The sequence below is a fragment of the Dielma fastidiosa genome, from assembly GCF_000313565.1.
In the GTDB taxonomy this organism is placed as follows: domain Bacteria; phylum Bacillota_I; class Bacilli_A; order Erysipelotrichales; family Erysipelotrichaceae; genus Dielma; species Dielma fastidiosa.
In genome coordinates, this window is sequence record NZ_HE578923.1 from 295,619 (window position 1) to 353,289 (window position 57,671).

52 protein-coding genes, 3 tRNA genes and 2 pseudogenes (1 of these 57 cut by a window edge) are annotated in these 57,671 nt (G+C 40.6%); 33 read left to right on the plus strand and 24 right to left on the minus strand.

Annotated features, from left to right (window positions below):
* Window positions 1-130: 130 nt before the first annotated feature.
* Window positions 131-784, minus strand: coding sequence for an HAD family hydrolase (locus DAHG_RS01760; RefSeq protein WP_022936599.1), 654 nt, complete (start codon window positions 782-784; stop codon window positions 131-133).
* Between the two features lie 290 nt (window positions 785-1,074).
* Between DAHG_RS01760 and DAHG_RS01765 the strand changes: the two genes are divergently transcribed.
* The 4 genes from DAHG_RS01765 to DAHG_RS01780 all read left to right on the plus strand — a co-directional run bounded on the left by DAHG_RS01765 (window position 1,075) and on the right by DAHG_RS01780 (window position 7,436).
* Window positions 1,075-2,238 carry a M20 metallopeptidase family protein gene (locus DAHG_RS01765; protein WP_022936600.1) on the plus strand — a complete coding sequence of 388 codons (1,164 nt, stop codon included), beginning with the start codon at window positions 1,075-1,077 and terminating at the stop codon, window positions 2,236-2,238.
* Entirely contained in the window at window positions 2,229-2,960 is a 732-nt protein-coding gene (locus DAHG_RS01770; protein ID WP_022936601.1) for a tyrosine-protein phosphatase, read from the plus strand. The genes DAHG_RS01765 and DAHG_RS01770 overlap by 10 nt, the downstream gene beginning before the upstream one ends.
* A 68-nt stretch (window positions 2,961-3,028) precedes the next feature.
* A complete protein-coding gene (locus DAHG_RS01775; RefSeq protein ID WP_022936602.1) occupies window positions 3,029-4,465 on the plus strand; it encodes an extracellular solute-binding protein in 1,437 nt (478 codons plus the stop codon).
* Window positions 4,466-4,478: 13 nt separating this feature from the next.
* The gene (locus DAHG_RS01780) at window positions 4,479-7,436 is read left to right on the plus strand and encodes an EAL domain-containing protein (protein WP_022936603.1); all 2,958 of its coding nucleotides are present in this window, start codon (window positions 4,479-4,481) and stop codon (window positions 7,434-7,436) included.
* A gap of 66 nt (window positions 7,437-7,502) precedes the next feature.
* Here DAHG_RS01780 and DAHG_RS01785 read toward each other — a convergent pair whose 3' ends face one another.
* Complete coding sequence (locus DAHG_RS01785) at window positions 7,503-8,207, minus strand: DUF554 domain-containing protein (protein ID WP_022936604.1); 705 nt, start codon at window positions 8,205-8,207, stop codon at window positions 7,503-7,505.
* Between the two features lie 178 nt (window positions 8,208-8,385).
* On the opposite strand from DAHG_RS01785, the gene DAHG_RS20355 reads away from it, so the two are divergent.
* The 3 genes from DAHG_RS20355 to DAHG_RS01800 are packed head-to-tail and all read left to right on the plus strand — an operon-like array spanning window position 8,386 to window position 12,978.
* Window positions 8,386-8,874, plus strand: a complete 489-nt coding sequence (locus tag DAHG_RS20355) for a MarR family winged helix-turn-helix transcriptional regulator (protein ID WP_022936605.1) — start codon at window positions 8,386-8,388, stop codon at window positions 8,872-8,874.
* A gap of 5 nt (window positions 8,875-8,879) precedes the next feature.
* Entirely contained in the window at window positions 8,880-11,108 is a 2,229-nt protein-coding gene (locus tag DAHG_RS01795) for an ABC transporter ATP-binding protein (RefSeq protein ID WP_026880759.1), read from the plus strand.
* Between the two features lies 1 nt (window position 11,109).
* Entirely contained in the window at window positions 11,110-12,978 is a 1,869-nt protein-coding gene (locus tag DAHG_RS01800; RefSeq protein ID WP_022936607.1) for an ABC transporter ATP-binding protein, read from the plus strand.
* Window positions 12,979-13,013: 35 nt separating this feature from the next.
* Here the strand turns inward: DAHG_RS01800 and DAHG_RS01805 are convergent, their stop codons facing one another.
* The gene (locus DAHG_RS01805) at window positions 13,014-13,220 is read right to left on the minus strand and encodes a hypothetical protein (RefSeq protein ID WP_022936608.1); all 207 of its coding nucleotides are present in this window, start codon (window positions 13,218-13,220) and stop codon (window positions 13,014-13,016) included.
* Window positions 13,221-13,322: 102 nt separating this feature from the next.
* On the opposite strand from DAHG_RS01805, the gene DAHG_RS01810 reads away from it, so the two are divergent.
* Window positions 13,323-13,559: a helix-turn-helix domain-containing protein gene (locus DAHG_RS01810; RefSeq protein WP_022936609.1), complete on the plus strand. Its 237-nt coding sequence runs from the start codon at window positions 13,323-13,325 to the stop codon at window positions 13,557-13,559.
* A gap of 41 nt (window positions 13,560-13,600) precedes the next feature.
* Here the strand turns inward: DAHG_RS01810 and DAHG_RS18450 are convergent.
* The 3 genes and pseudogenes from DAHG_RS18450 to DAHG_RS01825 form a co-directional block, all read right to left on the minus strand.
* Window positions 13,601-13,999: pseudogene (locus tag DAHG_RS18450) on the minus strand (manganese catalase family protein); the annotation flags it as partial.
* A 40-nt stretch (window positions 14,000-14,039) separates the two neighbouring features.
* The gene (locus DAHG_RS18455; RefSeq protein ID WP_161650493.1) at window positions 14,040-14,981 is read right to left on the minus strand and encodes a Fic family protein; all 942 of its coding nucleotides are present in this window, start codon (window positions 14,979-14,981) and stop codon (window positions 14,040-14,042) included.
* Window positions 14,982-15,374: 393 nt separating this feature from the next.
* Complete coding sequence (locus DAHG_RS01825) at window positions 15,375-16,928, minus strand: recombinase family protein (protein WP_022936612.1); 1,554 nt, start codon at window positions 16,926-16,928, stop codon at window positions 15,375-15,377.
* 119 nt (window positions 16,929-17,047) lie between these two features.
* Here DAHG_RS01825 and DAHG_RS21075 point away from each other — a divergent pair, with 119 nt between their 5' ends.
* The 3 genes and pseudogenes from DAHG_RS21075 to DAHG_RS01840 all read left to right on the plus strand — a co-directional run bounded on the left by DAHG_RS21075 (window position 17,048) and on the right by DAHG_RS01840 (window position 18,678).
* The gene (locus DAHG_RS21075) at window positions 17,048-17,221 is read left to right on the plus strand and encodes a hypothetical protein (protein WP_022936613.1); all 174 of its coding nucleotides are present in this window, start codon (window positions 17,048-17,050) and stop codon (window positions 17,219-17,221) included.
* A gap of 163 nt (window positions 17,222-17,384) precedes the next feature.
* Window positions 17,385-17,729, plus strand: a pseudogene (locus DAHG_RS18460) (phage holin family protein); the annotation flags it as partial.
* 115 nt (window positions 17,730-17,844) lie between these two features.
* Window positions 17,845-18,678 carry an LptM family lipoprotein gene (locus DAHG_RS01840; protein ID WP_022936615.1) on the plus strand — a complete coding sequence of 278 codons (834 nt, stop codon included), beginning with the start codon at window positions 17,845-17,847 and terminating at the stop codon, window positions 18,676-18,678.
* 100 nt (window positions 18,679-18,778) lie between these two features.
* Here DAHG_RS01840 and DAHG_RS01845 read toward each other — a convergent pair whose 3' ends face one another.
* Window positions 18,779-19,138 (minus strand): hypothetical protein, encoded by a 360-nt coding sequence (locus tag DAHG_RS01845; protein ID WP_022936616.1) that lies wholly within the window; start codon window positions 19,136-19,138, stop codon window positions 18,779-18,781.
* A gap of 270 nt (window positions 19,139-19,408) precedes the next feature.
* Between DAHG_RS01845 and DAHG_RS01850 the strand changes: the two genes are divergently transcribed.
* On the plus strand, window positions 19,409-20,464 hold the full coding sequence (locus DAHG_RS01850; protein ID WP_022936617.1) for an acyltransferase: 1,056 nt from the start codon (window positions 19,409-19,411) through the stop codon (window positions 20,462-20,464).
* Window positions 20,465-20,580: 116 nt separating this feature from the next.
* Here the strand turns inward: DAHG_RS01850 and DAHG_RS01855 are convergent, their stop codons facing one another.
* From DAHG_RS01855 to DAHG_RS18465, 3 genes are read right to left on the minus strand one after another with little or no spacing between them, the layout of a single operon-like run.
* Window positions 20,581-20,799 (minus strand): manganese catalase family protein, encoded by a 219-nt coding sequence (locus tag DAHG_RS01855; RefSeq protein WP_022936618.1) that lies wholly within the window; start codon window positions 20,797-20,799, stop codon window positions 20,581-20,583.
* 1 nt (window position 20,800) lies between these two features.
* Window positions 20,801-21,586 carry a spore coat protein CotJB gene (locus DAHG_RS21960; protein WP_022936619.1) on the minus strand — a complete coding sequence of 262 codons (786 nt, stop codon included), beginning with the start codon at window positions 21,584-21,586 and terminating at the stop codon, window positions 20,801-20,803.
* Entirely contained in the window at window positions 21,576-21,758 is a 183-nt protein-coding gene (locus tag DAHG_RS18465; RefSeq protein WP_022936620.1) for a spore coat associated protein CotJA, read from the minus strand. The genes DAHG_RS21960 and DAHG_RS18465 overlap by 11 nt, the downstream gene beginning before the upstream one ends.
* Window positions 21,759-21,910: 152 nt before the next feature.
* On the opposite strand from DAHG_RS18465, the gene DAHG_RS01870 reads away from it, so the two are divergent.
* The 6 genes from DAHG_RS01870 to DAHG_RS01895 all read left to right on the plus strand — a co-directional run bounded on the left by DAHG_RS01870 (window position 21,911) and on the right by DAHG_RS01895 (window position 28,422).
* A complete protein-coding gene (locus DAHG_RS01870; protein ID WP_022936621.1) occupies window positions 21,911-22,624 on the plus strand; it encodes an AzlC family ABC transporter permease in 714 nt (237 codons plus the stop codon).
* Window positions 22,617-22,925, plus strand: a complete 309-nt coding sequence (locus DAHG_RS01875; RefSeq protein ID WP_022936622.1) for an AzlD domain-containing protein — start codon at window positions 22,617-22,619, stop codon at window positions 22,923-22,925. The genes DAHG_RS01870 and DAHG_RS01875 overlap by 8 nt, the downstream gene beginning before the upstream one ends.
* Window positions 22,926-22,980: 55 nt before the next feature.
* Window positions 22,981-23,388 (plus strand): GNAT family N-acetyltransferase, encoded by a 408-nt coding sequence (locus DAHG_RS01880; RefSeq protein WP_022936623.1) that lies wholly within the window; start codon window positions 22,981-22,983, stop codon window positions 23,386-23,388.
* A gap of 39 nt (window positions 23,389-23,427) precedes the next feature.
* A complete protein-coding gene (locus DAHG_RS01885; RefSeq protein WP_022936624.1) occupies window positions 23,428-24,132 on the plus strand; it encodes an ABC transporter ATP-binding protein in 705 nt (234 codons plus the stop codon).
* Between the two features lie 3 nt (window positions 24,133-24,135).
* The gene (locus tag DAHG_RS01890) at window positions 24,136-27,378 is read left to right on the plus strand and encodes an ABC transporter permease (protein ID WP_022936625.1); all 3,243 of its coding nucleotides are present in this window, start codon (window positions 24,136-24,138) and stop codon (window positions 27,376-27,378) included.
* Window positions 27,379-27,474: 96 nt separating this feature from the next.
* Window positions 27,475-28,422 (plus strand): beta-propeller fold lactonase family protein, encoded by a 948-nt coding sequence (locus DAHG_RS01895; protein WP_022936626.1) that lies wholly within the window; start codon window positions 27,475-27,477, stop codon window positions 28,420-28,422.
* Between the two features lie 56 nt (window positions 28,423-28,478).
* On the opposite strand, the gene DAHG_RS01900 is transcribed toward DAHG_RS01895, so the two are convergent.
* Entirely contained in the window at window positions 28,479-29,480 is a 1,002-nt protein-coding gene (locus DAHG_RS01900) for a nucleoid-associated protein (protein ID WP_022936627.1), read from the minus strand.
* Window positions 29,481-29,658: 178 nt separating this feature from the next.
* Here DAHG_RS01900 and DAHG_RS01905 point away from each other — a divergent pair, with 178 nt between their 5' ends.
* On the plus strand, window positions 29,659-31,890 hold the full coding sequence (locus DAHG_RS01905) for an EAL domain-containing protein (protein ID WP_022936628.1): 2,232 nt from the start codon (window positions 29,659-29,661) through the stop codon (window positions 31,888-31,890).
* On the opposite strand, the gene DAHG_RS20365 is transcribed toward DAHG_RS01905, so the two are convergent.
* Entirely contained in the window at window positions 31,872-32,270 is a 399-nt protein-coding gene (locus tag DAHG_RS20365) for an MBL fold metallo-hydrolase (RefSeq protein WP_146211885.1), read from the minus strand. The genes DAHG_RS01905 and DAHG_RS20365 overlap by 19 nt on opposite strands.
* On the minus strand, window positions 32,224-32,583 hold the full coding sequence (locus DAHG_RS20370) for an MBL fold metallo-hydrolase (protein ID WP_022936630.1): 360 nt from the start codon (window positions 32,581-32,583) through the stop codon (window positions 32,224-32,226). Before DAHG_RS20370 ends, DAHG_RS20365 begins: the two co-directional genes overlap by 47 nt.
* 220 nt (window positions 32,584-32,803) lie before the next feature.
* Here DAHG_RS20370 and DAHG_RS18475 point away from each other — a divergent pair, with 220 nt between their 5' ends.
* From DAHG_RS18475 to DAHG_RS01940, 6 genes are all read left to right on the plus strand, one after another.
* The gene (locus DAHG_RS18475; RefSeq protein WP_022936631.1) at window positions 32,804-33,397 is read left to right on the plus strand and encodes a MarR family winged helix-turn-helix transcriptional regulator; all 594 of its coding nucleotides are present in this window, start codon (window positions 32,804-32,806) and stop codon (window positions 33,395-33,397) included.
* Window positions 33,381-35,132 (plus strand): ABC transporter ATP-binding protein, encoded by a 1,752-nt coding sequence (locus tag DAHG_RS01920; protein WP_022936632.1) that lies wholly within the window; start codon window positions 33,381-33,383, stop codon window positions 35,130-35,132. Before DAHG_RS18475 ends, DAHG_RS01920 begins: the two co-directional genes overlap by 17 nt.
* The gene (locus DAHG_RS01925; protein WP_022936633.1) at window positions 35,125-36,939 is read left to right on the plus strand and encodes an ABC transporter ATP-binding protein; all 1,815 of its coding nucleotides are present in this window, start codon (window positions 35,125-35,127) and stop codon (window positions 36,937-36,939) included. The genes DAHG_RS01920 and DAHG_RS01925 overlap by 8 nt, the downstream gene beginning before the upstream one ends.
* Before the next feature lie 112 nt (window positions 36,940-37,051).
* Window positions 37,052-38,137 (plus strand): C45 family autoproteolytic acyltransferase/hydolase, encoded by a 1,086-nt coding sequence (locus DAHG_RS01930; RefSeq protein WP_022936634.1) that lies wholly within the window; start codon window positions 37,052-37,054, stop codon window positions 38,135-38,137.
* A gap of 33 nt (window positions 38,138-38,170) precedes the next feature.
* Window positions 38,171-39,046 carry an AraC family transcriptional regulator gene (locus DAHG_RS01935; RefSeq protein WP_022936635.1) on the plus strand — a complete coding sequence of 292 codons (876 nt, stop codon included), beginning with the start codon at window positions 38,171-38,173 and terminating at the stop codon, window positions 39,044-39,046.
* 18 nt (window positions 39,047-39,064) lie between these two features.
* A complete protein-coding gene (locus DAHG_RS01940) occupies window positions 39,065-39,556 on the plus strand; it encodes a GyrI-like domain-containing protein (RefSeq protein ID WP_022936636.1) in 492 nt (163 codons plus the stop codon).
* A 42-nt stretch (window positions 39,557-39,598) separates the two neighbouring features.
* Here DAHG_RS01940 and DAHG_RS01945 read toward each other — a convergent pair.
* The 4 genes from DAHG_RS01945 to DAHG_RS01960 all read right to left on the minus strand — a co-directional run bounded on the left by DAHG_RS01945 (window position 39,599) and on the right by DAHG_RS01960 (window position 41,386).
* A tRNA-Arg gene (locus DAHG_RS01945) sits at window positions 39,599-39,673 on the minus strand.
* Between the two features lie 97 nt (window positions 39,674-39,770).
* Window positions 39,771-40,724, minus strand: coding sequence for a 2-hydroxyacid dehydrogenase (locus DAHG_RS01950; protein WP_022936637.1), 954 nt, complete (start codon window positions 40,722-40,724; stop codon window positions 39,771-39,773).
* On the minus strand, window positions 40,714-41,244 hold the full coding sequence (idi, locus tag DAHG_RS18480) for an isopentenyl-diphosphate Delta-isomerase (protein ID WP_022936638.1): 531 nt from the start codon (window positions 41,242-41,244) through the stop codon (window positions 40,714-40,716). Before idi ends, DAHG_RS01950 begins: the two co-directional genes overlap by 11 nt.
* Window positions 41,245-41,309: 65 nt before the next feature.
* Window positions 41,310-41,386: transfer RNA gene (locus tag DAHG_RS01960), tRNA-Arg, on the minus strand.
* A gap of 108 nt (window positions 41,387-41,494) precedes the next feature.
* On the opposite strand from DAHG_RS01960, the gene DAHG_RS01965 reads away from it, so the two are divergent.
* The 4 genes from DAHG_RS01965 to DAHG_RS18485 all read left to right on the plus strand — a co-directional run bounded on the left by DAHG_RS01965 (window position 41,495) and on the right by DAHG_RS18485 (window position 46,433).
* A complete protein-coding gene (locus tag DAHG_RS01965; RefSeq protein ID WP_022936639.1) occupies window positions 41,495-42,052 on the plus strand; it encodes a LemA family protein in 558 nt (185 codons plus the stop codon).
* Window positions 42,053-42,110: 58 nt separating this feature from the next.
* Window positions 42,111-44,012, plus strand: a complete 1,902-nt coding sequence (locus DAHG_RS01970; protein WP_022936640.1) for a DUF2207 domain-containing protein — start codon at window positions 42,111-42,113, stop codon at window positions 44,010-44,012.
* Between the two features lie 146 nt (window positions 44,013-44,158).
* On the plus strand, window positions 44,159-44,746 hold the full coding sequence (locus tag DAHG_RS01975; RefSeq protein ID WP_022936641.1) for an N-acetylmuramoyl-L-alanine amidase family protein: 588 nt from the start codon (window positions 44,159-44,161) through the stop codon (window positions 44,744-44,746).
* Between the two features lie 97 nt (window positions 44,747-44,843).
* The gene (locus DAHG_RS18485) at window positions 44,844-46,433 is read left to right on the plus strand and encodes a collagen-like domain-containing protein (RefSeq protein ID WP_022936642.1); all 1,590 of its coding nucleotides are present in this window, start codon (window positions 44,844-44,846) and stop codon (window positions 46,431-46,433) included.
* A 31-nt stretch (window positions 46,434-46,464) separates the two neighbouring features.
* On the opposite strand, the gene DAHG_RS20375 is transcribed toward DAHG_RS18485, so the two are convergent.
* Window positions 46,465-51,597: a diguanylate cyclase domain-containing protein gene (locus DAHG_RS20375; protein ID WP_022936643.1), complete on the minus strand. Its 5,133-nt coding sequence runs from the start codon at window positions 51,595-51,597 to the stop codon at window positions 46,465-46,467.
* Window positions 51,598-51,842: 245 nt separating this feature from the next.
* Window positions 51,843-52,061 carry a ribbon-helix-helix domain-containing protein gene (locus tag DAHG_RS01990; protein ID WP_022936644.1) on the minus strand — a complete coding sequence of 73 codons (219 nt, stop codon included), beginning with the start codon at window positions 52,059-52,061 and terminating at the stop codon, window positions 51,843-51,845.
* Window positions 52,062-52,270: 209 nt separating this feature from the next.
* On the opposite strand from DAHG_RS01990, the gene DAHG_RS01995 reads away from it, so the two are divergent.
* A complete protein-coding gene (locus tag DAHG_RS01995) occupies window positions 52,271-53,356 on the plus strand; it encodes a glycosyltransferase family 2 protein (RefSeq protein WP_022936645.1) in 1,086 nt (361 codons plus the stop codon).
* Between the two features lie 88 nt (window positions 53,357-53,444).
* Here the strand turns inward: DAHG_RS01995 and DAHG_RS20380 are convergent, their stop codons facing one another.
* The 5 genes from DAHG_RS20380 to DAHG_RS02020 form a co-directional block, all read right to left on the minus strand.
* Window positions 53,445-53,894, minus strand: a complete 450-nt coding sequence (locus tag DAHG_RS20380) for a NanQ anomerase/TabA/YiaL family protein (protein WP_022936646.1) — start codon at window positions 53,892-53,894, stop codon at window positions 53,445-53,447.
* 103 nt (window positions 53,895-53,997) lie between these two features.
* A complete protein-coding gene (thiE, locus tag DAHG_RS02005; RefSeq protein WP_022936647.1) occupies window positions 53,998-54,615 on the minus strand; it encodes a thiamine phosphate synthase in 618 nt (205 codons plus the stop codon).
* The gene (gene thiD, locus DAHG_RS02010) at window positions 54,602-55,411 is read right to left on the minus strand and encodes a bifunctional hydroxymethylpyrimidine kinase/phosphomethylpyrimidine kinase (protein ID WP_022936648.1); all 810 of its coding nucleotides are present in this window, start codon (window positions 55,409-55,411) and stop codon (window positions 54,602-54,604) included. The genes thiE and thiD overlap by 14 nt, the downstream gene beginning before the upstream one ends.
* Complete coding sequence (locus DAHG_RS02015; protein WP_022936649.1) at window positions 55,408-56,064, minus strand: thiaminase II/PqqC family protein; 657 nt, start codon at window positions 56,062-56,064, stop codon at window positions 55,408-55,410. The genes thiD and DAHG_RS02015 overlap by 4 nt, the downstream gene beginning before the upstream one ends.
* A 281-nt stretch (window positions 56,065-56,345) precedes the next feature.
* Window positions 56,346-56,431 (minus strand) — tRNA-Leu (locus DAHG_RS02020).
* A gap of 123 nt (window positions 56,432-56,554) precedes the next feature.
* On the opposite strand from DAHG_RS02020, the gene DAHG_RS02025 reads away from it, so the two are divergent.
* The 3 genes from DAHG_RS02025 to DAHG_RS02035 form a co-directional block, all read left to right on the plus strand.
* Window positions 56,555-57,277: an aspartate kinase gene (locus tag DAHG_RS02025; RefSeq protein WP_022936650.1), complete on the plus strand. Its 723-nt coding sequence runs from the start codon at window positions 56,555-56,557 to the stop codon at window positions 57,275-57,277.
* Window positions 57,278-57,327: 50 nt separating this feature from the next.
* A complete protein-coding gene (locus tag DAHG_RS02030; RefSeq protein ID WP_022936651.1) occupies window positions 57,328-57,522 on the plus strand; it encodes a hypothetical protein in 195 nt (64 codons plus the stop codon).
* A gap of 91 nt (window positions 57,523-57,613) precedes the next feature.
* Window positions 57,614-57,671, plus strand: partial view of a LolA family protein gene (locus DAHG_RS02035; RefSeq protein WP_022936652.1) — the beginning only. 935 nt of this gene lie beyond the right edge of the window; only the first 58 of its 993 coding nucleotides appear in the window; it begins with the start codon at window positions 57,614-57,616; the stop codon falls past the right edge of the window.

The window sequence follows — 57,671 nt, forward strand, 5'->3', positions numbered from 1 at the left end:
ACTTTATGTTAAGATGCAAATTTTTATGTTTTGATGATTTAAATCAAAGATTATCCTTCCTGCAAGCTTCCTTAATTCAATCGTTTAGTTACTCTGTAAATCATTGTCAGGCTTTTATATTGAATTTTAATTATTTTAAAAGGGCACAGATTTCATCCATTGCCAGATAATCCTCAATCGTTTTGATCACACCGGGAAAATCAGCGGTATTTGATTGAGTGATAACAATGATGCCTTTTGCTTTTGCTTCATGAGCGCAGCGGATGCCGGTAATAGAGTCTTCAAAAACATAGCAGTCCTGAATATCGCAGCGGATGTTCGCGGCTGCTTTTTTAAACATGGCAATTTTATTTTCATAAGTGTTATCATCATAAACGATTTTCTGCGGGTCAAACCAGCGATCTAATCTAAAAACATCAATAAAGAAATTGATATTGGCAAGTATTGACGCGCTGGCAATATTCATCGGGATATTTAAGTCATGCAGCTTGTTTAAAAAGTCCTCCAAACCATCTACTAGATGATATTGAGTACCGGCTTGCAGAGCAATCTCACGATAGAGGGCTTCCTTTGCTTCAGATAACTTATTTGCTTCTTCAAATGTGACATCTGGTTTGAGATATTCGATGATTTTAACATTAGGTTTACCATGCATCATCTGCATTTCTTCATCAGTAAATGGCTCTTTGCGCAATGCCTTAGAGAATTCTTTCCATGCCTGTTCATGATAAATGCCGTCAAAGACCATTGTTCCGTTAAAATCAAAAATTACTGCTGGTTTCATGACTGTCCCTCTTTTCAGATAAAGCATACCTTTTATTATTATCAATTGCAATCCTTTTTATGACATGTGTACCCCTGTTGATTCATTGTGGTATATAATAGTTACAATAAAATTCTTAAACCTTTATTTCTATTAAAACTTCATGTGATGGATCAAAGCGGCAAATGGATGATAAATGCATTTACTGGCTCTGAATAAATGTTTAAACTAAAGTATGGCGCACATTAACAATCTTTATGACTTGCAAATGCCAAAGTGTGTCATTATAATTTAGACATTGGAGGCGTACTATGAAAATACGTGAAACGATTGAAAAGCAATTAGAAGAAGTTAAAGCAAATCGCCGGTCTCTGCATAAGATTCCTGAAATTGGATTAAATACAGTGAAGACGGCTGCATATCTGCGGGCAAAGGGGATTGAATACGGGGTGGACAGCATTGATGACACATTGATTGAGAATGGTCTTGTGATGCAGATCAAAGCCGCTGTGCCAACTGATAAAGGTATTGGTCTGCGTTCGGATATTGATGCTTTGCCCATGGGGGAAAAGACGGGTGTTTCTTTTCAGAGTGAGCATGAGGGCTGTATGCATGCATGCGGTCATGACGGCCATATGGCGGCAATGCTGGGAACAGTTCAATATTTGTGTGAGCATCGTGATCAGCTGACTCAGAATGTAACGATTGTCTTTCAGCCAGGGGAAGAAAGTCCAGGCGGCGCTAAGCCGATGATCGAGCATGGTCTATTTGATAAATATAAGATTGATTGTATGATTGGCATGCATGTAGTCGGTGATCTTCCGGAAGGGAAAATCGGCTGCCGGCCGGGTCCGATGATGGCCCGCAATGGTGAATTCCAGTTTACCGTTAGAGGCTATACGGCCCATGGCGCAATGCCGCATGACGGCAAGGATGCAATCGTAGCTGCCTGTTCATTGGTTATGAATCTGCAGACGATTGTTTCAAGAAATGTAAATCCGTTAGACAGCGCCGTTATTACTGTCGGTAAGCTGAATGCTGGCGAGGTGCGTAATGTGATTGCCGATAAAGCTGAAATCATTGGTACGATGCGTTCTTTTTCTGATGCGAATTATGAAATGATGAAACAGCGGATGCATGCGGTTGCTGAGGCGATCGCGCAGATGTTTAATGTTGAGGTTGAGCTTGTGATTGATGATTTCTATGCGGTTGTTAATAATGATGAAAAGCTGACGGCGATGCTGGCGGAGGTTGTAGGCGAAGATTATGTAGAAATCGCACCGCGGATGATTGCCGAGGATTTCTCCTTCTATCAGCAGATCGTACCAGGTCTATTCTATTATACAAGTGTTGGTGATGCGGATCATCCTTACCAGATTCATGACAGCCGGTTTATGTATCGTGAGGAATATTTGCTGAACGCGATTGAAACGAATGTACGGCTGATGGAAAAGCTGGGTGTTTTATGCGGGTAGATTGTCATTGTCATATCCTTTATGGTGTGGATGATGCGTCGAAGCAGTGGCAGGACAGCTTGGCAATGCTTCAGATCGCGGTACAGGACGGCATCGATGTGATCCTTGCTACTTCCCATGTGCATCCTAAATTTCCTGAGAATAACAAACAGCGCTTTGATTGCGCGTTAGCTCAGGTACAGCAGCTGGTAAAAGAGTATCAGCTGCCGATTCGTATCGTAAAGGGTGGTGAAATCTTTTTTTCACATCAATGCCCAGATATGATGAATGAAAACCGTCTAATCACTATGGGCAGCAGCCGCTGTCTGTTAACTGAGCTGCCGTGGATTGAAGATGAACAGGATCAGGATGCTGATGTAATTCTTACCGAATTGCTGAACCGCGGCTATATCCCGGTGATCGCGCATCCGGAACGTTATGCTATCGTGCATGAAAATTATGATCGATTGCGGAAATGGAAAGCTATGGGCTGTTATCTGCAGACGAATCGAACGAGTCTATTAGGTTTGGATCGAATGGCAATGGCGAATCAAACCGCTGAAAAAATGCTTGACGACGGTTTAATTGATTTGATTGCCTCGGATGCCCACCGTTCTTTTCCGCCGCGTATCCCAGTTTTATCAGATGTTCATGCGCTGATTGAACAAAAACAAGGGAAAGCAGCAGCCGATCGATTATGCGGTGAGACCGCTTATCAATTATTTCAATTAGATCAAGAATAAGCTTTGTTTAAATGAATTGGAAATTAATGGTAAAACTGATATAATCAGTTTATATTCGGAGGTAGTTTATGAAAAAAATAGCTGCATTGCTTTGCGCCTGTCTGATCCTAGGCGGCTGTTCTTCGCAAAATCCATATGAGAAGGAACTGGACCCTAAAAATCCAATTACCTTAACCTTATGGCATTATTATAATGGTATCCAGAAAACAGCGCTTGATAATATGATTGAAGAGTTTAATAATACAGTTGGTTCAGAGAAGGGAATTGTTGTCGAGGCAAATAATGTAGGCAGTATCCTTGAATTAACCGATAAAGTGAAAGAAGCGGCAGCCGGTAAAGTCGGCGCCTCTGAAATGCCGGAAATATTTACCGCATATGCAGATACCGCTTATGAATTAAATGCGGATGGCTATGTTGCTGATTTAAGTCAGTATCTAAGCGCGGATGAAATCAGCGAGTATGTAGATGGCTATGTGCAGGAAGGCATGTTTGATAACGAATTAAAGATTTTCCCGGCCGCGAAGGCTACGGAATGTCTGCAAATCAATAAAACGGACTGGGATCGTTTCGCAGAGGCAGCTGATGTCAGCCTGGATGATTTAAAGACTGTTGAAGGATTAAATGAAGTAGCTGAAAAATATTATGCATATACTGACGCGCTTACGCCTGATATAAACAATGACGGAAAGCCTTTCTTTGGCCGTGATGCGGTAGCTAATTATTTTATTATCGGCTGCAAGCAATTAGGAATGGAAATCTTTGAGGTTAAAGACGGACAAGTTACACTGAATTTTGATAAGGATGTAATCAGAAAAATCTGGGATAATTATTATGTTCCTTATGTAAAGGGCTATTATCTGGATAAGGGCCGTTTCCGCAGTGATGATGTGAAAACGGGGGATATTATTTCTTTCGTTGGTTCTACAAGCGGCATTCCTTATTTTCCTACACAGGTAATCAAGGATGACAATACAAGTTATGATATCGATGTGATCTTCCAGCCGGTACCGGTATTTGAAGGCGGCAGTAAGGTTGCTGTTCAGCAGGGGGCTGGAATGGTTGTGTCAAAAACCAGTGAAGTCAAGGAGTATGCATCAGTTCTTTTCCTGAAATGGTTTACTGAAACTGAACGAAATATTGATTTTACGATTAATTCAGCTTATCTGCCAGTGAAAAAGGAAGCCAATGATCTTGAAGTAATCCATACATTGATCAAAGAGAATGATATTGATATGGATGATTCAATTTTAGCCGGTCTTGATGTAGCGATTAATACGGTTAATGATTATGAATTATTTACAAGTAAAGCCTTTGATCATGGCACTGAAGCCCGCTCGTTGCTGCAGGCCGCTTTGATTGATGATGCTAAAGCAGCCCGCCAGCAGGTGATTGAACTGATCAACTCAGGCTCATCCAGAGATGAAGCGCTAAATCAGCTGATTAATGACCAAATTTTTGATGAATGGTATAGCAGGCTTAAAACGGAGTTAGAAAAGCTGATATAGGAAGGGTGCAGATATGCGGTTGAGAAAGTCGTCAATTACTGACAGAACATTGTTGATGATGATAATAGTCGTACTGATTCAGTCAGTAATTTTTGCTGCGACCTTACTGAATGGTGATATTGTTGAGAAAACGAATCAGAATGCTTTTGATACAATGAATGAAAAGGTAACCAACCGCCGTACCTATTTAGAAAATGACATGATTCAGCGCTGGAGCAATCTTGAATCTAAGTCAGTAATGATGACTGATAAAATCATCGCTTATCTTGATGAGCAGCAGTTAACCATTGATGAATTAGCGAAAAATACTTCAGCCGCAGTGCCGCTGATTGATGCTGTGAGTGAGGATATTATCAGTATCCTGCGAACCAATCAAGTAACCGGCGCATTTTTAATATTGGGCAATGACAACAGTGACAATGTCCAGACAAATGGTATCTATCTGCGGGATATGGATCCTATCGCTAACCCGAATGATAATTCAGATCTGCTTTGTCTGAGGGCTCCGGCCAGTATCACTGAAGGGTTAAATATCCCTTTAGATATTTATTGGAATCCTCAGTTTCAGTTTAATGAGGAGAATAAGAGTGATATCTTTTATTATCGCGTTTTATCAGTAGCGGCTCAAAATCTGCAGGCAGCGCATAAAGATCTGGGGTATTGGAGTTCGAGCGCCACGGACAGCAATGGTGTTGATGTCATACTGTATACACTGCCGCTCTTGGATCATGATGGCAACGTGCTCGGTATTCTTGGTGTTGATGTATCGCTTGATTATTTAAAGAGTCTGATGCCGTCCAAGGAATTAAACAGCAATGCTTCTTATCTGTTAGCTAAAATTACGAATCAAACTGCTCAATTGGAATATATCGCCGCCAGCGGGCCGCTGTATACGAATATTTTTCATAGTGAACCTACTGTCTCAATTCTTGATAAAACAAATTATATCAACGCGTTTGAATTTGAAACTGAGGAGAATAATCAGGTTTACGGCAATGTGCAATTGCTATCCTTATATAACACAAATTCACCATATGCTGATGATTCATGGGTTTTAGTCGGCTTGATGCGCGGTCAGGATCTGAAATTTTTTACTAATGAATTATATAAATCGTGTCTGCTTGCCAGTCTGCTTTCATTTGCGGTATTATTTGGTGTTATCTTGGTATTAAGCCGTTCATTTACTCATCCGATTCGAAAATTGGCTAAAGAGGTTAAGAATTTTAATCCAAATGAACCAGTGAAACTAAATCCAACGAATATCCTCGAAATCGATAACCTAAGCAGTGCGATTGAAGAGCTGAGCCGTGATGTGGCAGAAACCGCCTCTTCCTTTGGCAGGATTATTTCGATGACCAGCTATCCATTCAGCGCTTTTGAATATTATACCGATCAGGAACGCTTCTTCTGTACTGATCAGCTATTGGCTACGATCGGCATTAGAGATGCCCAGCTGCAGATTAAGAATAAAGAAGATTTAATCTATCTGCTTGAGCTTTTGGATAAGCAATATCCGTCTACTCGTGTTGACAATCAGATTCGTATTTATCGAATTGCTGATGATATTGATCACAAACAGCGCTGGATACGCATGCATATCATGAAAGAAGCCAATCATATTTATGGTGTTGTAGAAAATGTAACCAGTGAAATGCTGGAGCTGCATAAGGCTGAATATGAGCGTGATCATGATGTGCTGACCAGCTTATTAAACCGCCGCGCATATACTGAAAAAATGAATAAGTTATTTAAACAGCATGATCAGCTGAAAGTAGCGGCATTAGTCATGTCTGATTTAGATAATCTGAAATATATTAATGATACATTTGGTCATGACTGCGGTGATGATTATATCCGCTTGATGGCTAATGTGCTGAAATCTTCTTATCCGCCTCAGCATTCTATTATCTCAAGAATTTCCGGTGATGAGTTCTTTGTATTCTTATATGGCTATGATTCAAAAGAAGAAATACAGAAAATACTCGGCGAGTTTGAGAAGAATATGAATGAATGTGTCTGGAAATTACCGGATGGCAGTTTTAGTAAGCTGCGGGCAACCACAGGTGTCGCGTGGTATCCGAATGATGCGATAGAGTTAACTTCATTGACGAAGTATGCGGATTTCGCAATGTATCGGATGAAGCATACTCAAAAGGGCAGTTTGTATTTCTTTGATCAGGAGGAATATGAAAATGACGCGTATCTGCTTCAGGCTAAGGAAGATTTGAATAAGCTGATTGATCAGGAAATGGTAGCTTATCAGTTCCAGCCAATCGTTGATGCTCATACAGGTGAGGTCTATGCGTATGAAGCGCTGATGCGTTCTAAATTAGCGGCCTTTATGAACCCTCTTGATATCTTGAGGATTGCCAGAGCGCAGTCGAAGCTTTATTTTATTGAACATCTGACTTTCTTTAAGGCGATGGAGGATTATGTAAAACAACCGGGTTATGAAAAGTATCGGCTGTTTATCAATACGATCGCAAATCAGGTTTTAACGGCAGAGGATATTGCGGAATTCAGCGCTAAATATTCAGATTATCTGCCTAATTTAGTGTTAGAAATTACAGAAGCGGAGAAGCTTGAGGATCGCCCGGCGAAAGAAAAGCGCCGTTTAGTCGATAAATGGCATGCGAAGATCGCGGTTGATGATTATGGAACCGGTTATAATGGTGAATCTGTCTTGCTGCAGGTTGAACCAGACTTTATTAAGATTGACCGTTCAATTGTGCATAATATCAGTTTTGATGAGAATCGGCAGATTCTGCTTCAGAATATTATTTCATACTGCAAAGAAAATCATATTCTGATTATCGCAGAAGGAATTGAGAATGAGTTGGAGATGAAGACGCTGATTAATGCTGGTGTTGATTATATGCAGGGCTTCTATCTGGCTCAGCCTGCTTATGAATTGCAGGATATCAGTGAACAGAAGAAGCAGTTGATTCGTGAATATTATGAAACAAAATAAACCTCTGACGAGGTTTGTTTTTGTATATGTACATTGTTTTGCTTATATGATTTATATTTTAAATGATTATTTAATGAATAAATGACAAATTAATGCATACATTATTGGGATGAACATGGCTGGTAAAAAGTTTGCGGCTTTTATTTTGGTAACTTTCAGCATATTTAAGCCAATCCCAATCAAAAAAAGGTTACCAACGGTTGATACGGCAGCGATGATGTCAGCGCTGAGCAGCGGCTGAAGCAGGGAGGCGCCAAGTGTGAGGGTTCCCTGATAAATGAAAACAAAGAGAGCGGAAAATCCAACGCCGATACCCAGCGTCATGCTCATCATGCAGGCACTGATGCCGTCAATGATGCCTTTAGTGATCAGAATTGTATGATTTTGATTGATGCCTGCTTCAAGAGAACCGATGATTGCCATTGAACCGATACAAAATAATAATGTAGCTTCAATCAAGCCCTGAGCGAATGGTTTATCTTTTGAATGAGTAAACAAGGTCTGCAGCTTTTCCGCAAGCCGTCTGAATTTACCGTCGAGGTCAAAGAATTCACCCAGCGCTACTCCGATGATGATGGAGGCGAGAATCAGATAGATGTGATCGAGCTGACTGCTGCCGGCAAAACCCATGGCACAGACTAATAGGCCAAAGGCTTCAAAGATACGCTCACCGATTTTCTGTAATGTTTTTCGATTTAATAAACAGCCAATTAAGGTTCCTGCGAGAATCAGCAGACAGTTGACTGCAGCACCGGTTAATAATGACAGCATGGCACACCCCCTAAACTTATATTTTAATATACGCTTGCCCTTATTAACTGTCAAGGAAACCTTTTTGTGAGGGAATTTTGAATTGTGTGTTTTTGTGGTAATCTCACAAGTCTATTGACTTTTTAAATTAGTTAACTATAATAATTGTTAACATAGTTAAATATGTTAGAGGTGGACAATGGAAGAGAATAAATTGCAGAAAGAATTATTTAAGTCAATCATGCGTGTGAATAAAGCGATGGGTAAACGCCATTCTGCTTTAGGTGATTTACCGCAGGGTACTTTTGTGCTGCTTCATACAATCCTTGAAAATGGCCATCAGCTGGAATTCATTACTGATGAAGAAATGATTGGAATGACAGTTTCTGATCTTAGTGAAATTTTGTTGGTTTCACGTCCAGCTATCAGCCGTATGATCAATGAGCTTGAAAGGAAGGGATTCATTCAGCGTGTCAGCACATGCAGCGACCGCCGTCTGGTTTATGTATGCATTGCGCCTTTAGGTAAGGAAGCATTGCAGGCGGCATGGCATCGAGCTTATGAAGGCTTAAATGCATTGATTGAAAAAATGGGAGAACAAGATATTAAAGAATTGATTCGCATTTTAAATAAACTGCATACCGTGGTTTATGAATTAGCGAATGATGAAAGATTAGAAAGGAATTGATGCTTATGATGAAACTAAAAAAGTTTTATAAGCCATTTTTAGTCAGTATGCTGGCAGCTGTTGTACTGCTGTTTGGTCAGGCAATGTGTGATTTAAAATTACCGGATACAATGTCTGATATTATCAATGTCGGTATTCAGCAGAATGGTATTGAACACGCGTCACCAGATGTAATCAGTGAACAGGGCATGACGCTAATGACATTGTTCATGAGTGAGGATGAAAAGACCTCAGTGCTGGCTGCTTATGATTTTATTGAAAAAGGCAGTGATGAGACGATTGCCAAGCATTATGCGAATGCTGCCGATATGAATGTATATCAAATTAATGAACAAGGAAAAGATGAGCGGAATGCGCTGGATGCAGTCTTTGGCAATAGCTCATGGACCTTTATTAATGTGATGAAGCAAGTATCGGCAGAGTCTGCCCAAAGTGGTGTGGCTAATGCTGGTACGGATTTCTCAGTTACGGATTTAGATTTTAATCAGGTTTATGCGATGCTGCCAATGCTTCAGGCATTGCCTCAGGAAATGATTGATGAACAGCATGCCGCGGCGATGGCATTGCCGGAGACGACGAAAACGCAGACAAGCGCGGTATTTGTGAAGCTGTTTTATGAAGAATTAGGGGCTGACGCTCAGCAGATTCAATTTATGTATATATTGAAAAAAGGCGGCTTGATGCTGTTGGTAACATTGCTTGGTGCGATGGCTACGATTGCTGTAGGCTTATTAGCCAGCCGGATTGCTGCCGGTCTTGGCCGTGATTTGCGTAAGGCCATCTTTGAAAAGGTTGAAAGCTTCTCAAATGCTGAATTTGATAAATATTCAACTTCTTCTTTGATTACTCGTACTACGAATGATATCACTCAGGTACAGACCTTGATTGTAATGGGCATCCGTATGATATTCTATGCCCCAATCATGGGTATCGGCGGTATTGTCATGATTTCTTCAAAGAATTTATCAATGGTATGGATTTTAGCATTATCAGTTGCGGCTTTGCTGTGTCTGATTGGCTTTATCTTTGTGGTAGCAATGCCTAAGTTCAATATCATGCAGAAGCTGCTGGATAAGCTGAATCTCGTTTCTCGTGAGAATCTGACCGGTCAGCTTGTTATTCGTGCTTTTGGTTCTCAAGAGTTTGAAAAAGAACGCTTTGATAAAGCAAATAAGGATTTAACCAAGAACAGCTTATTTGTTCAGCGGGTTATGGCGATGATGATGCCATGTATGAATATCATCATGAACTTTACAACATTGCTGATTGTTTGGGTCGGCGCGCATCAGATTGCTGCCAGTAATATGCAGGTTGGTGATATGATGGCGTTTATGCAATATGGTATCCAGATTATCATGTCATTCTTAATGATCAGTATGATTTTCATTCTGATTCCAAGAGCGACAGTATCAGCAAATCGTATTTATGAAGTATTATCAACCCAGCCTTCAATTGTTGATCCTGAAACAGAAGCAGAATTTAAGCAGGATCAAATGGGTGTTGTTGAGTTTGATAACGTCAGCTTCCACTATGCAGGGGCTGAAAAGGATGTATTGGAGAATGTATCCTTTGTCGCTAAACCGGGACAGACAACCGCATTTATCGGTTCGACAGGTTCAGGAAAATCAACATTAATTAATCTGATTCCGCGTTTCTATGATGTAACTGACGGCTGTATTAAGGTCAATGGTACGGATATCCGTAATATTTCTCAGCATCGTCTGCATGAACAGGTAGGCTATGTACCGCAAAAGGGTGTTCTGCTCTCAGGTACGATTGATTCCAATCTGCGTTACGGACGCCCTGATGCAAGTGATGAGGAAATCAGAGAAGCGGCGGCGGTGGCGCAAGCTACTGATTTTATTGAAAAGAAGGAAGACGGCTTTAATGCATTGATCGCCCAAGGCGGTACAAATGTATCAGGCGGTCAGAAACAGCGTTTATCAATTGCCCGCGCTTTAGCGACAAAGGCACCGATTTTAATCTTTGATGATTCTTTTTCAGCTCTTGATTTTAAAACGGATGCTACATTGCGGGCAGCTTTACACGAGCACACAAGTGACGCGACAGTATTGATTGTGGCTCAGCGTGTATCAACCATCATGCATGCAGATCAGATTTTAGTTCTGGATCATGGTAAGGTAGTCGGCAAAGGCACGCATGAAGAATTGTTGAAGAATTGCCCGACATATTATGAAATCGCGTCTTCACAATTGTCAAAGGAGGAATTGTAATATGGCAAACTCCAGACCTGCAGGTGCAATGGGCGGCAGAGGGCCAATGGGCGGCGGTCATGGTCCGATGCGCGGTACTGTTGTGAAAGCAAAGGATTTTAAAGGTTCAATTAAAAAGCTATTACGCTATTTGAAGCCATATGCGCTTCAGCTGATTGTAGTTGTTATTTTCGCGATTGCTTCTACGGTATTTATGATTTTAGGGCCTAGTATTTTAGGTAATATCACTACATTGATTTATGAAGGCTTAATGAATATTATCGGCGGCACCGGTATGGGCATTGATTTTGATGCGATTCTTAAAATTATTTGTCTGCTGATTGGCTTGTATTTAGCGAGTGCATTGTTTACATTTATTCAAAGCTGGATTATGAGCGGTGTAATCATGAAGCTTGGTTACAGCTTACGAAAAGATATTGAAGATAAGATGCATAAGCTGCCATTAAATTATTATGACACACGAAATTATGGTGAAATTTTAAGTCATATCACCAATGATGTAGATACGCTGGTAAACAGTCTGAATCAGAGTATTACCCAGGTAATCACATCTGTGACAAATGTTGTCGGTATGCTGATTATGATGCTTTTAATCAGCTGGAAGATGTCGGTAATTGCTATTTTGGTACTGCCGCTTTCATTAATCTTGGTATTGTTTGTGGTTAAGCATACACAGAAGTATTTCCGCAGACAGCAGGAATATTTAGGTCATGTGAATGGACATATAGAAGAAATGTATGGCAGTCATTTGATCGTAAAGGCATTTAATGGTGAAGCAGACAGTGTCGCACAGTTCAATGATTTAAATAATCAGCTGTATGATGCTGGCTGGAAAGCTCAGTTTTCAAGCTCACTGATGATGCCAATCATGAATTTTATCAATAATATCGCTTATGTTATCGTTTGTATCATGGGTGGTTATTATGCCTCCATCGGTGTGATTACGGTTGGTAATATTCAATCATTCATTCAGTATATGAAGCAGTCTACACAGCAGGTACAGCAGGTAGCTAATATCTCGAACGTACTCCAGCAGACAGCGGCGGCAGCTGAGCGTGTGTTTGAATATCTTGAAGAAGCGGAAGAAGAGCCAGATACTGAATATCCGGTACCGGTGGATGATATTAAGGGTGAGGTTATTTTTGCGCATGTGCATTTTGGCTATAACCCTGAACAGATTATTATTAATGATTTTACAGCGAAGGTTGAACCAGGGCAGAAAGTCGCGATCGTAGGGCCTACAGGTGCCGGCAAGACGACCATGATTAAATTGCTGATGCGTTTTTATGATGTCACACAGGGAGCCATCTGTATTGATGGCTTAGACTTGAAGCAATTCAGAAGAAATGATCTGCGTTCATTATTCGGCATGGTGCTGCAGGATACATGGCTGTATAATGCATCAATCAAGGATAATATCCGTTATGGTAAGCAGAATGCCAGTGATGAGGAAGTCATTGAGGCGGCAAAAGCGGCACAGGTCGATCACTTTGTTCGTACTTTACCTGATGGCTATGATATGGTTTTAAATGAAGAAGCCAGTAATATTTCACAGGGACAGAAGCAGCTGCTGACCATAGCGCGTGCGATTCTCTGTGATCCAAAGATTTTGATTTTGGATGAAGCTACATCATCAGTTGATACGCGTACTGAAATTTTGATTCAGAAAGCGATGGATAATCTGATGAGAGGCAGAACAAGCTTTATTATTGCTCACCGTCTGTCAACCATTAAGGATGCAGACATGATTCTGTGCATGGATCATGGTGATATTGTGGAGAAAGGAACTCATGAGGAGCTGCTTGCTAAGGGTGGTTTCTATGCGAATCTGTATAATTCACAATTCTCTGATGGTGAGGAAGAGGAATAGATAAGAAAAGCCGGACATGACTGTATGTTCGGCTTTTAATCAAGGTATGTATGAATTTCTTGTGAATCAGTTTCTTCAAGAATAAGCTGTCGCAGCTGATCAATCAAAGCTTCTGATTTATGAGCATGATATTGATCATAGAGCGCAAGTGCTTCTTGACTTGGGTTAAGATAATAGAAGCGGAATACTTTATGAATCCGCCGTGATTTCTCACTTTTTGATATAGTGTTGAATAAACGCATAATAACCTCCTATTGTATAACAAGTCTGACAAGATTAATTAGAACTTATAAATATATTCTAACATAGGTACACTATACTTGTAAATGAAATGAGGATGGCCTATGGAAGATCATGGAAAAATTATCATTAAATTAGATGCTTTATTAAAAGCTTCTGGTTTGAGTAAGAATAAGTTGAGTCATCGTGCTGAAATGCAGCGTTCTCAGATTAATAATTATTGTCAAAATAGGATTACGCGCCTTGATATAGATGTGTTAGCTAGAATATGTAATACGCTTGGCTGCACTTTGAATGATTTGTTGGAGTATATTCCGCCTGAGAATGAAGAAGATAAATAAAAGATACCCGCTGGCAGGCGGGTATTTGTGTTAAATAGAGGCTATTTATCAAATGCAGGGTTATAAGCGTAATAATTTGTGCAGTCGAGATCATTTCTGACAAATTCAAGAGCTTCACCAAAACGTTGATAGTGTACGATTTCACGCTGACGAAGGAATTCGATTGGTTTGCGTACATCTTCATCTTTAATTAAACGAAGCAGATTTTCATAAGTTGTACGTGCTTTTTGCTCGGCAGCCATGTCTTCATGCAAATCAGTGACAGGATCACCTTTGGATTGGAAATAATGACATACAAAGGCATCTCCAGCCGCAGAAACAGGGTAAACACCTGCTGTATGATCAACATAATAAGCTTCAAAGTCAGTGCCCTTAATGTCTTTCATTGATAAATTGCTGGTTAATTGTCTTACAATAGCGCTGATGATTTCCATGTGTGCTAGTTCGTACGCACATTGAGGGTAGACATATGCTTAAATTTTAAATGTTTTTAATGTATTCTTCCAAGCTGTTTAAATCAAGCTCATACACGTTGTGTTTACCTTCCTTTTTACAAGCAATAAATATGCTTTGCGATAGTTTTGCAATCAATGCATTCACCGTAGCAGTGCTGATCTCCATGGTTTCCGCAATGTCCCTGCGAGTGATGTGTCCTTCACCAAATAAAGCATCCTGTACTAAGATAAACAGCAGTGCTTGTTCTTTTTTGTTTAAACGTGAAGAATGCAGCAAATCATTATAGTATTTAAGTTTTATATTTAATGTATCCAACCGTTGGTAAATGTCTAAAGCCGCTTTATTAATTAGATTTAGAAACATAGCTACAAAAGGGGTAAGATCTCCTTTATCCTTTTGGTCATTGCATGTATCAAATGCATTGTAGTAATCATTTTTATTATCTTTAATAATATATGAAAGCCGTAAAGCTAATAAAATATTCAATTCTGATTTTAGGAAATAACTGCTTATAAAACGGCTTGTTCTGCCATTGCCGTCATAGAAGGGATGAACATAACCAAATAAATAATGAAAAATAGCTGTTGATATCAATGTGGGTATTTGATCATCATCGAATAATTCCAAACCTTTATTTAGCATTTCAATAATATTAGCTTCAGGAAGAATTCCTCTATGCTTTTCTTTTTGGGTGCTTGAATAAACGGATACAGCTTCTTTACGGAATATCTGTCCATCAGGTTTGTTTATGTGATCAATTTCTGCTAAGACGATGTCATCATAGAGGTTTCTGATTTCTTGACAATTTTTAATTGATAAATGTTCATCATTCATTAACTTTACATATTTTTTCGCTAATCCTTCAAATCGAATTGCTTTATTGTTTGTCGGATTATTAGCGATGCTGATTGCTGATTCAACTTCTTTTTTTGTGCTTCTAATACCTTCAATTTCATTAGTAATCATGATTTCCTCGACTAATGCTTTATTAATGAAGTTATTGATTGCGATAGAAGGTAAGGAAGCACATTGGTTATCAATGAGTGCTGAGTGTTTGTAAATGCTGATGAGAACTTTAGTAGTTTCAGGGATATTCACAAAAAAGGCGGGATTATTATGAATTGAAAAAGGCAGCAAGATGGTAGCAGCACTTGTCAGTCTATGCTGATAATAATCATTATATTTCTCGGGTTTTTTATAATAAATAGCTGATAGCAGTTCATATTCCATAAATAATCTCTCCTTTTTATAGGTAACTACCTATATTATATCCAATAACTATAAAAATAACTATAATTTTTATAGTTATTAAAGAAAAAAACTATTTATAAATAAAAATATTATGATTATTTGATTAGTTTAATCTTTGGGCAGTATGAGAGGATATATCTTAAGCGTGAAATTAGCTTCTGTCTGATTTTTTTTCATGCGTGTATCTTTACTATAAGATACGTGGTCAAGGATTTCTTTTAGCAGATTATTTCTGATAGCAGGATCATCAATAGCCCAGTAGATATCAATGAGTTTTTCTACTTTTGGTAAAGCAGCTGAGCGATGTTTAATCTCTTCCTTTTCTTTCTTTATTTCTGAAGCAAGTTGTTCCTGTTGGATTTGAAGTTGCTGTATCTTATCTGACAAGGTATTGAAACGCTCTGAAAATTTCTCAATCGAATAGATGCCTTGTTCAAGTAAATCGTAGGTTTTATCCATTTGGGTGCAGGCAATTTTCAAATCATTATCAATAGCTGTAAGTTGTTTAATCTTTAATGAAAGGGTATTTGTTGGTGATACAGTAAGATTATCAGAGGTAACTTTTACATCTTTCACCCATTCTTTTAAGGCAGCTATCAGTGTTTGTTCAACAAGCTCTAAGGAAGCACCAATATTATCGCAATCTTTCTGCCGACAGATAAGCATGCTTGGTTTATTCACATAAGGTCGGCGTACCATTTTATGTCCGCATTTGGCGCAAACAATAATTGAAGCGAGAGGATTCTGTATATTTTGTGAACGATTGACAGGCGTAGTGTAATCTGATTTTTTATTCACTTGATGAAAAAGCTGTTCATCAATAATAGCCGGATGCAGCCCTTTTACTAATAGTGGATGATGATTGCGCGGCCGTGTTTTTTTTACGGAACCATTAATTGATTTTTTTACTTGAGCGCGTGTCTGCCATTTAGTCATGCCAATGTAGACGGGATTGATTAGAATATTGCGTATCGATGATTCTGACCAATGATTGTTCTTTCTTGGCTTGATACCAAGCTGATCAAGCCGCTGAGCAATTAAGGCAGGTCCAAGCTGTTCACCATTTTTACCTGCATACCACTCAAAAATCAATTTGACCGCTTCAGCTTCCTGTAAATCAGGCTGCAGGGTGAAGCCTTTATCATTTTCAAGTTTGATGCGCTTGTAGCCAAAGGGCGGTATACTGCCGACATATTTACCTTCATTAATTGAGGCATTGCGGCCGCGCTGAAGCCGGCGGTTAATCGTTTTATATTCTCGGCGGCTCATGAATAGACCAAACTCAAAGTATTCTTCATCAAATTCATTATTTGGATCATAGGTTTTCATGGGTGTGATAATTTTGGTATCAGAAAATTTGAAAGCTTGTGCAACTATACCTTGATCAATTGTATCACCACGTGCTAAACGTTCGACTTCCATGACTAAGACGCCTGACCAGATACCTTGTTCCACTTCGTGAAGGAGCTGCTGCATCATCGGTCTGGCAGCAAGGGTCTCACCGGATACTACCTCGCGATAAATCGTTAAGACATTCAAATTATGCTGTTCAGCCAGTTTTAAGAGCGCTTGTTCATGTCTGGCTAGTGTTTCACCTTCGCCGCGTGCTTCAGCTTCTTGATCACTTCTTGATTTTCGAAGATATAGGCAATACTGTTCCACATCATCACTTCCTTATAGTATCTTATGAAATGTATTATCAGATGTTGATAATGCATTGAAGAGCTAATTGCTCCTGTCACAAGATGCAGCAAAGCCCATACAATAAAGCAGGTGATAAAATGAAAGTTAAAGAATTTGATTTAGGGTCGATACATGTTGAATTTTATGATGATAATTGTGTGGATCGCGATAAATCAGAGGCCATCTATAAAGGTTTTGCAAAATATTTATTTTATATAAATAAAGAGTGCCAGGCACTTAATACAAAAAAAGAGCAAGGTGATAATTATTAATGTTGATATTGTGAATTTGTAGAAATATTTTGTATATTGTAAGGAAATAGAGAATGAAAAATTTATTTGAAAAAGCAGACCCGGTCATTGTTAAGACTGGGTTTATTGGTTTTATGACGATTATAGCAGCGCAGCTAGGAATCCTGTTTCCTGTGCTTGTGCTGCTTTTATTATGCATTATATCACCGGTATCATATCAGTCGGCTATCACGGTAAAATCAAGTCCTCCGTGGGTTTGTGGGGGATCGTAAAGAAGCTGCTTTATGCCGTCATAGTTGCGGTAGCCATTGTCTGTGATTGGGTGATTATTAATGTAGCAGAACAAGTTGGAATCATCATACCAGCTGATACATTCTTCGGCTTGCTAGTGAGTCTTTGGCTGATCTTCAACGAACTGATCAGTATTCTGGAAAACCTGATCGAGATGGAAATGACACTGCCGGGCTTCCTGATCGCATTGGTCGATAAGTTTAAGCATCTCATTGAGATCAGGATCAGCAGCTGTTGACGCTGTAAACGTTAAGGATAAAGAAAATGAATAAATCAAAACCGTGGAGTCATCCGCCGTAACCTAGAAATATCCTGATAATTCTCGTATACTTATAGTAACGAGGTGGGATATTATGAAAAAAATACTAACAAGTTTCTTATTGATGGCAATGATAGCAGGATGTGTTCAGCAAGGCCCGACGGAGGCAGCGAAGCCAGAAGAACCGCCGGTTGTTGAACAGCCTGAAAAGCCTGTGGAACAGGAGAAGCCGGAAGAAATTAAGTATGTTAAAAAAATTGATGAAAATAAGGATTGGGTGTATTTTGATGAGCCGCTGGTTTATAACTATGAACTTTCAGATTATGAAGCAATGGCAGTTACTTACTACAATGAAAACAACATGTTAAATATAGAAATGCCAATTATTAATATTGACTTATCTAACATCAAAACGTTAAATCAATCAATTACAAACCAATTGTACAAAGCATATGAGACAGTATCATACTATGATAATAAAAAGACAGTTGCAACATATGCAATGTCACGCACCAGATACTATATTGCTGATGATATACTTTCAGTAGAAACTAGAACAGTGCTCATTTATGGTGAGGAGGAAGTTCAAATTAATGTTTATAATATTGATTTGACTACTGGAGAAATTCTTAGAAATGCCGATTTATTATCAAGATATGATTTAGATTTTGCAAAAGTTGAAAAACAGCTTGTTCAAGCATTAAGTGACCAAAACATCTCTATTTGTGAACTTCACGAAGGATACAGTCAGGTTATTGATCGCCCTTGTTATTTTGATGATGCAATCAAGATTGATGAGAAATCATTGTTGATGCTGAATAATCAAAATCAGTTAGTATGCATTATGAAAAATTATTATTGTGAAGATAACACACAAGGTTATCCTTATGCTAAAACAGAAACTGAACTAATAATCAAGTCTTTATAGACTTGCGGAGGAGTAATATGAAACATTATACAAAATTAAAAGATAGTCAAGGCAACGAAATTAGTTTGTTTCCATTAGAAGTTGCTAATATCAGTAGAGATCAGCATCCATCGCTAGTCTGTTTCCATCCAGATACTTTTACACCATTTTCGTAATAATACCATTCTGAACCGTCAGCAATCCACCCATTCCATCCACCTGCGTATTCTACATAACCATAATCAGGTGAGTTGCCTGATTCTGTATCATTTATGTAAAAAACATTATTCAATTTAATTGATCCAGTCATATAATAATAGTCATCATTATTATATTGAGAGGATTGACCTGAAGTATTCAAGCACTCGCCAGAATTATTGAACGCATAATATTTACCATTATACAAAATTTGACAGTTTTTGGCCATCTTACCATCCGAAAGTACATAATAAATATTTTCGATCCAAGTGCTCGTAGCCATTTGACCTGCGTTTGAACCAGAAGGTAATACAACTACATATCCAATTAAATCTTAATCTAAAAATTGGCTTACTCTCTTAATTGAGGGTAAGCCGTTTTTATTTTAAGTATGATCCTTATAAATTTTTGTATTAAAGGGAATATTCTGAATTGTTTGATTCTTTTGTCTCAGTCAGGTACAGAAAATCACATGTTTCAGATTTATAAACATACAAAACATTGATTAAAAAGTGTCAATATCTTATAATAAATTTAACAATCAGGGGGAAATATGAAGAAACATTGGCATTATATAGATTTTTTGCGAGTTTTAGCTTGCTTTTTAGTTATTGCTAATCATACGGTGAAGGATTCATTTATCGGGTATAATATGGATTTCTCCGCAACATTAGGAATGGCTTATCTTACCTTCAGTAAAATTGCCGTACCTATTTTTTTAATGATCAGCGGTGCTTTATTATTTGAGCGGGAAGAAGATTATCTCAGTGTATGGAAAAAAAGAATTCTGCCGTTGGCGGCTGTCATTATTTTATTTAGTCTATTTGTTTATATTTTTATTGAAAAAAGAGAATTTTCTTTAATTTCATGGGTTGCTTCAATGATTCATGAACCGGCCTTTGTGGCATATTGGTATCTGTATACCTTGATGGGGATTTATGTCATGCTTCCCATTCTTCAAAAATTAGTGCATGCATTAAAAGAGACTGATTTTAAATATCTTCTTACGATATGGTTTGTGATTATGGCATGTCTGCCGTTTTTAGGCGCATGGCATTTATTCCCCTTTGTCTCACCCTATTTTGTGCTGCCGGTTTTAACCCCTGAGATTGGCTTTTTATTTTTAGGCTACTATTTAACACATATCCAAGAAAATCGAAAATCAATTCGTTTCTATGCTATTGTATTATGCGTTACAATGATTCTTTGTTACTTCTACAATATATTTGAAACAAAACACTTTGGATCTTTTACTTTACTTCTCGACAGAGCGTGTGTTTGGTCCAGCGTTATACTTGCCATCTGTGTTTTTCAAATTGTCTATCAATTATACGAAACAAAAACGTTATCCATTAAATTTAATCAGATTATGTACTATATAGGTGAAACTACCTTTGGCATTTATTTAATTCATGGTATAACCTTATGGCTATGTATCCCCATTCAAACTTACTTATTAAACATCGGAAACCGTTTACTTGGGGTGGTGCTTTACAGCTTTGTAATTTTTGCTTTTAGTTACATCTTAGTTCGCTTATTAGCTATTATACCTTTATTTAAACGGCTTTTTCATGTTCGCGGTTCTCGAAGGTTACTTGAAAATGAGTAACTTTAAATGATTATATAGATTATCCTATTGATTAACACAGGCTCACTCCTTAACTAAGGGTGAGTCTTACTATTTTATAATGAACAATAATATACAGCCAGTGTATTAAGCTTATATTACTTCCACCATCCATGCGCGTATTCTTCAGTACCAATGTCAGTCAGCAACGCTGCTACATTAGGATACGGCATTGCATACCGCTGATTCAGATAACGCAAAGATGCACCTAATTCACCATCAGGTCCGCCAAGCTGCGAAATAATCATTTTTGCTAATTTAGGATCCGTATGCTTTATTTCGACCGGATACTGTAATCGTTTTTCATATCTCCACATATTACTCTTGTCCTTCCCATGGCCAAGGGCTCTGTGCCCATTCCCACTCATACTGATTTTCATTACCCTTATTGCTGATTGGTGCGCAATGTCTTTCATATAATGCCATACACTTATCTAATTCACATTTAATGCGATGATAATATCTCAGCGCACGGCAGTCACATGGATGCATATCCAGATACAGAGTTACTTCCTGTAAGGCAAAATCTAAATGCTGAATCCGCTTTTTCAATTCACGGCAGCGGCGGCATTGTTCTTCAGAAGGCTTGCATCCGCAATCAGGACGATGTGGTCTGCGTACTTCATCATACCATGTTGAGTCGCTGTCAGCAGCATCAACATCACAGTTATATTCGTTATCACAGCTAGTTTGGCAGCCATTATTGCATCCGCAATTATTGTTGCAGCCATTATTACAGCCACAGCTGCATCCGCAATTGTTATTGCACCCGCAGTCATTGCCGCAAGGATCACAGCAGTTGTCAGTGCATCCGCAGCCACAGTTTGAATCACAGCATTGGTTATTGCAAGGATCACAGTCGCAGCAAGGATCACAGCATTGATTATTGCAAGGATCACAATCACATCCGCAGTTTGTGTCACAGCAATTATTACAGCCATCATCACATCCGCAGCCATAATCATCATTATGATAATCGCTGCAGCCATTATTATAATCACAGCATCCGTTGTTATAGTCGCCGCCGTCACATCCGCAGCCCATCATACGATCATCCATTGTGAAATCAAACAAACGATCTTCTTTACAATTTCTATTTCCCATTGCAGCCGCAGCCTCCAATCTTATAACCTTTAAACGGTTTATCCAAATCATTGAATAAAGTACCTCTCTGTAAAGCTACTTCGGACTTATAAATACGGCGCCAAGGTTGTTTTCTGACATAAGCCATTGCCATCGGACGTCCATCGCATACTCTACCTCGATAATTGTTCATAGTATTCATCCTTTCTGAGTCTAACCTCACTCTAACATATGGAACTCTAAGTATTGCGAATGGGGAGATACCTATATTTATCAATTTTAAGTATTTTATTTAGATGAATTTTTGCTATAATTGTAACAAAAGTGAAGACTTGGAGTGAGTGCATGGAAAAGCGGAATGAATTTATATCAGGATTAAAAGATGGACTGCCTATCTGTCTGGGTTATATCTCAGTCTCCTTTGCCTTTGGGATGCTGGCGCGTCAGAGCGGGATGCCAATTTGGACAGCAGTGCTGATGTCGATGAGCAATGTTACAAGTGCCGGACAGTTTGCCGGATTAACCTTAATCTTAAATCAGGGAACCTACCTTGAATTAGCTATGACAACGCTGATCATTAATCTTCGTTATTCATTAATGTCCTTGTCACTTTCCCAAAAAATTGGTGAGCATATCACTACCGGGAAACGAGCTGCCATTTCCTTTGGCGTTACCGATGAAATATTTGCGGTCAGCATGCAGCGCCGTGAAAAGCTGACACCTGCTTATTTTGCCGGCGTTATTCTAATTCCTTATCTTGGCTGGGCGGCGGGAACCTTTCTGGGTGCCTATGCCAGCAACATGATGAGTCCCGCGTTATCCAGCGCCTTGGGCATTGCTATCTACGGCATGTTTTTAGCAATTATTATACCGCCCTGTGAAAGCATGAAATCAATTCGTTACGTCTTGATTATTGCTATTGCCTTAAGCTTAGCCTTCCGCTTCCTGCCTTTCTTGAATCAGATTACCAGCGGCTGGGTGATTATCATCGTAACCATAACCGCATCGGCATTGGCAGCACTTCGTTATCCAATCAGTCAGGAGGAAGCTCATGAATAGAATTTTGATCAGTATTGCCATCATGGCAGTTACAACTTATCTGATCCGCATGCTGCCGATGGTCTTATGCCGGAAAAAGATTGAAAATCAATTCATTCAATCCTTCTTGTATTATGTGCCCTATGCTGTTTTAGCGGCAATGACATTCCCGGATATTTTCACCTCTACCCGCTCCTTAGCATCGGCAAGTGCCGGCTGTCTGGCGGCATTGTGGCTTGCGTATAAAAAGCGCGGTCTGCTGATCGTTGCGATTGGGGCAGTCATTACGGTATATCTTGCTGAATGGCTGATAGGAATTTAAAGAAACAAGCGCATTTCTTTAAAATATTGTATAATACTATAAAGGGGAGATTTATATGCAGCGTTTCAAAATGAATGATGAAATTAATTTTGATGAAGTAGTTGATTTATATAAAATGGCAGGCTGGCAGGAATACTGCAAAAATCTTGAAAATCTGCGTTTTAGCTTTAATAATTCACAGGTCAAGCTGGCCGTTTATCAGGATCATCACTGTGTGGGCTTTCTGCGGGCGTTAACGGATTATACGTCGATCTTTTTGATTCAGGATCTCTTGGTTCATCCGCTGTATCAAAACCGCGGCATCGGTTCTCAGCTGTTAGCTAAGATCGATGAAATGTATCCGCGGATTCGTCAGAAACAGCTGCTTTGTGATGCGGTAATGGAACTGAAAAAATTCTATGAAAAGAATGGCTATGTGGAAGTGGGCAGTTATAATATGTGCAGTTACATAAAGCTTAAATAAATAAAGCTGAATGGAACCAATGATTGGAGGCAGATCATTATGGGGTCATTTATTGAATTTAAGGATGTAAAGAAAATTTATAAGATGGGTGAGGTTGAAATCCCTGCCCTTGCCGGTGTTGATTTTCAGATTGAAAAAGGTGAATTTGTCGTTATTGCCGGTGCCAGCGGGGCGGGTAAATCAACGATTTTGAATATTTTAGGCGGTATGGATTCACCTACAAGCGGTGAAATCATCGTTGATGGCGCGAAAATCAGTGATTTTAACGCGAAAAAATTAACAACCTATCGACGCTATGATATCGGTTTTGTATTCCAATTTTATAATTTGGTACAAAATCTGACGGTTGTTGAGAATGTGGAATTAGCTACAGAAATCTGCCATGATCCGCTGGATGTATTAGAAACGGTAACTAATGTTGGTTTGTATGACCGTCGTGACAATTTTCCGGCTCAGCTTTCCGGCGGTGAACAGCAGCGAGTTGCCATTGCCCGTGCTTTAGCGAAGAATCCAAAGCTTTTGCTTTGTGATGAGCCTACCGGCGCGCTTGATTATAATACCGGCAAAGCTATTTTAAAGCTGCTTCAGGATACGTGCAGGCAGCAGAATATGACCGTTATTGTTATTACTCATAACTTGGCTCTCGCGCCGATGGGAGATAAAGTAATACGAGTAAAGAGCGGCCGTATCGCATCCATTACGGAAAATGAAACGCCGACACCGGTAGAAAGCATAGAGTGGTAAACAATGAGAATGCTGATTAAGGATACGCTGAGGGAAATTCGCAAGAGCCTTGGCCGTTTCTTTTCAATCTTTGCCATAGTTGCCATCGGTGTTGCTTTTTTTGCTGGTGTAAAAGCCAGTGCGCCAATCATGAAGAGTACCGCCGACAGTTATTTTGATGACTATAATTTGATGGATATCCGTCTTTTGTCTACCTTGGGTTTTACTGAAGATGATGTCAAGGAAATACGCGCAATTCCCGGAGTAAAGGGACTTTTTGCCACGCATACATTAGATGTATTAGTTAAACAGAATACTCAGGAATATGTAATGAAGGTGTTGACGCTGCCGGATAATCTTGATCCCAATAATCCTGATTATATGAATCAGGCTGTATTGATTGAAGGCAGACTTCCTGAAAATGAAAATGAGTGTGTGATTGAGGCAGGCAAGATTTCGCATTTTGATGCGGATATCGGTACGGTGCTGACTTTAAACAGCGGTAATGATGATGAACTGTCAGATAGTTTGAAGACTACGGAATTTACGGTTGTAGGTAAAGTAAATAATCCTTATTATCTCTCTTATCAAAAAGGCAGCTCCAATATCGGCAGCGGTACGATTTCAGGTTATTTGATGATACCGGAAAGTGCTTTTGATCAGGATATTTATACGGATATTTACTTAACGATTGATAATGTTAAGGAATTGAATTCTTATGATGATGATTATTTTGATGTGATTGATCCTATTACTGATCAGTTGGAAGCATTAGGTAAAATTCGTTCTAAGATCCGCAGCGAGGATGTAAAAAACAGTGCTTATCATGCCTATGTGGATGGCTGGAATGCTTTTTATACTTCTAAGAATGAGGCGGATCAGCAGTTAGCTGAGGCACAGAAGACCTTAGACCGCAGCTTTGTGGATCTGATGCAGGGCGGGGCGGATCTTGATCAGCAGAAACGTGATTTTGATCTTCAGATTGCACAGGCAAAGCGGCAGCTTCGAGATGGCCGGATGCAGATTGCGAATGCCTGGAGCAGCTATGATCAGCAGGTGCTGGCTTTTGAAAAACAGAAAAGTGAGGCACTGGCTCAAATTCAGGACGCGCTGGATCAGGTTGATGAGGCCAAGGCTAAGCGTCAGGAATTAGTAGGAAATCAGGAACAGCTAAAACTCGCTTTAAGTAATCCAGCTATGTCAGAGGTTGAAAAACAGATGGCGATGGCACAGTTAGAACAGGTGGAAGCGGGAATCGCGAAAATCGATGAATCATTAGCTGATTTAGAAATTCCAGTTGATGAAGTAATGAGTCAGCTCAATGTTGGGGAGCAGCAGCTGATGGCCGGCAAGGCTGAGATTCAGCAGAATGAAGCGGCCTTGGATCAAACGGAAAAGGATTTGAATAAACAGATTGATGACGCGAATCAGCAGTTTAGGGATGCTCAGCAAACCCTTGATGATGGCTGGGCAGCTTATGATAAGGGTGTCGATGAGCTGGCGAAAAACCGCCGCATCACGGATGAACAGCTGTTGGATGCGATGGAAGAATTGGAAAATGCGGAAGCGGATATCCTTGAAATTGAAGACTGTGAGTGGTATGTATTGGATCGTGAATCGCATTATTCTTATATGGACTATGGCTCAGCAGCCGATCGCATGGGCGCGATTGCCGAGGTTTTCCCGTTATTCTTCTTCTTAGTCGCCGCGTTAATCTGTCTGACAACGATGACTCGTATGGTTGATGAGCAGCGGGGAACAATTGGTACGTTAAAGGCGCTTGGTTACAGCAAAGTGAAAATCGCGGTTAAATATCTCTGTTATGCTTTCTTATCCAGCTTTGGCGGCAGTGTTGTCGGTGTATTGATTGGTTTTGCGGTTTTCCCTACGGTTATTTATACAGCATGGAACATCATGTATGAATTGCCGCCGGTGCAGCTACAGTTTATCCCATCCTTTGCCTTGCAGGCATCTTTAGCGGCGATTTTAATCACCTTGGGAGCGACGATTGCGGCCGTGTATAAAGAATTAATGGAAACACCAGCTTTACTGATGCGGCCTAAAGCACCAAAAAACGGCAAGCGGGTTTTCCTTGAACGTATCCCTTTAATCTGGAAGCATCTTTCTTTCTCCAAGAAGGTTACAGTGCGTAATTTAATTCGGTATAAGAAGCGTTTCTTTATGACGGTGATTGGCATCTCAGGCTGTACCGCATTATTAGTGGCCGGCTTTGGTATTCAGGATTCAATCGGTGATATCGTTCCGAAACAGTTTGAAGAAATTCAGAATTATCAAGTTAATATTGAATTTGAAAAGAATTTAAATGTGGTTGAAAAGGAAGACATTATGAAAACCGTTGAACAATTCAGCCATGTGAGTGATACGATGGAAATCGCCCAATACAATGGTACTATAGATGTCAAAGGTAAGGAGCAAAGCGTTACGATCATTGTTCCTACCGATGTTGATAAGTTTAAGGAGTTTGTCAGCCTGCGTACAAGACGGAGCCATACCCCCGTTGAAATTACGGATGACGGAGCTGTTATCAGTGAAAAGCTGGCCAATGACTTAGGCGTAGGTATCGGCGATTTAATTGAATGCGAAAACAGTGATGATCTAGTCAAGAAAATTAAAGTTGTCGGCATTGTAGAGAATTATGTTGGTCATTATCTTTATATGTCTGAGGCAAGTTATAAAGCAACCTATGGCTTTACCAGCAAGGCTACGAATCTGTTTGTGAAAACGGACAGTACAGAAAGTCAGGTTGAAGAAAATCTCGGCAATCATATCACTAAAATAGATGGCGTATCGAGTGTTGTATTCTATTCCGGTACGGCTGATTCTTTTGCGGATACGATTAAGAGTCTTGGTTTTGTCGTTGTCGTGCTGGTCATTTCAGCGGCATTATTGGCCTTCGTTGTGCTTTACAATTTAACAAATGTAAATATCTCTGAGCGGATTCGCGAAATCGCGACGATTAAAGTTCTGGGCTTCTATGACAATGAAGTATCCTCTTATGTATTCCGTGAAAATCTGATTTTGAGTTTTATCGGCGCATTAGCCGGTTTAGCGCTGGGCACCTTGCTGCATCGCTTGATCATGAGTATTGCGGAACTGGATTCAGTCATGTTTGGCCGAACGATTCTGCTTCAGTCCTATGTCCTTTCAGTAATTATCACGATGTTCTTCTCATGGCTGGTAGCGAAAGTCATGCATCATAAACTGAAAACAATTCCGATGGTAGAATCATTAAAATCAGTTGAATAATTGAAAGACGGGCAGCCGTCTTTCAATTCTTTAGGCATCAAAATGTTAACTTCATGCTAACTATGATACACTTTGCTTAAACAAGGAGGAAAGGCAATGAATTATTTATTTGGCGGCTATCCAAGTGTTCCAACCACAGGTATTGTGGCAGCGGGTTTAGATCATGGCCGTTTCAGTAAGCCGCAGACGCTGATTAAGGCTGATTACACAACGTATTTTGATTCATATAATCATGTGCTGGCTACTATTCAAAAGACAGCGGGAAAGGGCGGCATAGGTCTTTATGATCATAATGGCAAGCTGCTCCAGGAAATTCAGGAGTCAGAAAAACCAGCATGTTATCTGTGTTTCTCACATGATGGCAGACATTTGGTAACTACCAATTATCATGAGGGAACAGCCCATATTTATGCGTATGACGGACAATTAACATTAGTAAAACGACTGGTATTTGGCGATGGGGCAAAGATGCACTGCGCTTGGTTTGATAAGGCTGATCAGCGCTTGATTTTATCGGCGCTTGGTTTGGATCAGCTGATTGTGCTGGATCATGAATTGAATGAGCTGAAACGAATTGATTTCCCTAAGGGCAGCGGTGTAAGACATCTTGTATCCGATGCACAGGATCATTATTTATACGCGGTTAGTGAATTAAGCAATGAAATCTTTGTGATTGATTTGAGTGATTTAAGTATTGTCCAGCAGCTTTCCATGCTGATGGATGAAACACAGTCATCAGCAGGTGCTGCCATCAGATTGTCAAAGGATGGCCGCCATCTCTATGCATCTACCCGCGGCCAGGATTTGATCGTACACTTTCATGTGATGAAAAATGGTCAGCTGGAGCTGAATGAAATCTATCACTGCAATCATCAAACACCGCGCGATTTTCTGCTGAGTGAGGATGAAAAATATATGCTGATCGCTTATCAGGACAGTGACTGCATCGACAGTGTAGCGCTGAATGCTGACATGGCCTTGCGGGAAACGGTGGATACGCTGAAGCTGCCTAAAATCGTATGTATTAAAGCGTTCCCTCAATAGGATGTAAATGGTATTAAAAAAGCTGAGCAATCAAGATAATTCTTGACGCTCAGTTTTTATTTGCTTTGAATCTTATTAATATTTTTTAATTCAATGGCAATAGTGCCGTCTGGGTTATTGATGATCTCTACTAAATCTTTTTGACTCAGACATTCAATGGGAATAATTACTTCAATGCCGCTGTCAGTTTTAAAACGCTGAACCTTCATCTGCTTGGTCTGTTTCACATTTTCAACCTGAATCTTTGGCTTGATGCCCTGTTCTAAGACTTCCTGTTTAAAATCATCCTGAATCATCCGCCGTTCAGGGAATAATTCAACAGCCATTTCCTGAATATCAATTTCTACATTGCTGTCCAGTGATTCCTTAATCAGCTGTTTCATTTTAGGCAGAATTGCCACCTCATCTAATTCATATTTATCAATCATTGTTTCACATTTCTTCTGCAGCACCTTGCTTGATTCCTGATAAGACGGCACTGCGTCACAATCCAATACTAAGCGGGTATAAAAATATACTTTTTCGGCATCTATTTCACTCTTGTTTTCAACGACTTGAATTGTCATATCCGAATATTCAATCAGCACCACCGCGTCTCTTTTCATGATATTAGTTGAAAATAATGTTTTATGACGAATGATTTCATTGACGATGCGATCCGCTTCCTGTCTGACATTATGGGTAATGCCTTCGTTATAGCTATTATCCAAAAGGGCTAAAAAACGCCGGCCATCGATTAATACATTGGCACAGATAAAGTCGCAGGGCTGAAACAATCCGTATTTCATTTTTTTCTCAAAGATAATTTCGCCAATCAGTCTGGACAATTCCACAAAGCTGCACTGTCCGCCCAGGTAATCATCAATTCCTTGTTTAATTGAACTGTTTGCCTTGAAATAACCATGCTGGATATTGTTGCTGGTAAAGGCCTTCTGAATTTTATTTTGCAGGAGCTTTTCAATCTCCGGTTCCATTTCCGGTATCGTTTCTTCCGCGAATACACAAAGATTCTTTTCTGTATCCAGTACATGCAGGATACATTCATTCATTTCAATCATTGGCTGTCCCTCTTTCATGCAAGTACGCATATTATATCATTTACATGCTGTCAATGTCAGTAAATAATCAAATTTGATGGCTGTTAATTATTTGACAAATCGTTAAATTGACTTCAAATATAGTGTATAATATGCGATAATCTATATAGTGAATGCAATCGTTCATCGGAGGCAGCTTATGCGGGAGAAGTCTTCTAAAATATATATTAATGTCATAGCAGCTTTGATTATCATCATTTTTTTTGCTGCTTTTTTTACTTATCAGCTGCATGAAAACGCTCAGGAAAGTATCTTCAATACAATGACGGAAATTTCCCATCAAAGTGTAAAAGTGGTTCAAAAAGAGGTTGAAAAGAATCAGCATGTCATGGCAAACATCGCGGCCTCTCTTTATGCGGATAATGAAAAAGATCCTATGCAAATAATAGCCCAATTAAGGGTGCTGGATGATCTTAATGGTTTTAAGCGTATGGGCGTCATATTAGATAATCATGAGGGTTATGCCAGTGATGACAGTCAATTTCTTTTAAATGATGAGCAGCTGCAGCGTTTTGAAAAGGCTCAGCACGGCATCATCTCTATTTCCGATAATCTGCTTGATTTGGTTGATCAGCAGCCGGTTACCCTGTATACCGCTCCGATAGAATATAAGGACGGAACGCAGTATGTATTGTTTGGCACCTATGCTGCCCAAACCTATCAGCCGCTGCTCTCAGTTACCACGTTTGACGGACAGGGCTTTAGTGTGATCATGAAGCAGGATGGCAGTCAAATTATTGGCTCGGCGAATCAAGAGGGAACTTGTGAGCAGAATTTTTATGATGAGATTTTATCCTTGTCTAAGGATAATCAGTCAACGGTGGATGAATTAAAGCAGGCAATCAGTGCTGGTCAGAGCGGCTTTACAAGCTATGCGTGTAAAAAGGATATCCGTTATATCTATTATGAACCTTTAGCGGTTAATGACTGGTATTTATTGAGTATTATACCTAACGTCGTGATTACGAAAAGTATTGGCAAGACTGTCACTTTAGCTTATTCTATGCTTGCCCTTTGTCTGATTGTATTAGCCTATTCATTGCTGAGGGTTATTTTTATTGACCGCCGGCACCGCCGGATGCTTGAGCGGATCGCATGGGTTGATACGGTGACTGATTTTGATTCCTTTGAGAAATTTAAAATGGATGCGTCTAAGAAGCTGGACAATGATCCTTCATTATACGCGATGATTGCGTTGAATATAAATAAATTTCAATATATTAATGATTTATTTGGTTATGAAGAGGGGAATCGGGTACTGAAGAAAGTAGCGCAATGTCTCGTTCAGCGCTTGGGCAGGAATGAATATTTTGCCCGTATTCAGGCTGATCATTTTATCGTTTTACTGACGTATTCGGATACTGCGCAGCTTTCATTGCGGATTCTTGATATCATGAACAGCATACAGGATGTTGTAAGCAGTACAGAAGGTGAGATGCAGTATCAGATTCAGATGAATGCCGGGGTTTATCTTATTACAGATCATCATGAACAGATCAATACAATGATTGACTGCGCGGCGCTGGCTTTGCGAAAAGATTTTCAGAAGAAATATGAAGCCTGTGCTTTTTATGATGACGCGCTGCGGGAGCAGATATTTAAAAATAAGGAAATTGAGGACATGTTTTTGCCGGCGTTAAAGAATCAGCAATTCAGTGTCGTTTATCAGCCGAAATATAATGTGCAGACACAGCGCTATGAGGGCAGTGAAGCGTTGGTACGCTGGTATTATAAGGAAGACTGTATGATTTCACCGGCATATTTTGTGCCTATTCTTGAGCGCAATGGTTCAATTATTGAGCTGGATGAATATGTTTTAACACAAGTATGCATTCAGTTAAGAAGCTGGCTGGATGCCGGCTATGAATTGACACCGGTATCAGTCAATGCTTCTCAGCTGCATCTTTATCGTGTGGATTTCTTTACGTCCTATATGGAAATCATTGACCGTTATCAAATTCCGCATGAATTAATTGAAATTGAAATGACGGAAACCGCGCTTTATGAAAATGAAGCAAAGGCTTCTGAAATTTTGAATCAATTCAGGCATGCGGGGATTAAAATCCTTTTGGATGATTTTGGTTCTGGTTATTCATCGATTACATTGCTTAGAAATATGCCGATCGATGAATTGAAAATTGATAAAAAGATGCTGAATGATTTGCTTGTCAGTGATAAGGCAAGACAGATTTTAGCGGGTGTTATAGTTTTAGCAAAGACCATTGAGCTGAAAGTAACGGTTGAAGGTGTCGAGGCATATGATGAATATGAAGCTGTCAGTTTAATGGGTATTGATAAGATTCAGGGTTTCTATTGTGCGCGGCCGATGAAGGCAGATGAATATGAAAAGCGCTATTTAATTAAAGCGTAAGCCTGATTAAGGATTGCTGTTTTATTCATGGCAGGCAGATGTCCCTGAATTCCAATTTCAAAATCTAAGGCTTGCAGAAATTTTATCATCGCTTGAAGCTTGCTTTGGTCGACATTCATCTGGTGATAGTAATCTTCGCAGATGGCGTCACCGATAAACAGCACCTTGGCTTGGGGCACATAAATAAATACACTGTCATCGCTGTGGGGTGAGGGAACGTGAAACAGCTGGACATGGCTATTGCCTTGGTCTAGCGTCATGCTGGATGAAAAGGATATATCAGCCATTTTTAGCTTTATCTCATTCAGGTCGTTATATTCAATCTTTAAATGATCATCGACAAAGGGGATTTCTTCTTGGGAAATCAGTCTTTCCTGCATCTTCAGGATTCCACTGCCATTTCATCATGCGTTCAAGTTCACGGTTAGTCAGCGTATGAGCAATCGTAAGACCTTGGACGGCATGCATACCAAAAGTATGATCCCAATGCCAATGGGTAAGAATCGTGAAGGTAGGGAGCGGCAGCTGACGTTCTTTTAAGAGGGCATAGGCTTCCTTTACATGTTGAGCGCTGGTTCCGGCGTCTACCATTACTGAAAAGTTTGAACCCTTAATATAACCTAATGATGGACGATCTCTTTTCGTCTCATAGGTTGTTGAATAAATGTACTCTGAATGTTGAATAAGTTCCATGGCAGACTCCTTAGTTTATGATTGGTACCATTCTATCATAGAATCAATGCTTTCGCTCAATCATTTAGTAATTAAAATAATCATATCTATTTAATGAGGCAGGTGACTGCCTTTTATGATGCAAATAGAAATTTAATTAGGTACCTTGACAATATTAAAGAATTGGTGTAATCTATATTCGTAAGGTACCTAATTATATAGGCGATGAAAGGAGATATGAATGAATAAAGAAAATTTAGAGAGATGTACACAATGTCCCAATGAGTGTTTAAGGGATGAATTAAAATGCGGACGAGGCAGAAAGTTTTTTAATGAGACAAGTCAGGATGAGGGTAAGAAACACCATGATCATCACGGCCAGAAAGATCTGACGCATTTATTAATGCGCTGCGGTTATATTCTAGAACGCAAAACCAATCGGCGCGGACAAAGCAGGATCTTAAAGCTGCTGGCAGAGAATGAACTGCTGAGCCAAAAGGAGCTGCAGCAGAAGCTTGAAATTGAAGCCGGATCATTAAGCGAAACGATTGCCAAGCTGGAAGCAAGGGGATTGATCCTTCGTGAAAAGGATGAACAGGATAAGCGGCGTATGCTGGTAAGGCTCAGTGAACAAGGTCAGCTTGCTGCCAGTCAGGAAACTATTGAAGATCCTGATGCCATCTATGATGTTTTAAGTGATGAGGAGAAAGCTGAGCTTCAGGCTATTTTAATCAAGCTGACAGATAAATGGAGTTTTGATTATCATGGAACTAAGGATCATCACCGGCATCATAAATCAAAAGAGAGAAGCGGTTTAAATGAAAGAAAAGAATAAGCTGTTTGCTTATTTTAAGCCTTATTGGGGGCTGGCATTGCTTGCCCCTTTGTTGATGATCGGCGAAGTGATTATGGACTTGATTCAGCCGCAGCTGATGAGTCAGATTATTGATCAGGGCGTTCTTGGTTTAGCTAATAACCATATTCCTGATTTCAATATTATTTTAAACACCGGCTTTAAAATGATTTTATATGTAATCATCGGCGGCTTTCTCGGTGTTATGTGCGCGGTAACAGCAAATCTATGCGCGCAGAATTTCTGTAATGATCTGCGTAAGGATGCTTTTAAAAGCATTATGTCATTATCCTTAGAACAAAGTGAACAATTTACCTGCGGTTCATTAATCACAAGAGTTACTAATGATATTACCCAGATTCAAAATCTAGCCAATACGTTGATGCGCGGTCTGAGCCGTACCTTAGTGATGTTTATCGGCGGTATTGTCTGTATGTTTTTATTGGATGTAAAGTTTGGTTTAGTGATTACAGCGGCGCTGCCCTTAGTATTTGTTATCGTAATCGTGGTAATCAAAAAGGTAGGTCCGCTGTTTTCAATCCTGCAGAAAAAGCTGGATCGGGTGAATAACATCATACAGGAAAGTATTGCTGGTCTGCGGGTAGTAAAGGCATATGTGCGTGAAGATTATGAAAAAGAGCGCTTCGCGGCTGCGAATAATGACATGGTTGACACACAATTAAACGTATTGTTGATTTTCTCGATTCTGAGCCCGCTGATGAATATTATTTTAAACTGTGTAGTTGTTGCGGTAATTAAGGTTGGCGGCCTGGAGGTACAGGCAGGACTTGCGTCACCCGGTAATATTGTGGCTGCGATTACCTATGTATCACAGATTTTAAATGGCATTCTGCGTTTAGTGATGATTTTTCAGACAATGACCAGAGGTGTGGCTTCAATTCATCGTGTGGAAGAAGTTTTGACATGCGAGCCAATCATCACGGACGGACAGGCACAATGCGATCTGAATGCAGGCGGCATAGAATTCAAGCATGTATCCTTCGCATATCCCAATAGCCGGGAAATGGTGCTTCATGATCTGAATCTATGTATCCAACCGGGAGAAACCTTGGGTATTCTGGGAGCTACCGGCAGCGGCAAATCCAGCTTAGTCAACCTAATACCGCGTTTTTATGATGTGAATGAGGGCGAGGTTTTGGTTGATGGCATAAATGTGAAAGATTATCCGCTGGATAAGCTTCGCGGCAAAGTCGCCATTGCCCTTCAGAAAAGTGAATTGTTTACAACTTCAATTAAAGAAAATATCGCATGGGGGAATCCTGAGGCCAGTGATGAAGAAATTATTCAGGCTGCGGCTGCTGCACAGGCATTTGAATTTATAGAAAATACACCGGATGGGTTTGAGACTATGGTCACTGAGCAGGGAATGAGCTTATCCGGCGGTCAGAAGCAGCGTCTTGCCATCAGCCGTGCTATTTTGAAAAATGCGCCAATTTTGATCCTTGATGATGCTACCAGTGCGCTTGATTTAAAAACCGAGGCTAATCTGTATCAGGCTTTAAATAAACATTATAACCGAATGACTAAAATCATCATTGCACAGCGTATTACTTCTGTACAGGGAGCTGACCGTATTGCGTTGATTGAAAATGGAACACTGGCAGCCTGTGATACTCATGAGAAATTGTTAAAGGAGAATCAGCTTTATCAGGATATTTATAACTCTCAGCTGAAGGGAGGCACATTTTGTGAATAAAACAGAAACCAAAACCGGATTTGAGAAATTACAAAAACCGTCACGGATGCGAACGGTACTCGAGGTTGAGAAGCCAAAAGAATCAAAACAGACTTTTAAACGTTTGCTGCAATATTTTGTTGATGAGCGAAAATTATTAATTGGTTTATTACTGGCTGTAACGATGGGGGTATTATGTAATGTATATGCGCCTAAGCTGCAAAGTCAAGCCATTGATTCGATTACTCAGGGAGCTTTTGGTGTGCTTACTCAGCGTCTTGGACTGATGCTGGCTATTTATCTGATTTATGGTTTGACATCTTTATTTCAGAGCCGGCTGAGCGCACATTTGAGTCAGCGTGTAGTTAAAACGATGCGTAAAGATTTATTTGATAAAATTATCGACTTGCCGATTAAATATGTTGATCAGCACGCGCATGGCGATCTTATGAGCCGCATGACCAATGATGTAGAAAATATTTCTGATACCATATCGCAATCACTGAGTTCATTAGTTGCGGGGATACTGACAATCATCGGTACGGTTGTGATGATGTTCAGCTTAAGCTGGCAGCTGACATTGCTTTCCTGTACAACGGTGTTATTAACGGTTCTGGTTACCAAAAAGCTGGCTGGCTGGATGCGCCGTTTTTATCGTCAAAAACAAATTCTGCTGGGGCGTCTCAACGCGCAGATTGAGGAGCATGTCATCGGCTATCAGACAGTCGTGGCTTATAATCGTCAGCCTCAGATTGTTGAAGACTTTTCCTTAACGGCCGATGCCCTAACTAAAACCAGTATTCGTTCGGATATTTTAAGCGGGTTAATGGGGCCGGCGATGAATGTTATCAATAATATCGGTTTTGTGATAATCGCAGTTTGCGGCGGCTATTTCGCAATTCATGGCATGATATCGATCGGTGTTATTTCCGCATTTATTGTTTATGCCCGGCAATTTGGCAGACCCATCAATGAACTGGCTCAAATCTACGGTCAGATTGAAACAGCGCTGGCGGGAGCTGAACGGGTGTTTGCAATTCTGGATGAAACAAGTGAGTCGAGCGAAGGAAGCTGTCAAGTACCGTTATCTGAAGGCAGAATCCAATTTGAAAATGTTGATTTTTCCTATATACCAGAAAAACAAGTGCTTTATGATTTTAGCTTGGAGATTCGCTCAGGCCATAAGGTTGCTCTTGTTGGTGCTACCGGCAGCGGTAAAACAACAGTAGTGAATCTTTTAATGCGTTTTTATGATATTGACAGCGGCCGGATTTTGATTGACGGCACAGATATCAGGGATATTGAAAGAGATACACTGCGCAAAGACATTGCCATCGTGCTGCAGGATACAGTATTATTCACTGATACGATCCGCAATAATCTTAAGTATTCGAACCCAAGCGCTGATGATGAGCAAATGCGTAAAGCAGCCCGGCTGAGCTATTGCGACAAACTGATCAGTCAGCTGCCAAGGGGATATGATACACTGCTGAGCAGTTCAGGCAACAATCTATCCCAAGGTCAGCGGCAGCTGCTGGCAATCGGCAGGGCATTTTTGGCAGATCCCAAAATATTGATTCTTGATGAGGCAACCTCTAGTGTGGATACTCGAACTGAGAAGCATATTCAAGATGCGATGATTAATTTAATGAAGGATCGGACAAGTTTAATCATTGCGCATCGGCTGTCAACGATTCAGGATGCGGATTGCATCGTAGTAATGGATCAGGGCCGCATTGCTGAACAAGGCAGTCATGATGAGCTGCTGGCAAAGAAGGGAAAGTATTATGAGCTTTATAATACTCAGTTTGAGGGTAAGGCAATCTGATTAAATTTCTGTTTTCGGCAGAAATTTTTTCTATTTAACAGCAGAAAATATCATGAAGTCTCTGTATTCCTTTGGTAAAATAGAAATATCAAGGAAAGTGGAGGATTAAACAATGGAACCGATAGAAACACGCACCTATAATTTACGCGGCAGCCATTATGCGATTGGCTATCAATTAGGCAAGCAGGCAGCCAGTAATGAATACTTAAAAGCAAAATATGTAGTAAAGGCAGCCGTTGATCAAAAGCAAATTCGTGAGACAAATGCTTTGCTTGAACGCTGGTGTCCGGGTCTTACTGAAGAGATACAGGGCTTTGCCGACGCATTAAATGTTCACTTAGAAGCATTGGTTTTCTATACTATGACTTGTTATGTGCCAAACTGCAGTCATATAGCACTGCTTTCAAATAAGACGGATATGAAGCAGCCGCTTTTAGCACGTAATTATGAATTTTCAAATGAATTAGAAGATTTTTGTCTTATGCGGACTGAAGCCGAAGGCAAGTATACACATATTGGTACATCTATGTTACAATTTGGTCGAGATGATGGCTTCAATGAGCATGGTCTTGCGGTGACAATCAGTTCATGCGGTATGCCGGTTGTGAATCTAGCGCATATGCGAAAGCCTCAGTTTAACGGTTTACAGTATTGGGTAGTTGTCCGGGCGCTGTTAGAAAACTGCAAAAATGTAGAAGAAGCATTAGCTTATATCAAAGAGATGCCAATTGTCTTTAATATGAATATGATCTTACTCGATAAAACAGATCATGCGGCGCTTGTGCAAACCATGGATGGGAAAATTGCTTATCGTCAAATTGATGCTGACAGTCATGAAGAAATGCTGCATGCGACCAATCATACGGTTTTGCCTCAATTCATGCACATAGAAAATCAGGCGTTTCCACACAGCATCACTCGATATCACTTTATTGAAAATGAGTTAAAGGATAAGCGGCATATAACCAAAGCTCAATTAAAAGACATGCTGTTAACTAAATATCCCCAAGGCTTATGTTTTCATAATTATGCAGAAAATTTCGGCACAACCAAAAGTATGATACTTGCTCCGCGGGAAGGAACGATTGAAATTTGCTGGGGAGGCCAAGCAAAGAATTGCTGGCAGATTTATGATATTGCAAAGCCTATGGCAACAACACTCACAGAGATGCAAATTGAAATTGATCCGTTGCCTTAGGGACTGATTGAAATTCGTTAGAGAGGAAACATCATGGATTATCAGAAAGCACTGGAACAAGCCATTCTTTATATTGAAAAGCATCTGCAAGAGGACATCAAAGTAGAAGACGTTGCCCGCTTTGCAGGCTATTCATATTTTCATTTGAATCGGCAGTTTAATGCAATACTTGGCGAAGGTGTGGGCAGCTATATAAAAAAGCGCCGCTTAGCCAATGCAGCCTATCAGCTTTTGGTTACCGATGATAAAATCATTGATATTGCGGTTAACAATAACTTTGAATCAGCTGAAGCATTCAGCCGCGCATTTAAAACAGCATATAAAATCAGCCCGCTTTACTACCGCAAAAACCGAATCCAGACTTTTGTCTCTAACAAGCAAAGTATAAATCATCATTTTATGAATCATTTGCTTAATCATGTAACTGTTCATCCTCAAATTGTGGAAATACCGGAAATTAAGGTTTTAGGATACCGTGAAGAAATAGAATTAAAGCCAAATCATATTAAAAAACTTTGGGAAAAGTTTGCAGATTTAAATAAACAGCTTTCCTGCGTCTCTGATTATTCACGAAAATTTGGTATCTATGAGTCATATCAGGAGGATATTCATTTCATTGCCAATGAAGCGATGCGATGCTGGGAAGTGGTCGGCATAGAAGTTGAACATTTTGCTGATGTGAAGGCTCCTTTTGTCAGCAAAGTGCTGTCAGGCGGGAAATATGCGGTATTTACACATCATGGCAGCTTAGAAACCCTTTCTGAGACGATTGACTATATTTGGGGGACATGGCTGCTCACCACAAGGGAGGAACTGGATGCCAGGGAAACCTTTGAGCTTCAGGATGAACGATTTTTAGGTTACACGCATCCTGATTCAAAGATGGACATCTATATTCCAATTAAATAGATAAAGGAAAGAAACACAATGAATTATCGAATTCAGCATTTGGATGAATTTTTAATTATCGGACAGGAAATTGAATTAACGAACTCACAAAAGGAAAATCTTCAAATCAGCACCTCTTTTTGGCGGCAGTTTAATATGAATTTAAAAACATACTGCTTATCACAAAATGGACATTGGGTTAAATATGCCCTTATGACAAGAAGGCAGAATCAATTATATTATTTTTGTGCCATTCCCCAAACCATGGCTATTCCTGATGGCTTTACCTCTAAACGTATAAAAGCTCATCAATATATGGTTGTAGAACATATCGGCCCGATGCATCAAATTTATCAGACATATCAAAAGATCTACACTCAATTGCTTCCGCAAAGTCAGTATCAGCCGGTAAATAGTGAATTTATCCATTTTGAGAAATATGATTACCGGTTTCATTGGAACAGTGATCATTCAGTGATTGAAATATGGATTCCAGTTACCGATAAACAGAAGCCAATGTACACAGTATAAAAAAACACATCAACATGATTGATGTGCTGCAGATTTTAAATATGGCACCCCCGACCAGAATCGAACTGATAACTAAATCTTAGGAGGATCTTGTTATATCCATTTAACTACGGGGGCATGTTCGCGTTTATTATTTTATCATAAAACAGCCAAAACAACAATCAATAAATTATGGCAGGGATGAAAAAGGAGAGGCAGCTAAACCTCTCCTTAACTATTTTAAATGTACGGCATTAATCGGCTGTCCGTTTTCATATGCCCGAATATTTTCCGCGAGCAGCTTCAGTAAACGCTGCCGGGTTTCCAATCCCTTCCAGCCCATATGCGGTGTCACCAGGACATTCTCCATTTTAAACAATTCACTGCTGCTCTGTAATGGCTCATGTTCCTGAACATCTAAACCGGCGCCTGCCAGTTTACCTGCTTTCAGTGCTGCAATCAATGCCTGTTCATCGATCAGCGCACCGCGTGATGTATTAATGATAAAAGCGGATGGCTTCATTAAAGCTAATGTTTCAGCATTGATGAGATGATGTGTTTCATCGGTTAACGGACAATGAAGTGAGAGGTAATCACACTTGCGCAGTACGGTTTCTAAATCGGTAAATTCAATCTCGCTGTCCGTTCTTGGCGTGCGCGTATAAACGAGGATTTTCATGCCCAATGCCTGAGCAATCTTAATCACTTCACGGCCGATGCTGCCATAACCGACAATTCCCAAAACCTTATCATTGACCTCAAAATGATTGACCATTAAATGCTTGGTGAAGTTATCATAACAATGCCGTTCCTGCATGCGAATCTGTTTTTGAACCTCAGAGCTTAGATTTAAAAGCATCATGATTGCTGTCTGTGCTACCCGCTGGGTACTGTAAGCAGGGATGTTGCAGACGATGATGCCTTTTTCATCTGCGGCTTTTAAATCAATATTGTTATAACCGGTACCGGCTTCACAGATACATTTCACGGAAGCGGGGAACTGGGCGATAAGTCTGGCTGGCAGCGGCAGTTCTTTTGTCACTACAATTTCATAATCAGTAACCCGTTCAAGAATCTGATCAGCTTGACTATGACGATAAATCGTTACTTGCTCGCCAAGCGCGTGAAAATCAATCTGATTATCATAATCTACCAATTCAGAATTTAATACGACAATTTTATGCTGCATCACTTTCTGCCTCCTTCATACAAATTGCTAATACACGCGGACAGGTGATAATAAACCAGGGGGTATATTTTTCAGGATGCTGACGTAAATCCTCTGCCAGCTCATCATAGCTGATCCATTCAATGGCTTCTGCTTCATCAGGATTCAGCTTGATTGTTTCAGCACTGTCAGCTAGAAAAACATGATCATATTCATATTCAGCGATTCCGTTGTCAAAAGCCGCGTGATAGACAAAGGAGAATAATTCCCGGCATTCAGCATCGATTCCTAATTCTTCCATTAAACGGCGATGTACGGCATCTTTAAGGTTTTCGTTATAACGCGGATGGGAACAGCAGGCGTTGCTCCAAAGCAGCGGTGTATGATATTTATCAGCCGCCCGTTTTTGGATAAGCATCTTCCCATCGTGCACAATAAATACAGAGAAAGCTCGATGCAGCAGTGCTTTCTGATGGGCTTCCATTTTAGATGCGGTGCCAATTGGCTGATCAAAGAGATTCACTAAGAGTAAGTTGTCCATAGAATCCTCACTTTCTGTTACGGATAATAAAAATACCGGATGATTTCATCCGGCAGCAATTAATTTGGCGCGCCCAAAGGGACTTGAACCCCCAACCTTTTGAATCGGAATCAAATGCGCTATCCAATTGCGCCATGGGCGCATGGCTATTTAATATTATATGACAGAAATGTTATTTTGAAAAGCCCTAATTTGATTGTATCTTAAAATTCTTAATGATATAATGCTGTTAAACAAAGGAGTGAGTTAAATGAATATAGCTATCTGGGTAGTAGTAGTTATTGTTGTGCTACTGATTGTCTGGGGCATTATGACATATAATGGTCTGGTAAGGGGTTTAAATAAAGTTGAAGAAGCATTTTCAACAATGGATGTCTATTTAAAGAAAAGATATGATTTGATTCCTAATCTTGTGGAAACGATTAAGGGCTATGCCAAGCATGAATCGGAAACCTTGGAAAAAGTAATCCGTGCCAGAAATCTTGCGGTAAAAGCTAATACGATGGATGAGAAAATTTCCAGTGAAAAGAATTTCCAGTCAATGTTGGGACCGTTATATGCGATTGGTGAACAATATCCTGACTTAAAGGCAGATAAGAATTTCCTCAGTCTGCAGAATGAGCTTCAAAATCTTGAATCAGAGATTGCTAATTCACGTAAGTACTATAATGCTATTGTTGTTAAGTTCAATAATATGGTTATGACATTTCCTAGTAATCTTCTGGCAGGTATGTTTGGTTTTCATCGCCAGCCGATGTATGAAATTACGGATGCAGCTCAACGTGAAAACGTTAAGGTTCAGTTTTAACTGATAGGGGCGCTCTGCCCCTTTTTAATTTGTGATGATTTAGAAAGGAAGTGACGAAATGAATTTTAGATCATGGCTAAAAAAAGGATTGATGGTCACAGCGATGCTGATGCTGACAATCATGCCAGCTAAAGCACAGGAGGCTTTTACCATTGATGATTATGATATTACGATCAATGTTGAAGAGAACGGAGCTTTGCATATTCAGGAAACCTTGATGCTTGATTTCAGTCAGTATCGGCATGGTTTTTATCGGAATATACCGACGTCCTATTCTATGACATGGATGATTGATGGTAAATCGGTTGAGAAGAATTATTATTTTCCGGTTACTGATATTCAATGCGGCGGGACAAAATGTTCGCTTGATTATGACAGTCAGGGTGTGATTATTCAGCTTGGCGATGCGGATCGGGAAGTGATTGGATCTCAGCTTTATACAATTTCCTATACGGTGCAGACAAAGGATCTTGATTTAAAGGATACCCAAATGCTTTATTGGAATCTTGCGGATAATTTTGATACGACAATCAAGCATTTGAGCTTCACGATCAATATGCCAAAGTCATTCAGTGATGAGGATATTTCAGCTTATACTGGATATTACGGCGGTATTGAAAACAATATGCGTTATGAGGTTAACGGCAATACAATCAGCGGTGAAACGTTAGTACCGCTGGATAATTATGAGGCGGCAACGATTATGGTGCGTCTGCCTTCTGATTATTTCCGCTTCCCTGAACCTAAGGACTATACTTTTTTACTGATGATTTTCAGTGCTGTTTTGCTGGTTATTTCATTAGTGCTGTTTTGGAAGTTTGGCAAGGATGATGAGGTTGTAGTTACCGTTGAATTCAGCGCGCCTAAGGATTTAAACAGTGCGGGTGTAGGTTATGTCATTGATGGTTCAGTTGAATCAAGAGATGTATTGTCTTTGATTATTGAATGGGCCAATAAGGGATATTTGAAAATTAAGGAAGAAAAAGAAGCTTTGACTTTAATCAAGCTGATGGATATTCCAAAAGATGAAAGTACCGATTATGAGCGTAAATTTTTCGATGCTATTTTTAAGAAGAAGGATGAAATGAGTGAGGATGATTTGGCCGACGGCAAGGTTGGCGAAGCACTGTACCGAGCTAAAAATCAGGTCAGCAGTTACTTTACCAGAGCCAAGGGAAGACGGGTTTTCTCACAGGCTTCTTCTGTGATGCAGTGGCTGTTTGTCATTGTGGCAGGCTTGCCTTCCATTGTGTTTACGCTGCTGAGCGCATATTCTTATTATGAGATATTGCCATTGGCGATTCCATTTGCCATCCCTTCATTATTCTTTATGTTCTCATTGGTACTTTGGATCGTGATTATGAAAAAACGCTATGTGATGAAACGGGGATCATTAATTATGGCCTGTGTCGGAACGATTGTTTTGAATGCTATTGTTGCATCGATCAATGTTATTATTCTGATTTTCTTTAAGGCTTCCTTGCTTTCAATTCTGTGTTATATTGCGTTGAGTGCCGCGTTGATCATCATGATGGCATTCATGGAAAAACGTACGCCTAAGGGAAATGAATGGCTCGGACAGATTCTTGGCTTGAAGGAGTTTATCCTGTATGCTGAGAAAGATCGCATCGAGATGCTTGTTAAGGAGAATCCTTCAGCATTCTATGATATCCTGCCTTATGCGTATGTGCTGGGAATCAGTGATACATGGTCAAATAAATTTGAGAATATCATTATTGAACAGCCTGATTGGTATGAGACGGATCGTCATTTCTCGACCTTCTCTTCAATCTATTGGTGGCATAGCTTCCACCATTGCTTCCATTCTATGTCTTCGTCAGCCAGTTATGTGCCTGCACCAAAAGGCGGCAGCGGCGGCGGTGGTTTTGGCGGCGGCTTCTCGGGCGGCGGTGGATTTTCAGGCGGCGGCTTCGGCGGTGGCGGAGGCGGCAGCTGGTAAGTTTAAAGCAAATAGAATCTTTAGATGTATATGCTAAGGATTCTTTTTTTGTTTTTTAGTTATAATTTTAAAAAAAAGTGCTTGCTTGTGCGTTTATCTATGATTGAATGGCTTGACAGCATAGCCTGTTTAAAGGAGGTTGTTTTATGGCAATAAATATCTATGTTGATCAGGGTCATAATCCAGGTACAATTAATGCCGGCGCAAGCGGCAACGGAATCATCGAGAGTGAGGTTACTTATTGGGTAGGCATCTACTTGGCGGGTTTTCTGTATGCTGATCCGCGTTTTGCGGTTCGGGTCGCCAGACCTTTCCCTGATACGGTAGTAGGTGAAGATACAAGCAGCAGCCTGCGTACCCGTGTAGAAGCTGCTAACCTCTGGCCGGCTGATTATTTTATCAGTATTCATGTTAATTCTAACCCAAGTCCGGCATTGAATGGGTCGGAGGTATATGTTTATCGGGCGAACTCGGCGGCGGCCGATTTAGCGGCTGAGGTGCTTGCTTCGATTGTGGAGCTAGTTGGCACTCGCTATAATATGGTTCGGTTGAATCCGTCCTTATATGTACTGCGAGCGACAGTGATGCCGGCGATATTAGTGGAACTGGGCTATCTGACTAATTTATCGGATGCGGAAAAACTGAAAAATGATCAATATTTATTTGCTTTCGCAATTTATATTGGAATCTTAAATTATTTTGGTTTTGATTATGATGAATTTCCAAATCGCTGATAAATAAGGGTATAAAATAGGCAGGTATCATTAAGCCGTTCAAAGCCAAGCATAGTATGAATTGAATGAATGTTTCATTCAGAAAGCAGGCGATTTAATGAATTATAATAAGCATAATTATAACCATCCGCAAGCGGACTGGTATGAGGAGAACCGTGATTGCTGTCCAAAGCAATGTAATCCTTGTCAATGCTGTCCAGGCCCGACAGGCCCAATGGGTCCGCGCGGCTGTCCGGGTCCAGTTGGTCCGCGCGGCGCTGCCGGCAGGCAAGGGCCTTTTGGTCCGCAGGGTCCGCAAGGTGCAACAGGTCCCATTGGTCCTATTGGTCCGCGTGGTGTAACTGGTCCAACCGGTCCAATCGGTCCGACAGGCCCAAGAGGCATTCAAGGCCCGCAGGGTATTCAGGGTGTGCAGGGAGTACGCGGTGCAACTGGTGTACAAGGTCCAACCGGCAGCATCGGTCCAATCGGCCCAACGGGTATCCAGGGTATCCAAGGGATACAAGGACTACGCGGCAATACCGGTGTGACAGGTCCAATGGGTCCGACCGGTCCGCGCGGACTTCAAGGTGAACGAGGTATTCAGGGTGTGCAGGGCAATACCGGTGTGACAGGTCCGCAGGGACTGCAAGGGTTACAAGGCATTCAGGGACTGCGCGGCGCAACTGGCATTCAGGGGCCAACCGGCATTACTGGCCCAACTGGTCCAACCGGGATTCAAGGTGTGCAGGGTATTCAGGGACTGCGCGGTGTAACGGGTGCAACCGGCCCAGCCGGCCCGCAAGGCATTCAAGGCGTAAGCGGAGAACAAGGTCTGCCGGGTGTAACCGGCCCGCAAGGCATGCAGGGAGAACCAGGCATTCAAGGCCCACAGGGTGAAATTGGTCCGACAGGCCCAATGGGAGCTACCGGTGCAACTGGCGCGCAGGGCATTCAAGGCATTCAAGGTGCCGCTGGCAATACTGGTGCAACGGGTCCGATGGGGCCAACCGGCCCAACCGGTCTTCAGGGTGAACAGGGCATTCAAGGTCTTGTTGGCCCAACGGGTGCTACGGGTCCAATGGGTCCAGCCGGCCCAACCGGCATTCAGGGCGAGCGGGGCATTCAAGGTCTTATCGGCAATACGGGTCCAACCGGTCCAATTGGCCCGATAGGCCCAACTGGCGCACAAGGTATCCAGGGCATTCAGGGTTTGATCGGTGTAACGGGTGTAACCGGCCCAATCGGTCCAACGGGTCCGCAGGGTGAACGCGGAGCAACTGGCGCAACCGGCCCGGCCGGTACTTGTCCGGATCAAATTTTCGCATCCTTCTTTAATATTTCTTCACGCTATATGAATGGAGAAAGAATTCCGCTCCAAACCGGTATCAGTGATCCAAGCGGTACTATTGAATTAACCGGCACCGCGTCAATTACCCTGAAACCGGGGATTTATTCAATCACCTATCATATATCAGCTTTATTGGCATGTCCAGCCTATATGCAGATAACACCATATTATAACGCTCAGGCGCATCTGGAACATGGCGTATATTTCAGAACCGCGGCGGCAAATGTCAGCGCTGTGGGATCAGCCTCATTTATTATTGAAGCTGCCCAGGAAACGATATTCAATCTGACCTATAACAGCCCATCAGAGGCTCGTGAAGGTGAAATTACGGTTGTGATTTTTAAGCTGCATCGATAAATAGAAAAGAACTGCAGAAGCAGTTCTTCTTTTAATGTTCACGATAATTATGACTCGTATCAAACAGACTGGCGGCCACCGGCCGGCTGTAATAATAGCCCTGAATGTAAGTGCATCCCAATTCAGCTAAGATCGCAACCTGCTCCTTGATTTCTACACCCTCGGCTACATTATAGATATCCATCTTTTTACAAAGTGCGATGATGCACTCAAGAATCCAGCGGGCATTCTCATTTTGTACGAGATAGTCGACTAAACCTTTATCAAATTTTAAGGTATCAAATTTAAGATCGGAAATGATGGAAAGATTACTATACTTAGCTCCAAAATCATCAAGGGCCAGCCGATAACCGGCAGCTTTGATTTCCTGTCCGATTTTGATAATTGTATTTCTTTCAATTTCTCCCATGTTTTCTGTAATCTCTATCTCAATCAAATCACGGTCAATGCCATATTTCTGATTGATCTGATTCATCCGCTCTACCAGCTTATCACCCAATAAGGTAACCCTTGAGAAATTAAGTGAGATCGGAATTAATTCAATGCCCTTCTGCCGCCACATTGCCAACAGCTTATGAACTTCTTCAAAAATAAAGAAATCAACGTAGAAGATCAAGCCGGTATTTTCTAAATAAGGAATAAACTTATCCGGTCCGACAAGCCCATGCGGCTGATCCTGATAGCGAATCAAGGCTTCAGCACCTACCACATGACCATTGGCACTGTTAACCTTTTGCTGAAGGTACATTTTTAAATACTGCATCTCTACAGCCTGCATCAGCCTGTGATGCTCCTGTGTCCGTTCATCGTTTTTGTTCAGTAATGCATATTCGCCATAATGAATCTGTTTATCCATCGTGCGCTGATCAACAGCACTGTTAATCAAATTATATAATGAAATTTGCTTTTCGGCCCATGCAAAGCCAATCGCTACACTGCAGATTGAATTTGCGTCATTTTTTACTGCCGCGCTCATTTCAATGAAACGCTCATAAGTAATATTCTCAAAGATAACTAAGAATTCATCACTGTCATAGCGATAAATATGCTCACAGCCAGTATTACTTAAAGCGGCTGCCAGCTCGGTGATGAGCGCGTCGCCATATGCCATGCCATATTGTTTATTTAAGTCTTTTAAACCATTGATATCAAGGGTAATTACACCTAAAGAAATTAATGCATCGACATTCAAATCCTTGCTGTACTGGAAAAAACTCATCCGGTTTTTAACCTTTGTCAAAGGATCAAAAGCCTGATAGTATTCGTTCTCCTCCTGAAAGCGCAAGAGATGCTGTTCATGAACCATGATAAAGAGAATCGCATGTAAAAACGCCAGCTGATCCTTATACTGTTTGACATTATCAATGCCGATAACGGCAATTAATTCATGATTTTCAATCATTGGTACCATTAAGGACGGATACTCATGATTAGCTGGCAGCGAATCTGTGTCACGTAATTCCTCAAGCTGCTTAAACTTAAGTAAAGCTCCCTCCTTATGCAAAGCGGCCCACTGTTTGATTTTATCAGCATTTAGTTTAAGCTGACTGTCATGTTCACAGGTAACATCAGTATTGACTGTAAGCTGATCGTGAATAACATCATATAAATAGGCTCTGTCGCCTTGATACAGCTTGCGTATTTCACCTAATATCTCCTGCATATTGATCGGCAATGCGGAAGAATAATGCAGATGATTGATAAATTCTGTCAAATCAATCTGCGTCTTTTCAGATGAGACAGGCACTTCATTCATCAAATCATTTGAACCTTCAATATAGATATTCTGTGACATATCCTGCATCGCTTTTTTAGCACGGCTGTAAAGCTCATCAAATGATTTTGACGTCTGATCGATAACGGCTCCAAAAAGGATATTAATCGGCTCCTGAATCCCTGGGATGATTGAATACATCCGCATCGACTGTTTAATTTCATTGATATAGCGAAGAATGCTTTCTTCATCAAAATTACTGTATATAAATACAGCAAACTCACCGGCATATAATTTACCAACCAGCTTATTTTTAGAGAAGCAAAGCAGCAGATGGCTTGCCAGCTCCTTCAATACTTTACTGATATTATCCTGTGTATCCGCATTAAAATTATTGGAATCGACATGGAAAAGCAAGAGTGCAAAAGGCTCATGATAAGGCGGTGCTTCAAACAGAATTCTTTCAATCATCGCGATTAACGTCTCTTTTGAATAGACATTGGTTAAAGGATCTCTTTCAATATTTTGGTGAATCATATTTTCCAATGTCTTATTGGCATCGATATTCTGCAGGACACCCAGCATATGCAGATCATTGCCGTTGCCGTCTAAGAATATCTTGCTTAATGCACGCACCCAAGACAGATTGCCGTTTAAATCCTTGCGGCGGTAATCACAGAAAATGAAATTCTCACCGTGTGAGTAGGCGCTGATAACCGCTTCCTTGCTGAGAACATTCTGTACTCTCAACACATCTTCCTGACTGGCAGAGAATACTTTCTGCAGCTCCAGCACATCATCATAGGTCAGGATTTCATAGTCATGAACCGCAATGCCTTCAATTGTATCAATCCGGTTCTTGGTAATATTGCCTTGGAAGGAGGCAATCAGATCTTTGTTTTGAATAACTTGGTAAAATAATTCCTTTTGATAATGCAGCTGAGTCTCTTTCTGTTTCGTTACATCTTCACCTATCGCAACCGCAAGTTCAGGCTGTCCGTCCTGATCATAAATCATATGGTAATTGATGCGTTCCCACCACCAGCTTTTGCCGTCTTTATCTCTGGTTAAGACATCAGCCTGAATCTGCTTGATGCCTTCATCCAGTTTTTGATAGAGCTGACGAACGATGGGAATGCTCATCGGATGAATGATGCCTTTTTCAATTAATGTTTCAGGCATATTTCCTTCCGCAACATTCAGCGAATGCTTTTCTACAGCACTTTCAGTCAGAAATAAGGCTTTTTCTTTCACATTATATTCCCAGACGTTAACGTGTGATTTCTGAAGGGCGGTGCGGTATAAGAATTCTTTATGTTCAAGCTGCATCAGCTTTTCTTTAATTTCGGTAAATTCAGTGTACCACAGGATGATAAACGGCTGATCCTTGATTATTTGGCCTTCTGCTTTTACCCATATGGAATGCTTATCTTTACCGATTATTTGATATACAGCGTTATATTTGCCATCGTTTTTTGCTTTGGTTAAGGCTTGATAAGCAAGAGCTTGATGCTCTGGCGCAATCATATCGATAAAACTGCCGGTGCTGCTGTGCAGATACTGTGATTCATTTTCATAGCCAAGCATCTTCAGCAGCTTATTACTGATGGCTTTCAGCTGCGGCTGATCCGTTTCAAGACTGTATATACATGCTGGGAAATCGTCAAAATCAGCTGTAGGAACAACCTCTTGCCTGCTGCTGTGAGAAAGCTTTTTCAAAAGGATTGTTGAAATCAGTTCGCAGATCAATTGAATGGTGTATTTAGATTCTTCTGTCACATCACGGGTTGCATGACAGTCCTCGATGCAAATGATTAATTGACTGCCGGCTGTCTTAGATAAAACCGCTGCCAGCGCCTGCCGCTGCTTCAGCCATGTTTTGATTGCTGATGCGTCAACGGTTTCTACATTATCATAAAAATAGATACCGCCCTGTTCATCAAACAGTGTTTCAATTATTGATGAATCGGAATCAGTGATTTCATATTCAGCCAAACGGTACCACGCATAGATTCGCTGCCGCGCCGCATAAATGGAAATCCTGTCGCAGTTGAAAACATTACCCAAATAATTTAAAAGTTCAGGAATGAGATCGCTGTGCTCAGGCTGTTTCATGATTAAATCAAGAATATATTCAATGCATTGATCACGGAATGTTTTCTTCATGATTTTTTGCGGTGCATTAAAGAAATAATGGTTTTCCTTATACATCACAAACTGCTGCTTGCCATTCTTTTTAGCCTCATACATGGCCGCGTCAGCTTTATCAAACAGGGAAAGGAAGTCTTCGCCGTGAAGCGGATAAGCGCTTGCACCTACACTGAAGCCTAGATCGATATGATAATCAGCATAGAACTGCTGCTGGATATTGGTTTGGAATGCTAAGATTTTATTACTTAATGCTTCCTGGGTATAGGGCATCGTCGTACAGATAATGAACTCATCACCGCCGTATCGGCCAATAATCTGATCATGAAAAGCAAGCTTCAGACTTTCCGCGACTTTATATAATACATGATCTCCCTCTAAATGACCCAGATTATCATTGATATCCTTAAAATCATCAAGATCGATCAGAATCAGCGTGAAGGCCTGTTTATCTGCCAACAGCGTATCAAACTGCTTCAAAAAGCCGCGCCGGTTGTAAAGGCCACTCAACGCATCAAAATCAGCTTCTTTCATCGATGTTAAAATGGCCTGTTTCGTTTCATTGATATCGGTAATGATTCCAATCATATTCAAGAGGTTGCCTTGCTCATCACGGATGGCCGTCGCTTTTACCTCGACCCAGTGATAACCCTGATTGCGGTATTTTAAGCGATACTCACACTGCATTGAATTGCTGCCATTGCGCAGAGACTGAAAAGCGTTAAACAACTTATCCTTATCTTCTTCATAAATGATATCACCGGCAAACATTGAAGCGGGGAAATTATCCAGCGGGACTTTATAGCCAAATGCTTTTTCATAATTGTCAGAGTAATAGACATGGTTATTTTTCACATCCATTTCAAAAATGACATCCTGAGTCTGAGAGATGATGACTTGGAATCTTTTTTCACTTATTATTAAATTTTCATAAGCATTCTTATCCTTAGTGGTGTCATGAAAGATACAGTGAAAATAAGGACGGCTCCCCTTCATTATCTGCGCGCTGATCCAAATCCACTTTAGCTGGCCGTCTTTACATACCAGTCGGTTTTCATACATAAAAACATGTCCTTTTTTCAACTGGACATTTATTTCATTCATAATGCTGCTGCGTTCAGTCTCATAAATAACATCCATTAAATGATCCTGAAAACGCTCATAGAATTCCTGACGCGTATAGCCAAGCAGCTGAAACAGTGAATCGTCTGCGGATAGCAATGTAAAATGTTCATCAAATAAACATTCAAACACTCCCCCAAGAGATGGATCGATAAGTTTATTGCTCATTATTCCATCCATTATGATACCCCTTTTCGAGAATTATTTTCTTTTTTATTATAACATTCTTTGTACGAAAATGAACAAAAATGATTAAATAATATTAAAAAAATTTGCATCACATGCAAATGAATTAAAAAATAATTTTCAGAATCCTGATTCGCTGTCACTTTGATCAACAGGGGAGATTAAAAAGTATCAGATAGTTTGCCTAAATTGCTGATTTAAATTCGCTGACCGTTTTCTTTTGAACGAGATTTAGACTGTTACTGCTGATCATCATCCATAAACTCGATGTTTTCAATGGCATAAGCTAATGCCATGTTCATCAATTCGTTTCTGGAACGGTTTGTTTTGCTGGCCCATAAATCATATTGCTTCTGTAATTCTTTATCAATACGGATCGTCATATTAACCGATTTATCTTCCTTGTAGAGAGGTTTTTTAGTAACAGTGAATTTTCTTGGCTTTTTTTTCTCATACATTGTTATATACACCTCCGATATATATATTATAGTATGGTTCAAGAACTAAAAATATATCACAATTATGAAATGATAACTATACTATCAATATGTATTCAATAATATAATACAAAAATGCAATATAGATTTGTGATGTTCATAGCTGTAAATCTGACGTTGAAGTAACAGGTTATAACGCAGGGCATAGGGTAAAAGGAAGGAGCTGGGGTATGATTACGATTAGCTTATGTATGATCGTGAAAAATGAGGCGGATGTTTTGCATCGCTGTTTGAGCAGTGTGGAAGCGGCGGTGGATGAGATTATTATTGTCGATACCGGTTCAGAGGATGAAACCATCACGATTGCTGAGGCGCATCAGGCGAAAGTTTATTCATTTCCTTGGTGTGATGATTTTGCGGCAGCCAGAAATTATTCCTTTGATCAGGCATCGATGGATTATATCTTATGGCTTGATGCCGATGATGTTGTGCCGGCGGATGAACTGGCAAAACTGAACCAGCTTAAACAAACGATGGATGAAGCGTATGATATGGTTATGATGCAGTATCATACGGCTTTTGATGAGCAGGGAAGGCCAACCTTTAGCTTTGCGCGGGAACGTTTGATCCGCCGTAAAGCAAATCTGCGCTGGGAGGGGGCTGTTCATGAAACGATTCCGCTGGCGGCTCATTGCCTTAATACGGATATTGCTGTTGAACATCACAAGCTGAAACCAAAAGATACTATGCGTAATCTGCGCATTTTGGAAAAGATCAGCAGGCATGGCGGTTTGTCGGCACGGCAGCAGTTTTACTATGCGCGGGAATTAGCGGATCACAAGCAATATGCAGAAGCGGTTGATCAATACACTGCCTTTTTGAATGCGCCGGATGGCTGGGCTGAGAATCAAATCGAAGCGTGTCTGGGATTGGCGGCATGTTATGAATCGCTTCATCATGAAACAAAAGGCGCCTTAGCCTTGCTGCAAGCCTTTCTGTATGCACCGCCGCGTGCGGAAGTCTGCTGTGCATTAGGGAACTATTTTTATCGGCAGCAGGCATGGAATCAGGCGGTTTTTTGGTTTGATTTAGCAACCAAATGCCCAGTACCGCTGAAAAGCGGTGGTTTTATCCGCTTAGATTGTTATGGCTATATACCGTGGATTTCACTTTGCTGCTGCTATGATAAGCTGAAGGATTGGCGGCAGGCATGGCTTGCTAATGAAGCCGCGGGAAGCTTTAAGCCTGATGATGCCGCATATCTGTATAACCGTCAATATCTAAGTCAATCTTATGATTCATCAAAAACTGAATAATAAAAAAGAATCTTTGTTCGCAAAAGATTCTTGTTCATCGCAATCAGAGCATTTAGAAAGGGTAAGGAATGTTCTGATTTGATACGGATTATAATTTGAATTTAAAACAGAGCTTGTCAACCGTTTCAAGTGATGGATTGATTTTAGCCATATGGGCGTCCTCGGCGAAGAAGACGGCAGCCATTTGTTGGTTTAAACAGCAAAGCGTCAACGGTGAGCCAGAACCATGAACGATGTCTCTGTCTGGATCATAATCATCACATAGCTTAATATCGGCCAGCGGGGTATAACCCATATATTCACAGCCAATTAAGCTGATCTGCACATCACCATAGAGGCGGTGCGCTTCAAAGCGGCATTCTGCCTGCGGCTTTGTCTGATAAGTCATTCGATTCACCCAGCATAAATCTTCTTCGATGATGGTTTTTCCCATCGGCAGCTGACTTAAGTCATGCGTTTGTATCATTTCGATGACGCGGTCAAGATTGGGGTGAATACCTTTATATAAATGCATATTATTTAATGTGTCGTAGATCATAAACAGCCTCCGTATCTAAGCCTATTATAAAGGAATGGCATGCGGCTGAATAGTTCAAGTTTTGTCTGCTGTTCAAACTAAAAGTAAACGGATGTATGTCTGCTTATAAGCATTGTTTCAATTCAGCGGCAGCCTGAGTGATATTTGGCTGATCGAGGATCGCGGATATGACAGCTATGCTGTCAATGCCGGTTTGTTTCAGCAATTCAAGATTCGTTTTGTTTATGCCGCCGATGCCCATGATGGGGATGGTGACCGCTTTTTTTATATTTTTAAGTTCTTGCAGTGTTACATGCGCGGCATCTTTTTTAGTGTTAGTAGGGAAGAGGGCACCGACACCCAGATAGTCAGCGCCTTCCTTTTCTGCCTGCAATGCTTCCTTTACGGAGGTAACTGAAACACCTAGCAAAGCATCGCTGCCAATCATGCTTCTGATGACGTATGCCGGTAAATCGCTTTGTCCGACATGCACACCTGCCGCCCTGATCGCTATGGCAATGTCTGTGCGGTCATTGATAATCAGCGGCACATGATAAGTGTCAGTAATACTTTTGATTCTTTTGGCTAGTTCATAAAATGCTTTTGCGCTGCAGTTTTTTTCTCGCAGCTGAATCATTGTACAGCCGCCGCATATTGCCTGTTCAACAGCTTCTTCAAGTCTGATGCCGTGTAAAAGGGAACGGTCGGTGACGAGACAGAGACGATAATCAATCTTCATCATAAGTCACCTTCCCCCTATACAGATCGTAGAAGTGATGGGTTGGACCGTTGCCCTTGCCGATATTCAGGCTGTGTTCAATTGCGGTAGTTACATATGCTTTCGCATCAGATACGGCATCGATTAATTCTTTGTCCTTAGCGAGCTGTGCTGCTATTGCGGATGAAAAGGTGCAGCCGGTGCCATGCGTATTTTTCGTGTTGATCCGTTTTGCTTTGAAAGGATAAAACTGTTTTCCATCATAAAACAGATCAACGGCATCCCCATTGGCATGACCGCCCTTTATGACTACGCTTCTGCAGCCCAGAGTCATGATACGTTTGGCTGCCTCGGCCATATCTGAAAGTGAATGGATCTTCATGCCAGTCATGATTTCAGCTTCAGGTATATTAGGGGTTACAACATCTGCCAGCGGTACGATCTCTGTCAGCAGCGGTTTTACTGATTCTGCGTTCATTAATGGACAGCCGTTTTTAGCCGTCATCACTGGATCAATGACAACATTTTTTGGCTGATATACCAACAGCTTTTCGCTGACCGCCTGCATGCATGCCGGTGTAGAAAGCATACCGATTTTAACCGCGTCTGGGGTGATATCTTCAAATACGGCATCTAACTGTCGGCGGATCATGGCGGGAGATATATCCTCAATGGCAAGCACCCGGCATGTGTTTTCGGCTACCACGGAAACAATGACACTCATGCCAAAGACACCTAGAGCTGAAAATGTTTTTAAATCAGCCTGAATACCGGCACCGCCGCTGCAGTCTGAACCGGCAATGCTTAGAACCTTTTTCATTTTGTATCCTCCTTGTATGCCATTTCCCAAAAAGCCAGCTCAAATTTGCTTGCTTTTTCAAAGATTGCCGACAGCTCTTTTTTCTTCAAAGCATTAACCGTTTCACATTTGGCATCTGCAAATTCACACCAAAGCTTGAACTCCTCATTAATATTCTCCTCAGCATAGCCTTTGATAAAATCGCTGTAAGGGGATTGAGACACGGTATCTGCTGCCAGTTTATGAAAAATATAAGCATAGCTCAGCATGCAAGGCAGTATCCCCATCAAGATTTGCGCACTGTCATTCGTCTTTGCCAGCTCAAGCAGAAAATGGGTATACTGCTTATTCACCGCTGTCTCTTCGGCTGTTTCAAGGATGTTTTCGGCCATCTTCAGCTGGTGCAGATAATCATGTCTTACCTTCGCTTCGGTATCTGTGACAAAGCTGAGTATTAAAGTGTAAAGCTGAATTTCGTTTAAATTTTCGGCAAGATAAATCGCTTTGCCTAAAACCTTGGCATAGCTGTTCAAATAAAGAGTATCCTGAATCAAATAGAATGCAAATTTTTCCATCGGCAATGTGCCTGCCAGCATTTCTTTGATAAATTTTGTTTGCAGACAGGCATCCCAGACTGCCAATGAATTATGAATCGTTTCTTCCATGAATGTCATTGATAAGCTTCCTCCTTTAAATAAAAAGAGCCTCTAAGTTAGAAGCTCTTTCAGACGCAAAACGGCGTAAGAAATTGCTTCCCTACGCCGGTATTAACCGACAGGTCCAGAGGTCAGGTCTTAACCTTTTTCAACTTTTCAGTTCCCTCGCAAACACAGTACATATTTAATTGGTAATAATAAGTAAACTTATTAGGCTCATATATGTTATAAACGCAAGAACAAGTATTGTCAAGCTCATTAGACAAAAAAAGCCTTATTTCTAAGGCTTTACAGTCAAATGGTGCGAACGATGAGACTTGAACTCACACGAGCATACGCCCACTACCCCCTCAAAGTAGCGTGTCTGCCATTCCACCACGTTCGCATGGAATATCTGCTGCTTAAATATAATAACGTATTTTGCTGAACTTTTCAACTGCTTTCTTTAAGATTTGCCTATACATACTGCTAATAAAACCATAGTCTAAAGTGTCAAAGGTGATTAAATATGAACATTCAAATCTGTAAATTCGGCGGTACATCGCTCAGTAATGATGAACGTTGTCAATATGCACTCAATATATGTAAAGAAAAAGCAAAACAAGGCAAGGTCATTGTCGTTGTCAGTGCGATGGGACGTTATGGCGATCCCTATGCGACAGATACATTGGCATCCTTGGGTAATGAATACTTGTCGGAACAGGAAACTGCCCGGCTGTTAAGCATGGGAGAACTTGTGTCAAGCATCCGCTTCTGTTCAAAACTGCGCGCGTGCGGGATCAATGCCTATGCTCTCAGCTTTAAAGAAACCGGAATCCTGACCGATGATAACTATCTTTGCGCCAATGTCGTGTCGATGGATTCCCATGATTTTAAACAAATGCTGGACGCCTATGATGTACTGGTAGTCTGCGGTTTTATAGGGATGAATTCAATAGGTGAAATTACGACATTAGGCCGGGGCGGGAGCGATTATACGGCAGTCTTGGTAGCAAAAATGCTGGATGTCAGTGAGGTTGAAATCTATACTGATGTTGACGGGGTCTATGACAGTGATCCTAAGATCAATAAAAATGCAAAGAAATATAAAGAGATCACATATCATCATATGCTGGCTTTGCATTGCCGGGTGATTCATGACCGCTGTATTGATTTTGCCGCTCAAAACCATATTCGAATCTTTTTGAAGGGAACCTTCAGCGATGATGTAGGAACGATTATCAAACGATAAAATAATTGTTTCTTTTTGTGTTTTGAGTATAATAAGGGTGAGGTGTTCTGATGCGAAAAATACTGATTCTTACAAATATGAAAACTGATGAGGATGTCCGTGAAATAGATTCTATCATGAGCAGTTTTCTGGCTGCTTATGAAATTAATCTATATAATCATTCCCTGACGATTGACAATGCCGGCAATGATCAGCTGGCCGCTATTCGCAGGGCATTGATGGAAAATGGTTATATCGTAATGTAAATTACTCTTTGGAGTAATTTTTTTCTTTTTCATAAAGTCATGTTTATTCACGAAGCTGCATAAGTTGTAGGGAAAGTGAAGGGAGATCAATATGAAAAAGAAAGGTATTATAGCCGCAGTAGTTGTCCTCTGCATCGGCGTTGCGTGTT

Coding starts and splice junctions, on each gene's coding strand:
- DAHG_RS01760 (WP_022936599.1), bottom strand. CDS start 784: ATGAAACCAGCAGTAATTTTTGATTTTAACGGAACAATGGTCTTTGAC.
- DAHG_RS01765 (WP_022936600.1), top strand. CDS start 1,075: ATGAAAATACGTGAAACGATTGAAAAGCAATTAGAAGAAGTTAAAGCA.
- DAHG_RS01770 (WP_022936601.1), top strand. CDS start 2,229: ATGCGGGTAGATTGTCATTGTCATATCCTTTATGGTGTGGATGATGCG.
- DAHG_RS01775 (WP_022936602.1), top strand. CDS start 3,029: ATGAAAAAAATAGCTGCATTGCTTTGCGCCTGTCTGATCCTAGGCGGC.
- DAHG_RS01780 (WP_022936603.1), top strand. CDS start 4,479: ATGCGGTTGAGAAAGTCGTCAATTACTGACAGAACATTGTTGATGATG.
- DAHG_RS01785 (WP_022936604.1), bottom strand. CDS start 8,207: ATGCTGTCATTATTAACCGGTGCTGCAGTCAACTGTCTGCTGATTCTC.
- DAHG_RS20355 (WP_022936605.1), top strand. CDS start 8,386: ATGGAAGAGAATAAATTGCAGAAAGAATTATTTAAGTCAATCATGCGT.
- DAHG_RS01795 (WP_026880759.1), top strand. CDS start 8,880: ATGATGAAACTAAAAAAGTTTTATAAGCCATTTTTAGTCAGTATGCTG.
- DAHG_RS01800 (WP_022936607.1), top strand. CDS start 11,110: ATGGCAAACTCCAGACCTGCAGGTGCAATGGGCGGCAGAGGGCCAATG.
- DAHG_RS01805 (WP_022936608.1), bottom strand. CDS start 13,220: ATGCGTTTATTCAACACTATATCAAAAAGTGAGAAATCACGGCGGATT.
- DAHG_RS01810 (WP_022936609.1), top strand. CDS start 13,323: ATGGAAGATCATGGAAAAATTATCATTAAATTAGATGCTTTATTAAAA.
- DAHG_RS18455 (WP_161650493.1), bottom strand. CDS start 14,981: ATGATTACTAATGAAATTGAAGGTATTAGAAGCACAAAAAAAGAAGTT.
- DAHG_RS21075 (WP_022936613.1), top strand. CDS start 17,048: ATGAAAGTTAAAGAATTTGATTTAGGGTCGATACATGTTGAATTTTAT.
- DAHG_RS01840 (WP_022936615.1), top strand. CDS start 17,845: ATGAAAAAAATACTAACAAGTTTCTTATTGATGGCAATGATAGCAGGA.
- DAHG_RS01845 (WP_022936616.1), bottom strand. CDS start 19,138: ATGGCTACGAGCACTTGGATCGAAAATATTTATTATGTACTTTCGGAT.
- DAHG_RS01850 (WP_022936617.1), top strand. CDS start 19,409: ATGAAGAAACATTGGCATTATATAGATTTTTTGCGAGTTTTAGCTTGC.
- DAHG_RS01855 (WP_022936618.1), bottom strand. CDS start 20,799: ATGTGGAGATATGAAAAACGATTACAGTATCCGGTCGAAATAAAGCAT.
- DAHG_RS21960 (WP_022936619.1), bottom strand. CDS start 21,586: ATGGGAAATAGAAATTGTAAAGAAGATCGTTTGTTTGATTTCACAATG.
- DAHG_RS18465 (WP_022936620.1), bottom strand. CDS start 21,758: ATGAACAATTATCGAGGTAGAGTATGCGATGGACGTCCGATGGCAATG.
- DAHG_RS01870 (WP_022936621.1), top strand. CDS start 21,911: ATGGAAAAGCGGAATGAATTTATATCAGGATTAAAAGATGGACTGCCT.
- DAHG_RS01875 (WP_022936622.1), top strand. CDS start 22,617: ATGAATAGAATTTTGATCAGTATTGCCATCATGGCAGTTACAACTTAT.
- DAHG_RS01880 (WP_022936623.1), top strand. CDS start 22,981: ATGCAGCGTTTCAAAATGAATGATGAAATTAATTTTGATGAAGTAGTT.
- DAHG_RS01885 (WP_022936624.1), top strand. CDS start 23,428: ATGGGGTCATTTATTGAATTTAAGGATGTAAAGAAAATTTATAAGATG.
- DAHG_RS01890 (WP_022936625.1), top strand. CDS start 24,136: ATGAGAATGCTGATTAAGGATACGCTGAGGGAAATTCGCAAGAGCCTT.
- DAHG_RS01895 (WP_022936626.1), top strand. CDS start 27,475: ATGAATTATTTATTTGGCGGCTATCCAAGTGTTCCAACCACAGGTATT.
- DAHG_RS01900 (WP_022936627.1), bottom strand. CDS start 29,480: ATGATTGAAATGAATGAATGTATCCTGCATGTACTGGATACAGAAAAG.
- DAHG_RS01905 (WP_022936628.1), top strand. CDS start 29,659: ATGCGGGAGAAGTCTTCTAAAATATATATTAATGTCATAGCAGCTTTG.
- DAHG_RS20365 (WP_146211885.1), bottom strand. CDS start 32,270: ATGCAGGAAAGACTGATTTCCCAAGAAGAAATCCCCTTTGTCGATGAT.
- DAHG_RS20370 (WP_022936630.1), bottom strand. CDS start 32,583: ATGGAACTTATTCAACATTCAGAGTACATTTATTCAACAACCTATGAG.
- DAHG_RS18475 (WP_022936631.1), top strand. CDS start 32,804: ATGAATAAAGAAAATTTAGAGAGATGTACACAATGTCCCAATGAGTGT.
- DAHG_RS01920 (WP_022936632.1), top strand. CDS start 33,381: ATGAAAGAAAAGAATAAGCTGTTTGCTTATTTTAAGCCTTATTGGGGG.
- DAHG_RS01930 (WP_022936634.1), top strand. CDS start 37,052: ATGGAACCGATAGAAACACGCACCTATAATTTACGCGGCAGCCATTAT.
- DAHG_RS01935 (WP_022936635.1), top strand. CDS start 38,171: ATGGATTATCAGAAAGCACTGGAACAAGCCATTCTTTATATTGAAAAG.
- DAHG_RS01940 (WP_022936636.1), top strand. CDS start 39,065: ATGAATTATCGAATTCAGCATTTGGATGAATTTTTAATTATCGGACAG.
- DAHG_RS01950 (WP_022936637.1), bottom strand. CDS start 40,724: ATGCAGCATAAAATTGTCGTATTAAATTCTGAATTGGTAGATTATGAT.
- idi (WP_022936638.1), bottom strand. CDS start 41,244: ATGGACAACTTACTCTTAGTGAATCTCTTTGATCAGCCAATTGGCACC.
- DAHG_RS01965 (WP_022936639.1), top strand. CDS start 41,495: ATGAATATAGCTATCTGGGTAGTAGTAGTTATTGTTGTGCTACTGATT.
- DAHG_RS01970 (WP_022936640.1), top strand. CDS start 42,111: ATGAATTTTAGATCATGGCTAAAAAAAGGATTGATGGTCACAGCGATG.
- DAHG_RS01975 (WP_022936641.1), top strand. CDS start 44,159: ATGGCAATAAATATCTATGTTGATCAGGGTCATAATCCAGGTACAATT.
- DAHG_RS18485 (WP_022936642.1), top strand. CDS start 44,844: ATGAATTATAATAAGCATAATTATAACCATCCGCAAGCGGACTGGTAT.
- DAHG_RS20375 (WP_022936643.1), bottom strand. CDS start 51,597: ATGGATGGAATAATGAGCAATAAACTTATCGATCCATCTCTTGGGGGA.
- DAHG_RS01990 (WP_022936644.1), bottom strand. CDS start 52,061: ATGTATGAGAAAAAAAAGCCAAGAAAATTCACTGTTACTAAAAAACCT.
- DAHG_RS01995 (WP_022936645.1), top strand. CDS start 52,271: ATGATTACGATTAGCTTATGTATGATCGTGAAAAATGAGGCGGATGTT.
- DAHG_RS20380 (WP_022936646.1), bottom strand. CDS start 53,894: ATGATCTACGACACATTAAATAATATGCATTTATATAAAGGTATTCAC.
- thiE (WP_022936647.1), bottom strand. CDS start 54,615: ATGATGAAGATTGATTATCGTCTCTGTCTCGTCACCGACCGTTCCCTT.
- thiD (WP_022936648.1), bottom strand. CDS start 55,411: ATGAAAAAGGTTCTAAGCATTGCCGGTTCAGACTGCAGCGGCGGTGCC.
- DAHG_RS02015 (WP_022936649.1), bottom strand. CDS start 56,064: ATGACATTCATGGAAGAAACGATTCATAATTCATTGGCAGTCTGGGAT.
- DAHG_RS02025 (WP_022936650.1), top strand. CDS start 56,555: ATGAACATTCAAATCTGTAAATTCGGCGGTACATCGCTCAGTAATGAT.
- DAHG_RS02030 (WP_022936651.1), top strand. CDS start 57,328: ATGCGAAAAATACTGATTCTTACAAATATGAAAACTGATGAGGATGTC.